Consider the following 57671-nt stretch of genomic DNA (forward strand, 5'->3'; position numbering starts at 1 on the left):
TCGGTTTGCCTGTGCCAGAAGGCTACGCGTGTGATACACCACAAGAAGCTTTTGAAGCTGCAGGCCGTATCAGTACAGAAAAGAAAGTAGTTAAATGTCAGGTTCACGCTGGTGGCCGTGGTAAAGCGGGCGGTGTAGAGCTGCACGATACAAAAGAAGGCGTTAAAGAGTTTGCACAAAAGTGGTTAGGTAAAAACCTAGTGACTTACCAAACTGACGCTAACGGTCAGCCAGTTACAAAAATCCTTGTTGAAGAAGCTTCAAACATTGCAAACGAATTATACCTAGGTGCGGTTGTTGACCGTGCAAGCCGTAAGATCGTTTTCATGGCTTCAACAGAAGGTGGTGTGGAAATCGAAAAAGTTGCGGAAGAAACGCCGGAGCTTATCCACAAAGCAGCAATCGATCCACTAGTAGGCCCACAAGCTTACCAAGGTCGCGAGCTTGCGTTCAAACTTGGTCTTGAAGGTGACCAAATCAAACAATTCGTTAAGATCTTCATGGGTCTTGGCACTATGTTCTCTCAGTACGACCTTGCTCTGCTAGAGATCAACCCACTTGTGATTACTGGCGAAGGCAACCTGCTATGTCTTGACGGTAAGATCAACATCGACTCAAACGCACTGTACCGTCAGCCTAAGCTTCGTGAAATGCACGATCCTTCACAAGAAGATGAGCGTGAAGCGCACGCAGCTCAGTGGGAACTAAACTACGTAGCACTAGACGGTAACGTTGGCTGTATGGTTAACGGTGCTGGCCTAGCAATGGGTACGATGGATATCGTAAACCTACACGGCGGCAAGCCAGCTAACTTCTTAGATGTAGGTGGCGGCGCGACGAAAGAGCGTGTTGCTGAAGCATTCAAGATCATCCTATCAGATGACAACGTGAAAGCGGTACTTGTTAACATCTTCGGTGGTATCGTACGTTGTGACATGATCGCAGAAGGTATTATCGGTGCGGTTAAAGAAGTAGGTGTAAGCGTACCAGTTGTTGTTCGTCTAGAAGGTACTAACGCTGACCTAGGTCGCGAAGTTCTTGCTAATTCTGATGTTGATATCATTGCTGCTGAGTCGCTAACGGATGCTGCTCAGAAAGTTGTTGCTGCTGCGGAGGCTAAATAATGTCTGTATTAATTAACAAAGACACTAAAGTAATCTGTCAGGGTTTCACTGGTGGTCAAGGTACTTTCCACTCAGAGCAAGCTATCGCATACGGCACTCAGATGGTTGGTGGTGTGTCTCCAGGTAAAGGTGGCCAAACTCACCTAGGTCTACCTGTATTCAACACAGTTCGCGAAGCAGTAGAAGCAACTGGCGCAACAGCGACAGTAATCTACGTTCCAGCACCTTTCTGTAAAGATGCAATTCTAGAAGCGATTGATGCTGGCATCGAGCTAATCGTAACAATCACGGAAGGCATCCCTACAACAGATATGATCGACGTGAAAGTGAAGCTAGAAGAAACTGGCGTTCGCATGATCGGTCCTAACTGTCCGGGTGTTATCACTCCTGACGAGTGTAAGATCGGTATCATGCCTGGTCACATCCACAAGAAAGGTAAAGTAGGTATCGTATCTCGCAGCGGTACTCTAACTTACGAAGCAGTTAAGCAAACAACAGACGAAGGTTTCGGCCAGTCTACTTGTGTTGGTATTGGTGGTGACCCAATCCCAGGTTCAAACTTCATTGATATTCTAAAACTGTTCCAAGAAGACCCTGAAACAGAAGCGATTGTTATGATCGGTGAAATCGGTGGTACTGCAGAAGAAGAAGCAGCAGCATACATTAAAGAAAACGTAACGAAGCCAGTAGTTTCCTACATTGCTGGTGTAACTGCTCCTCCTGGTAAACGTATGGGCCACGCTGGTGCGATTATCTCTGGCGGTAAAGGTACTGCTGAAGACAAATTTGCTGCACTAGAAGCGGCGGGCGTTAAGACTGTGAAATCTCTAGCAGAGATCGGCCAGGGTCTACGTGAAGTAACGGGCTGGTAATTTCCAACTCGAAGCTTAAAGCTAAAAAAGCCTAGCAATWATTGCTAGGCTTTTTTGTATCAAGGTACTTTTTACGATTTTTGGCGAATAAATTGGCTAAGCATAAACAGAGATGTTGCGCTGATTACTACTGATGGGCCAGCCGGCGTATCGAAGTGCCATGATAGGCTAAGCCCCATTAGTACTGCCACAGAGCCAATAATAGATGCGAACAGTGCCATTTGCTCTGGTGATGAAGAGACCTTACGTGCTGTTGCTGCTGGGATGATCAGCAAAGAAGTCATGATAAGTGCCCCAACAAACTTCATTCCTACGGCAATCACAACACCTACCATAAGCATTAACACCAATCTAACTAAGTCTGTATTGACGCCCTCGACGGCAGCAAGCTCTTCACTAACTGTGCTCGACAATAAAGGTCGCCAAAAAACGTAAAGACACACACTAACAGCAACGACACCTGCGTAAATGAACATCAGATCTTGCGGAGATACTGCGAGTAAGTCACCGAACAAGTAACTCATCAGATCAACACGGACATTATCCAAGAAACTAACAGAAACTAGACCAACAGATAATGCACTATGGGCGAGTATACCCAGAAGCGTATCGGTTGCGACCAGTTGTTGTTTCTGTAGTGTCACGAGCAATACCGCGAGTGCTAAACAGCAAACGAGTAGGGCAAGATAAAGGTTCACGTTGAGCAGAAAGCCTAATGCCAAACCCATCAATGAAGCATGTGCCAAGGTATCACCGAAGTAAGCCATTTTGCGCCAAACTACAAATGACCCAAGAGGACCTGCAATGATCGCGATGCCAATACCAGCAAGAATAGAAGGTAGAAGAAACTCAATCATGGTGATGATGTCCGTGTTTATGGTTGGAGCATGATGTCGCATCGCCAGTTACTGGCGTTCCGGATAAATCGTGATGATGATGCTCGTGGTCGTGATGATAAAACGCGAGCGATTCTCTCGCTGCATTGCCAAATAGCGCGATGTAAGAAGGGTGCTGAGTAATCGTGGCAGGTGAACCAGAACAGCAAACATGGTGATGCAGACAAATGACATCATCTGTTTTGGCCATTACTAAATGTAAGTCGTGTGACACCATAAATACACCGCAATCGAATCGGTGACGAATGCTTTCAATTAGATCGTAGAGATCGATTTGACCTTGAATATCCACACCCTGCGCAGGTTCATCTAGCACTAACAGCTCTGGGCGTTGAAGCAAAGCACGCGCAAGTAATACGCGTTGGTTTTCACCACCTGATAAGCGATGCATGTTACTACTAATTAAATGCTCAGCGCCAACAAGCCTTAATGCATCAATACATTCTTGTTTACTGTATTTTCCTGCTAAATTTAGAAAACGGGTGACATTCAATGGAAGAGAGTCATTGAGTTTCAATTTTTGAGGAACATAACCAATTTTTAGTTTTCTTTGTCGGTTTAATTTGCCGCTAGTCGGTTTTTGAAGGCCTAAAATGACTTTGACTAACGTTGATTTTCCCGCTCCATTGGGACCAATTAGGGTTGTTATTTTGCCCTTTTGTAATTCCATACTAATGTTATCGAGAACTCTGCGGCCATCGAACTCGACGCATAAGTGCTCAAGATGGACTAAGGAAGACATGAATGAAACTCATTTGCAAATCAATAATGTTATAATGTAACATTATCACACTTTCTACACCATATCCCAAGTAAAACTATGAAAAGAGCATTAATTCTTGCTGCGTCAGCGATGCTAACGTTGCCAGCACACGCAGTAACGGTACTAACGAGTATCAAACCTATTCAGTTATTAGTGACAGAGCTTACTCAAGGGGTGACTTCGCCAGATGTATTACTGCAGTCTAACACTTCGCCCCATGATTACGCTTTACGCCCATCGGATGTTAAGAAAATCGCTTCTGCTGATTTAGTTATTTGGTACGGACATGATCTCGAACCGTTTCTGGAAAAAGTCGTGTCAGACAGATCGAATACTCTGACTATTAGTCAAATTCCAGATCTAGATTTGCGTGAGTTTGATAGTGAGCACAACCATGACCATGATGGCCACGATCATGGTTCACATGATCCGCACTTTTGGTTAGGTGTAAGTCAAGCACAACAAGTTGCCAAGGCTGTCGTGAATCAACTGGGATCACTTGATCCGGAAAATGCAGCACAGTACCAAGAAAACCTTAAAAAATTTGAAACTGAGCTCAGCCAGACGGACCTAGAGATCAAGAAGAAATTATCGCCAGTGAAAGACAAAGGTTACTTTGTGTTTCACGATGCTTATGGTTATTTCGAAGAGCGTTATGAGTTAAATCAAATGGGGCACTTCACCGTGAGCCCGGATCGTAAGCCGGGAGCAAAAACCTTAATCCAAATTCGTCAAAAGTTAAGTTCAGGAGATGTAGCTTGCGTGTTTTCTGAACCTCAGTTTACTCCAGCTGTCGTTCAGAGTGTGATGCGAGGTAGTAAAGTTGCCAAAGGAGAACTTGACCCATTAGGGAGCACAATTGAAGCAAAACCGGGCAGTTACTTTACTTTTCTCAACAATATGGCGAATAATTTTGAGCAGTGCTTGAGCCAAAAGACGGATTAAGTAGTGTTGTTGTGTAGGAATAGTCCTTTTAACGTGATCCAGTAGTAAGAATTACAACCTTTGGCAAGGCGAGCCTTTTCTCAAACAGTAATTGAGATATCATTATCAATAATTAGCAGCTCAAAATAACCGTATAAGTCCATGCTGTAGAAGATATGGACGGTGAGCGCCGAGCACAAGTTGATATAAAAGGTTTTCGTCTTGCTACGCCAATTAGCCCTTGTCTTATTGGGCTTTTTCCTATCTTTCCAAGCATTTGCTCTTCATAATGCGAATGCCATCTTTTACCCTTTGCCGACTCAGGTTAAGGGTACTTTTATTGCGGCTAAAAAATTGTTCTTGGGTGAGCAAGGGGGCTTGTGGATTCACGACGTGCATGGGCGGGTGTTGTTTTATGATGGCCAAAATATCCTACCTAAATCAGGCAGTTTTTTACAAACGTCTGCCAAGCAACTGGCTTATCATGAAGGCTCGTTCTGGACCTTTGTTGAGAATGAGGTGTATCAAACTTATCCAAATCAAGAAAGACGTTTAGTCTTTAGCTTAAACCCCGGGTCGCAAATAAGAAAAATCGGTTCTTCTGAAGATTATATTTGGGTTAGTGATGGCGCACATTTCTATACTTACAACATCAATACTAGCGAGTTAAAGTCCTTTTCTTTGTTGCAGCTCTATCAACATAGCAACAATAGCTATGTTTATATTAACGATGCGGTTCTGCTCGAAGAGAAGTGGGCACTTGCTACAACTTCTGGCTTTTATCTTTCAGAAGGAGATAAGTTTGACCATGTAGTCGCTTCAGGTCAGAACTACATTGAAAAGATCTACTACTCACACACGCGCAGAGAAATTCTGGTAGGAACGTTGCGTGGGGCATTAATTTTCAATATTTATCAACCTGATAAAGAGGTGATTAAGATTGGCGGTTCTCATGTATTGACTTTCGCTGAGACAAATCAAGAGTACTGGGTGGGGACTGAGCATGGTCTGTATTTATACTCATTCTTGTCAGGCGAAGTGACAGAAGTCGAGCCTGCAAGCTTTCTTGAACTGGAGCTGGATAATACAAAGATCTATTCGCTACTGAGTGACAACATGGGAGGGATGTGGATCGCGACTAACCAAGGCATTCGTTATTACTCCTTGTTTAGTAAAAAGTTTGAACGAGTAACCTTCAGTAGTTATGACTCGCAAACCTTATCAGGGCGAATTCGGCAAACCTCCACAGGACCTGATGATGCGCTTTGGTTCGCGGATGACCGAAAGCTTTATCGGACAGGTGAGAGTGGCAATATCAAAGTCTTGGAGCTTGATTCGCAGATCAATGAATTTGCATTTCAAGGTGGGATGCTTTGGCTTGCGACCTCTAAAGGGCTCGAAATATTCGAGTTGAATGGTCTTAACAAAGTGACATTTCCTTATTTACAGGTTATGGCTGGACACGCAGTGGAGCACGTGACTGTAGATGGTAATGATCGTCTCTGGGTATCAAGTGGATACCATCTTTACAATGTTGATATAACCAAGCAAAGCGTAAGAAACTTTGGAAGTGAGTGGCTAGTAAGTCAGTACTTACCAGCTAAGGTTACGCGTTTATACGACACTGAAGATTCTCTATTGATAGGGACCGATCATGGGGTTTATCAATACAGCAATGAAAACATCCAGTTCATCCGCTACTCCGAAAAATTTGGTGAATCATTAGACATGGTTACGGCGGTTGATGGCAGTCAGTGGTTTGCGTCATCTTACGGCGTTTTTAAAACGATTAAAGGAAGTGACGAGAAACATGTTGTTGAAATGAGTGTGCCCAACGCGCGACCTGCTTGCTTGATCAGAGACAGGCAAGGTGTGTGGTTAGCCTCTTCTGTCGGATTAAGCTATTACCACCTTTCGGGTGAATTAGTGAAACATTATTCATCGGCGTCTGGCTTAATGAACAACGAGTTTCTACCAGGAATTTGCAGTGTTATACAGCAAAAAGAAGGTGCTGAGCGAGAGCTCGTCTTAGGGTCGAAATACGGGTTGGTAAAAGCTGAAGCATCCAAGCTGCTTGTGTCCAACCCTCCAGAGTCGAAGTTTATCGTGAGCCAAGTTGTGCTTGAAAACGAGGTTCTACAAGTTGGTAGCGCCGATTTGAATGGAATAAAATTACCGTATGGCTCTTCTCTAAGTTTCTTATTTGGCGTGATGCCAAAACCAGACAGCCAAAATTTGTATTATCGATTGAATAGCGATGATCCTTGGCAAGCGCTAGAGGGAGGCCAACTGACTCTAGAGCATCTCAATTCCGGTGAATACCATCTGCAGGTAAGTAATGAGTCTCAAGTCGCTGCTGGATTGGTTGGGCTCGAGTCGTATTTTATTGTGCTTAATCCTTGGTATTTATCGCAACTCGCAATTTTAGGTTTTGTGGTCGCGAGTATTGCCATGGTTGCACTACTTATGTACTGGCGTTCTCGCTATGTTGTACAGGCTAACCGTGATTTAGCTGCGCAAGTGACACTCAAAACTAACCAGTTGAGGCATCAAAGCCGAGTGTTGTTGACGAGTAACCAACAGCTACGTAAACAGATTCAAGTCAGAAACCTGTTGGTTGATCACGTGGCGCAATCTATTAAGTCCAGTGTGGATTTTATAGCGTCAAAATTACCCATACCTTTGGATGCAGCTACGGAAGATCATCTGGCGAAAACGACATGGCAATTAAATGAGTTAAAAAGTGTTCCTGGCGAAGCTAGCGGCGGTAGTCACAATTACAATTTGAGTCAGATAACTCAATCGGTGGTTGATGTATGGCAAGATGATTTTGCGAAGGCTGGGATTATGGTGGAGCTTGAAGATGAGAGAAAAACAAGTCGAATTGCTCTGGAAAGCTTTAACCTTGATGTTATCTTCAACAGCATTTTTGCCAATATCATCAAGCGTTCTTTCCGAGGCCAAACGGTGAGAATCATGCTAGAAGAGGGCAATGATATTGTTTCATTGAGTTTTCTTGATTATGGGACGCAACTGCCTAATAAAGTCACGACCGGGCGTCCATCTAATATGAACCACTCTGAATTGAGCATTGATCATCTTGCCCAGTTAGTGACAACGAGTGGAGGATACTTGGCGGTGTTTACTTCCGACGCTCAAAATAAAATCGAAATTACATGGCAAACTGCGAAGGAAATGAGTTATGTGGATGAATCTTTGCAAGAATTTGAGTCTGAACCTATCGTCGAAGATAAAGTGACCCCAGAGAAAGAATGGTTGCAAAAAGTCTATCAGCTGGTGGCTGAGCATTACCATGACCCTGAGTTTGGTACTGCTTTAGCGGCTAAAATGCTGTTCATGTCAGAACGCTCTTTACAGAGGCGCTTTAAATCAGCCTCGTCAAGAACGTTAAAAGATTATGTAACCGAAGTTCGTTTAGAAACGGCGTGTGAGCAGTTATTAGCGGGCGAGAAAATCAGCGAAGTAGCGTTTAACTGTGGCTTTAATGATCCTTCTTACTTTAGCCAAAAGTTTAAATTGCATTTTGGTTTGCCTCCTTCCAAGTTTGCTTTGACTCAAGAAAGCCAAGAAACCAACTAAAAAACCTCATTACACACTCCCTAGTGAATATTCAAAAGACTGGGGAGCTGCTTATAGTGCTCTACTATTGCTAGAGCTACCAATGCAGTGATTCTCATTGCTTCTTCATCACATCTAGCCTACAAATCCATTCTCAATACGTAAGCACGGTCACGCTCTATCTGTTAGTAGCGCGGTTCTTAGCTATAACCATACATGGCTTAAGAGGACGGATTTACCTACGGCGACAAATATATGAATGGTTGTATTTTTGTATCTAGAGTGCGTTGGTTCATTTGAGTCGTGGGGGTATGCGAAATTCGTGAAAACAGAACTGTGCTGAAAAGGTGGATAAGATAAAGAGTTTAGAGAGAGATGAAAAAAAATATCGTGGTATAGCCGGGGGGACTATACCACGGGTGTCAATGACACCTTCGCTTGCTGCCGGAGTGACATGTTGCCATGCCACCTCTGGAATTCATTTGAGAGGTTGCCCTCTCGATGGAGTAACTATACGAGAGGTTACTTATTTTTCTTATAAAAATAACGCCATGTTGATATGAGAAAAACGACAAAGTTTTAAATGTCATCTAACCTGTTGTTTTGTGTGGAGATTTTTATCTTCACCATTTGTTTGTGACATTTTTATTTCATTGGTCGTGATTTTTAATTGTTAATTTTGACGTAAATAACGAGAGGAAATTTACGGAGTTGACGTTTGAAAGCATGAAAACATTTATGAAATCTTTGATTTCACACAAGGATTGAAGGGTTATAGGGGAGTAATATTGGCAGCCTAAACTTATTAAATAATAATATTTCTCATTAGCAATACTCTTAAGGGCCACTATGAAGTTATCAGAGATTAATCCTGGCGATACGGTGACGATTCGGTTGTTAGATGGTCTTTCATCAGATATCAGAAAGAAACTCATGGTAATGGGGCTGCTTCCCAATACAGAAGTCAAAGTGATTCGACGTGCTCCAATGGGCGATCCTTTACAAGTCGAAGTCCGTGGTGTGTCTGTCGCATTGCGAGAAACCATTGCTCAGAAAATTGAAGTGGAGCGAGTGTAATGCAATATCAAGTGCTTACCGTAGGTAATCCTAATAGTGGTAAAACGACGCTATTTAATGGTTTGACTGGCGCAAAACAGCAAGTTGGTAACTGGGCAGGCGTCACCGTTGAAAAGAAAACGGGACAATTCAAACATGCGGGTGACGAGTTTTTGCTCACTGACCTTCCTGGTATTTACTCGTTAGACAGTGGTAATGATAGCAATAGTATTGACGAATCCATTGCATCGCGTGCGGTTCTAACTCATCCTGCCGATCTCATTATCAACGTGGTTGATGCCACGAGCTTAGAGCGCAGCTTATATATGACGTTGCAACTTCGCGAACTTGGCCGTCCTATGATTGTTGTTCTCAACAAAATGGATGCACTAAAACGTGAACGTCAAATGATTAACGTTTCAGAGCTTGAGAAAACATTAGGTTGTCCTGTAGTAAGTTTATCTGCAACCAATAAAACTCAAGTTGCAGAGTTTAAAGAAAAACTTCATAAATCCATTGTTCAAGGGGTCGCGCTTAAAGAGCTATCTTTGCATTACGGTGAAAAGATGGAGTCGGCGATTCAAACTGTTTCCGCACTTTTTAACGATCAAACCGTCGCCCATCGTGCATTAGCGATTCGTGCGCTTGAAAAAGACACGATGGTTCTCAATAGCCTTTCCGATATTGATAGAAGCAAAGTATTGGAAGTCATTGCGACTTTAGACTTGGATATCGATTTGCATGTCGCGGATACCAAGTACACATACCTGCATGAACAGTGTAAAAAAGTTCGCCGAAGCGAAGGCAAGCTAAGTCGTAGCGTGACTGAAAAACTCGACCAATTTATTTTGAACAAGTGGATTGGGATCCCATTCTTCTTTGTGGTTATGTACTTGATGTTTATGTTCTCGATTAACATCGGTAGTGCATTTATCGACTTTTTTGACATTGGTGTAGGCGCATTGCTGGTTGATGGTGGACACCACTTATTAGATGGTCACCTCCCCGTATGGCTAGTTACGGTGATTGCTGATGGTTTAGGCGGCGGTATTCAAACAGTTGCGACCTTTATCCCGGTCATAGCGTGTTTGTACTTATTCCTTGCTGTGCTTGAGAGCTCGGGTTACATGGCACGTGCTGCGTTTGTGCTTGATAAAGTGATGCAGAAAATCGGCTTGCCGGGTAAAGCGTTTGTCCCTTTGGTTCTTGGTTTTGGCTGTAACGTTCCGTCAATAATGGCAACGCGCACGCTAGACCAAGAGCGTGAGCGCAAGTTGGCTGCGTCGATGGCACCGTTTATGTCATGTGGTGCTCGCTTACCTGTGTACGCTTTATTTGCTGCCGCTTTCTTCCCAGGCTCTGGTCAAAACATTGTGTTTGCACTTTACCTACTTGGTATTGTCGCCGCGGTGTTTACCGGTTTGTTCCTCAAGCACACGCTGTATCCTGGCAGCAGTGATAGCTTGGTGATGGAAATGCCTGACTATGAGCTTCCAACGTTGCAGAACGTCGTGATCAAAACTTGGCAAAAACTTAAGCGTTTTGTATTGGGTGCAGGTAAAACCATCGTAGTGGTTGTTGCTATCTTGAGCTTCCTCAACTCGCTAGGAACTGACGGTACATTCGGTAATGAAGACAGTGATAAATCGGTTCTATCAAAAGCCGCTCAGGTTGTGACGCCAGTGTTTGCACCAATTGGTATTCAAGAGGATAACTGGCCAGCAACGGTTGGTATTATTACTGGTATCTTCGCGAAAGAGGCAGTCGTGGGCACATTGAACAGCTTATATACTACGCCAGCCGATGGAGAGGATGCAGAATTTGATCTTATGGGTAGCCTAGAAGAAGCGGTGATGAGCATTCCTGAAAACCTAGCAGGGCTGAGTTATTCTGATCCGCTGGGGATTGACGTCGGTGATTTAGCGGATTCTCATGCAGTCGCAGAGGAGCAAGAAATCGATGAATCGATCTTTGGTAACATAAAAGAGAAATTTGTTTCTGGTCATGCTGCTTTTGCGTACCTAATTTTTATCTTACTTTACACTCCTTGTGTGGCTGCGATGGGTGCCTATGTTCGAGAATTCGGCAATAACTTTGCGCGCTTCATAGCGGTATGGACAATGGGGCTCGCGTACTTGAGTGCGACTTTCTATCATCAGCTTATGCATTTCGCTGATAGCCCTATCACCAGCGGCGTTTGGATTGCTGCAATTATTGCGATTTTCTTTGGCACGTACCGCGTTTTCAAGCGTGTAGGCAAGAAACATCAAGGCGAGTTTGAGGCGCAAGTCGTATGATTTTAAAAGAGCTTTATCAATATATCGCCGAAAAAGGAACGGTTTCCCAATCTGAGCTAGCAAAACAGTTCGGAATGAGTGAAGACGGTGCAGACGCCATGTTAAGTGTATGGATTAACAAAGGTCGCATTTCTCGCTTAGTAGATACAAATAAAGCTCATCATATAACGCGAATACGCTATGCAGTCACAAAGCACGATGGTTTGTCACTTACCGTAACCATGTAGTAGGAGCAATGAACCATCGCGCACAAACAACAAAGCCGCATCAGCAATGATGCGGCTTTTTACTTTCTACCTGAATCAAAAGTTATATAACGGTTACGCTTTACGGAAGATAGAGCTTAACGACAACACATTACGAACTCGGTTAAGAATCTCTTCTTGTTCTTCGTCATTACGAAACTCACCTTTGGTATTCCCCCAAACTGGTCCCGGCCATGCCATATCGTCTTGAAAGCGCGCAATATGGTGAATGTGCAGCTGTGGCACCATGTTACCTAGGGCGCCAAGGTTTAACTTGTCTGGGCGGAATGTCGCTTCGAGTGCTTGGCTTACCGCTTGAGATTCGAGCAAAAACTGTTGTTGCTCTTGCATTGGCAAGTGGTGTAACTCTTTCAAATTTTCGCGTTTAGGCACCAAGATAATCCATGGCACAGCATTATCTTTATGAAGAAGTGCGACGCAAAGTGGGAAGTGACCAATCACCGAAGTGTCTTTTGCCAATTGAGGATGAAGTTCAAAACTCATTATTGCTGTCCGATTAATTTTTAGTTTGAATTAGTATACGACAGATAAAACAAAAGGTTGGCGCTTTCACGTCAACCTTTGTCATCATTTAGCTTGTGCTACTTAAGCTAACTACGTAAAAGCGGATTACATACGCTCTAGAGTATCGATACCCAGTAGAGACAGACCTTGCTTGATGGTCTTCGCTGTTAGCGCAGCTAGTTTCAGACGGCTTTGTTTCACTGCTTCGTCTTCAGCAACTAGGATAGGGCACGCTTCGTAGAAGCTAGAGAACTGACCTGCTAGTTCGAATAGGTAGCTACACATGATGTGTGGTTGGCCTTCGCGAGCAACAGATTGAACCGCTTCTTCGAACTGCATAAGTTTAGCAATAAGTGCTTTCTCTTTCTCATCAGTGATTTTGATGTCACCTTGGAGAGAGTCCATAGCAACACCAGCTTTAGCGAAAATAGAAGCTACGCGAGTGTATGCATATTGCATGTATGGTGCTGTGTTACCTTCAAACGCTAACATGTTGTCCCAATCGAACACGTAGTCAGTCGTACGGTGTTTAGATAAGTCAGAGTATTTAACCGCTGCCATTGCAACTGTTTTAGAGATCTTCTCTTTTTCTTCCGCATCTAGTTCAGGGTTTTTAGATTCGATCAGCTGTGCTGCGCGAACTTCTGCTTCATCCAGAAGATCTGCTAAACGAACGGTACCACCCGCACGAGTCTTGAATGGCTTTCCGTCTTTACCCAGCATCATGCCGAACGCGTGGTGCTCAAGAGATACTGACTCAGGTACGTAGCCTGCTTTACGAACAATTGTCCAAGCTTGCATTAGGTGCTGGTGTTGACGTGAGTCGATGAAGTAAAGCACACGGTCTGCACTTAGCTCTTCATAACGATATTTTGCACATGCGATATCTGTTGTTGTGTATAGGAAACCACCATCGCGTTTTTGAACGATAACGCCCATTGGTTCGCCATCTTTGTTCTTGTATTCATCTAGGAATACAACTTGCGCGCCATCATCTTCAACGGCAAGACCTTGTTCTTTTAGGTCTGCAACGATCTTAGGAAGCATGTCGTTGTACATGCTTTCGCCCATTACGTCGTCACGAGTCAGTGACACGTTTAGACGGTCGTAGTTGCGCTGGTTTTGGATCATGGTTACATCAACGAGTTTTTTCCACATTTCTGCACAGTACTCGTCACCGCTTTGCAGTTTTACCACGTAGTTTCGCGCCTTTACTGCGAACTCTTCATCTTCATCGTACAGCTTTTTCGATTCGCGGTAGAAGCCTTCAAGGTCCGCAAGTTCCATAGAAACTTCGCCAGACTCTTGTTGCACACGCTCAAGGTTGGCGATAAGCATACCGAACTGAGTACCCCAGTCGCCGATGTGGTTCGCGCGGATCACTTTGTGACCTAAGAACTCAAGCGTACGTACTACCGCATCACCGATGATGGTTGAACGTAGGTGACCAACGTGCATTTCTTTTGCTACGTTTGGTGCAGAGTAGTCGGCAACGATGGTTTGTGCTTCTTCTTTAGCTACGCCAAGACGTTCGTCTGCTAGCGCCGCGTCGGCTTGTTTCGCAAGGAACTCTTCGCTTAGGAAAATGTTGATGAAACCAGGGCCAGCGATTTCTGTTTTGCTCGCAATACCATCTAGGTCCAGAACATCCAGTACTTTCTGTGCAAATTCTCGAGGGTTAGTACCCAGTTTTTTAGCAACGCCCATTACGCCGTTTGCTTGGTAATCACCAAATTGTGGCTTTGCTGATTGGCGAACGGCTGCAGGACTGCCTGCAGGTGCGCCAGCGGCTTCTAGAGCCTGAGATACTTTGTCATTAATAAGTGCTTGGATATTCACACGCGTTTCCTTCAATTCAAGGACAAAGAACTCGGCAAAATGTACGCCGAGCTCTGTTAGAGTTCACAAAAATGGGGCTAATCATAACAACTTTATTGCTTTTCATACAGAGATGAATAGGCGAAATTTTTACTTTTTCGATTGAATGGAAATGTGGCTTAGTTTGCGTTTACTATTGCGCTCAAAGTAATGAGATAAATCGCCCCATAAGAGAGCCACAATGACGACTCAACTAGTTGAAAAGCGCCTAACGCCTGAATTGATGACCCAAGATCTGGACGCATTTATGGCGAAGATTGAAGAGCTTGCAACCCTGTTAAAACTGGATCTGAGCTTTGCTCAAGCTGACCATATTGCGCTGCGTATTAATGATATTGAAACAGCGAAAGCCGCGCATGAAGCATGGAATCAATACGGTAAGGTGATTTCACAAGCGAAAATAAACGGTCGCCCAATCATCGTTATCGTATTCGACAAAGCGTTGGAAAGCCGTGGCTGGAAGATTGAGTGTCTGGAGCTGCCATATCCTGCGGAAGGCAAAATCTACCCAAATGAAAGCTGGGAACATGTGGAGTTTGTGATTCCGTCTCATGCCGAAACCGCAGATGAGTTTCTTGCTGATTTGAAACACACTTACCCAGCGTTTGGCGCGCGTTTTGATGAGTTAAAAGAGCTGGGTGTGAAGATCAAATTGTCGAGCCCGAAAGGGGAAGGCGAACGCTTGAACAACCCAACCGTGGCGTTTAAGTACCAAGGCATTTGTATCAAGCTGCACCCGCATTCACTTAAGCGTATTGTGGAGTCTGAGCAGGCGTAAAACGCTAGAGTGAAATTTCTGAGTTGCGAGAGGCAAAAAGGGAGCCGAGGCTCCCTTTCGTAAGCGAATCACTATTTAGCCGGTGACTTGCTTTTTGGGTTGGTAATGGAAAGCTTTTTGCCTTTCAACTCTTCGTCTAGAGTTAGTGTGAAAGTCTTTGGAAACGGCATTCGTTTACAATGATCCACTTTGTTCCTGACGATTGTGAGCAGGGCTTCCGTTGAAGAGTTTTGCTCTATTTTTAAGCTAAAGTCATCGTTCTTACTGCAGCCATTAGACTCGGCGATAAATGAAATTTGACTATCGATAGTTCGGTACGCTTCTACCATGATTGCTTGGTGTTCAGACTCTTGACCTTGCTGCATTTCTGTATTTGCCGAGCAAGCGACTAAGCTGATTGAGCTCAAACCAAGCAGCATTGTTTTGAGTATATATTGCATCTTGTTATCCTTTTTTGCGACGCAGGAAAGGACCTGCAGCTAGCAACATCAATAGGCTAATCGAGAAGCTGCCGCCTGAACTCGATGTTTTTGTTACGCTGCTCTCGCTAGTGTTATCTGAACTAACTGACATCTTGATATTGCGAATATACGCTTGCGCGTTGTAACCACCGCTAAACTCGTAGTTTTTCAGATAAGCAAAAGTAACCGTGTTTGACTTCCGGTAAAGATCGATAGAAAGTTCATTGTACTCAAGAAGCTGGCGAGTGTAGTCATACTCTTGGCCATTGACGTAAACGACAAAAACATCGAAACCATCTGACAAGACTTTAAAGTCCATTGATAGTTTGCCTTTTGGAAGATCGGTTAAATGCAAGATGGATGCACCAGTAGACATTCCCATTTCTGCTGACTGAAGTTCACCATTTTCAGCGGTCCAAGCGTGTTCATTGGTGTACACGTTTGCGCCAGCTAGCGTAACGGCACTGCTCAATGAGCTGCTTGCTTTATCAATACCACTATATATTAAGGTAGTCGAAAGTTTAGATAGTTTCGGATGATCAGTAGAGACTTCAATCGTTTCAACTGAGTGCGAGTAGCTTGGGTAGTAGCCTACCGTAATTTGACAGCTCTGAGATGGTGCCAGTGTCGCAGTACAGGTATTTTTGGCGAGGCTGATTCCGCTTGTTAGGGTAACGCCCGTGATGTTGATTGGCGTATTCACCTCGTCATTACGAATAGTAAAGGTCTCTTGCTGCGCTTTTCGCTCAACGAAATGAAGATCTCGATACTGAGTGTAGCTGATAGTATTACGATGACTATCTATCCAGCCGTTATGCTGAAAATGAGCGACGTTTGCATAAACACCATAAGCATTTGGTTGAGCACATCCATCCCCCCAACTGACTACGCCTAGTAATTTGTTGATGCCGTTATCATCAACGATGAGCGGACCGCCGCTATCTCCTTGGCAGCTATCTTTACCTCCCCAATAGTATCCGGCGCAAATGCCGTCATCTGATACATTAGAGTAATTTCCCGATAGGTTTTGGCAGGTTGCTCGATCTACGTATTCCAAATCAACTTGTTGTAAAACGGTTGGGTATACTCGGTCTGTCGTGGACGTATTTCCCCATCCAGCCACGTGCAACTTATCTCCTACGCGTACACTATCCAAAAGCTCTGGCGTTGCCAAATCGATAGTCGCGCTATCGACATTACGTTCTAATTCGATAAGAGCGATGTCATTGTTCGTTGTATTACTGTTATATGCAGTATGCGAGTAGATATTGTTAACCGCGATGCGCTGCGCGTGAGACTCGTTGTTTTGATCATAAAGACCAAGAGCGATATCAATATCGTCCGCATTAAGACCTTCCACACAGTGCGCAGCAGTTAATACGTATTTTCCACCAAGGAAACTACCGCCACAGAAGTGACCAATAGATGTTGGCTGTCCTTTACGGACCAGTGAAGCAATAAACTTCCAGTCGGAAGTATTAGCTGGCTCGCCGCCAATAATGCGAGTGGATACATCATTCTGAACAGGCTTAAGAGTATCTGCGATTGTGGTTGCTGGCAAAGTCAGCCCAATCAGAAAAGCCACTAACGTTTTTTTCATTTTAATTCCGTAATATTAACGTGGTTTATTATAAGGGGACCAAATGATAAACGGAATCATTCTCTCAGTAAATAGTTGTAGTGAAATGAAAAATTATAATATATCGGTTTAATTTTGATGGTTAGAGTCGGGGGGATATCCCTGAAAAGATGAAACCCGCCAAGTTGGACGGGTTTCATTCTCGTTGTAACTAGTGCGGAGGGATTACAGGATCACTGTTTTATTTCCATAAACAAAGACGTGGTCGTTAATGACTTTATTCAACGCTTTGCTCAACACATTCTTTTCTACATCGCGTCCCGCTTGTGCCATATCTTGGGCATTGAATGTATGGTCGACAGGAATTACGTCTTGCTTGATGATCGGCCCTTCATCTAAATCATTAGTCACGAAGTGTGCCGTTGCACCGATGATTTTCACACCGCGATCGTAAGCTTGTTGATATGGCTTAGCGCCAATAAAAGCAGGTAAGAAGCTGTGATGAATATTAATGATTTTGTGGTGGTATTTCTCAACAAACGTAGGCGTCAATACGCGCATGTATTTAGCTAACACCAAAAAGTCAGCATCGTATTGGTCGATCACTTCTAGCATCTTCTGCTCGTGTTCTTCACGGCTAAGGTTTTCATGGGTCACATGGTGGTAAGGAATGTCGAAGCGTTCAGTGAGAGTTTGCAGTTTGTCGTAATTCCCCACCACAGCGGCGATCTCAACATCTAGGCTTCCATCGTAGGTTTTCATCAGAATATCGCCTAAACAATGCGCTTCTTTTGTGACGAGAATGACGATGCGCTTACGGCGAGAGCCAACCAATTTACGCTTAGCACCTTGCGGGAGAGCTTGGTCCAAGTCGGCAAGAAACGTTTGATCGTTGAAGTATCCCTCCAGCTCCGTTCTCATGAAAAAGTGGCCACTGGTATTATCAACAAATTCGTTATTGTGAACGATGTTGAGTTGGTGCTTGTAACAGATATTAGTAATTTTCGAGATGAGACCCGGGGCGTCAGAACAGTGGGTCAACAGTGTTTTCTTTTCCATAAATCAGGTACTTCCATGCATTAATATTTTAGCGTACGAATTTGTTATTATTCCCTGGCGGGTGTAACTGTACTGCCATGTTTCACCATAAATAATCTATTCTTACGTTGGTTTCAACAAAATATCCGCGTGTCGCCGCAAGCTGGTCAGATTGTGGGCTGATGTCACTCCTATTCCTCTGATATACTCTCGATAATTTTTCAAACTCAATACCAAGCATGATCGCAAAAACTTTTTCCTCTGATGGCGCGTTAGGTAAGGCCATTCCTGGCTTTCAAGCTCGTCAGCCACAAATCGATATGGCGGAAGCCGTCAGTAGTGCGATCAAAGATCAAACCCAGTTGGTGGTGGAGGCAGGAACCGGAACCGGTAAGACCTTCGCATACCTAGTCCCTGCGCTGTTGAGTGGTAAAAAAGTGATCATCAGTACAGGCTCGAAAAACTTGCAAGAGCAGTTGTACCATCGGGACTTACCGCTCATGGTCAATGCGCTTGGTTTTTATGGTCAAGTGGCGTTATTAAAAGGGCGTTCTAATTATCTGTGTTTGGATCGCTTGAGCCGCCAAATGGTCGAAAGCCATACTAATGAATCTGACCCGACGCTATTAACTCAATTGGTTAAAGTGCGTGCTTGGTCATCAGAAACCAAAACAGGTGACCTTGGTGATTGTGATGATCTGCCAGAAGACAGCATGATCATTCCGACCATCACCTCCACCAATGATAACTGTTTAGGTAAAGAGTGTCCGAGCTACACCGATTGCTTTGTATTGAAAGCGCGTAAGCGAGCCATGGATTCCGACATTGTTGTGGTGAACCATCACTTATTTCTTGCTGACTTAGCGATCAAAGAAACAGGATTTGGCGAACTGATCCCAGAAGCCGATGTGTTTATTTTTGATGAAGCTCATCAGTTGCCAGATATTGCGAGCGAATATTTCGGCCAGTCAGTTTCAAGCCGTCAAATTCACGATCTTGCCAAAGACATTGAAATAGCCTACCGCACCGAAGCCAAAGATATGCGTCAATTGCAAAAAGTGGGCGACAAACTCATGCAAAGCGCAATGGACATGCGGATTGTATTGGGTGAGCCAGGCTTTCGTGGCAACTGGCGTGAGGCGTTGCAATCAGGCTCTATTAAGCGAGAATTATTGCGCTTAACTGATAGCCTCGAATTGGCGATTGATGTACTCAAAATAGCCTTAGGGCGCAGTCAATTACTGGATACCGCCTTTGAACGAGCCAATTTGATCAAAGGCCGCATCGACCGGGTATGTGATGTCGATATTACCGGCTACTCATACTGGTACGATACCTCGCCTCGTCATTTCGCTCTGCACATTACGCCTCTTTCTGTCGCGGACAAGTTCCATGAGCAAATAGAGATTAAACAAGGCGCGTGGATTTTCACGTCAGCAACCCTAGCCGTATCGGGCGACTTCAAGCACTTTACTGAGCGCCTTGGCCTCAAGCCTACAAAGCAATTTTCTCTGCCGTCCCCCTTTGATTATCAAAAACAAGCGCGCCTTTGTGTGCCAAGGTATCTGCCAGAGCCAAACAGTAACGGCTTAGCGGATAAGTTAGTCCGAATGCTTGCTCCGGTGATTGAAGAAAATGATGGTCGCTGCTTCTTTTTATGTACCTCGCACAGCATGATGCGTGAACTAGGTGAGAAGTTCCGAGAAGTACTTGAGCTGCCTGTGTTAATGCAAGGGGAGATGAGTAAGCAGAAAACCTTGGCGGAGTTTATGGAACTGGGTAACGCTTTACTCGTGGCGACAGGTGCATTCTGGGAAGGGATTGATGTTAGAGGTGATGCGCTGAGCTGTGTTATTATCGACAAATTACCGTTTACCGCCCCTGACGATCCATTACTCAAAGCCCGTATCGAGGATTGTCGATTGCGTGGCGGTGAACCATTTGCTGAAGTACAAATCCCGGATGCAGTGATTACGTTAAAGCAGGGAGTAGGACGATTAATTCGAGATCAGAAGGATCACGGTGCGTTGATTATTTGTGATAATCGCCTCGTCACGCGAGACTACGGTGGTATTTTCCTCGGAAGCCTACCACCTATCCCAAGAACGCGAGACTTAGATGGAATCAAAGCATTCCTGAAAGCAGAACAATCTGTCACAGACGCAAGTGCTGAGGCATAACCCAATAAATGAGAGTTGTAGAGAGTTAAATGAGCGCAAAAATTCTTGCTATCGATACAGCGACTGAAAACTGTTCAGTTGCGTTGTTGGCTAATGATCAAGTGATTTCACGTAGCGCGGTTGCACCACGCGATCACACCAAAAAAGTACTGCCAATGGTTGATGAAGTACTAAAAGAAGCTGGCCTGACTCTACAAGAGCTAGATGCGTTAGCGTTTGGACGTGGTCCAGGTAGCTTTACTGGCGTTCGTATCGGTATTGGTATCGCACAAGGTTTGGCGTTCGGTGCTGACTTACCTATGATCGGCGTTTCAACGCTGGCTGCGATGGCTCAAGGTAGCCATCGTTTACATGGTGTGACCAATGTCGCTGTTGCCATTGATGCACGTATGAGTGAAGTTTATTGGGCGCGCTATTCTCGTCAAGACAATGGTGAATGGGTTGGTATTGATGAAGAGTGTGTTATTCCACCAGCACGTTTAACTGAAGAAGCACAAGCAGACGACAAAACGTGGACGACAGCAGGCACGGGTTGGGATGCCTACCAAGAAGCGTTAGCAGATTTACCGTTTAACTTGACGCATGGTGAGGTTCTGTACCCTGATTCACAAGACATCGTGATTCTTGCTGAACAAGAATTTAAAAAGGGTAATACTGTGCCGGTAGAAGATTCTAGCCCAGTTTATCTACGCGATAATGTGACATGGAAAAAACTTCCTGGTCGCGAATAGTCCGTTTTTCATTAACCTGACAAAAAGCAGGGCGTTTGCCCTGTATTTTTATGGAGTGCTATGGCGTCGATTAATGGCTTGCCTCCTTCTTTGATTCCCGGTGCAAATCGCACTAATAAAGTCAGCAAAAAGAAGCAGGTAGATAAATCACAAACAAAGCAGCCTGTAGGTCAGCCTTCAAAGGTTGCTAACGCTGTGGCGCACTCCATAAAACACGTGGATGAGTCCCAAATTCACCGAGCTCAAGTGCAATATGACCTTCCTGAAGGGAGCGCACGTAAAGCAATGGAGCAGTACATGGATGTCATGAATCGAACTAAAAAAGAGGAACTGGCTCAATTACTTGGTGTCGATATTTACGTGTGAGATCTCCCCAGCTTGGGGTTACTAATATTGAAAGGTGGTTTATGAAGGTTTTTGGACGGTTTTTTCTCGCATTATTTGCTACGGTTGGTTTGTCTGCGTGTAGCTCGTTGCCAGAGGAGCTAAATGCAAGCACAGAATTGGTCGTTACAGACTATAAAGCTTTTGCTGAGTCTCAGGGGCAAGTGAGTGAAGATGTTCGCCTTGGTGGAATCATCGCTAAAGTGGATAACTTCAAAGATAAAACCCGTCTAGAAATCGTAAACCTACCAATCAGTAAATCTGGTAAACCGGATATTGATGAAGAGCCAACGGGACGATTTATTGCCTATTTTGATGGTTATTTAGAGCCTGTTGCCTTTAGTGAAGGTCGCTTGTTGACGGTTGTAGGTAAAGGCGCCGGAGAAGAAGAAGGAAAGATTGGTGAACACGAATACGTATTCCCGATCATTAAGGGGCAAGGCTACCGTTTGTGGAAAATTGAAGAACGTGTACGCATGTATGACTCGCCAACCTACTTTTACCCATGTTACTCGATTAACTGCCGCATGTGGCGTAATGATTTCCCACAAGACGGTAAAGTGATAAAACAGGTCAAATAATCTGCGATGCATGAGCGTCAATTCGAGCTTCCTGCCGGCAAAATGGCAGCCCTTGAGATAGGGAACGAGAAAACGGCTGACTTGTCAGTCGTTTTTCTTCATGGGTGGTTAGATAATGCGGGCAGCTTTAAAGCGCTCATGGAGCAGTTGAACCAACTTAATCCTCACTTACACCTCCTCGCCATCGATCATTTTGGTCACGGTTTATCGAGTCATAAATCTCACGATAACTATTACCCCTTTCACGACTATATTGCCGATTTATATCAGTTGTTGGATGAATTATCGCCAAACAGACTGATATTAGTAGGGCATTCACTTGGTGCTTTAATCGCAAGTTGCTATAGTGCTGCGTTTCCAGAGCAGGTCGAAGCTCTTGTGCAAATTGAGGGAGCAGGGCCTCTTACTGAAGATCCTACTAACAGTTTGCCTCGTCTTCGTGATGGCGTTTTAAGTCGAATAAGACAGCAAAACAAGCCAGAGCGAGCCATTGCCTCCTTCGATCTGGCGTTAAAATTACGCGTGCAAGCCAACCAATTAACCGCTGAGCAGCTTCTGCCGATAGTCGAGCGAGGAACGGAGCCGCGAGGAGATAAATGGTATTGGCGGCATGACGCCAAGTTAAAATGTGCGTCGCTTTACCGAATGGCGCAAGCGCATGCTAACTCGATTACCAGCCAAATACGTTGTCCTCATTTGATCGTATTAGGCGATCAAGGATTTCAGAATTTACCATCTAACCAAGCTGATTGGGGAGAGAACCCGCCGCAAGTGGTTTCTGTCAAGGGTGGTCATCACTGTCATTTAGAGCAAATACTCGAGGTCGCAACGCGAATTCTTGGTGTAGTTAACAAAATTTAAACAAGTGTTTGAGAGTTGCGTGCTCAAGCACGTTCGCTGTGCTGTAATAGCTTTCAAAATAAAAAGGACGCTATTTTTTAGCCAGTTATAAACGAGGAGTAACATCGTGGATAAACCATGGCTTTCACGTTATCCAAGTGACGTACCTGAAACCATTAATCCAGAGCAATATGAGTCTTTGGTAGAAATGTTTGAGCAGTCTGTACAAAAATATGCAGACCAACCAGCATTCATGAACATGGGCTCGGTTATGACCTTCCGTAAATTGGAAGAACGTAGTCGCGCATTCGCAGCGTATCTGCAAAACGAGTTAAAACTGCAAAAGGGTGACCGCGTTGCTCTGATGATGCCAAACTTACTGCAATACCCAGTGGCGTTGTTTGGTATTTTGCGTGCAGGTTGTATCGCCGTAAACGTTAACCCACTTTACACTCCTCGTGAACTTGAACACCAATTGAATGACTCAGGTGCGACGACGATTGTGATTGTATCTAACTTTGCGAACACGCTAGAACAAATCGTCGATAAAACACCAGTTAAACACGTGGTGTTAACCAGTCTTGGTCAAATGCTGCCACGAGCGAAAGGTACGATTGTCGATTTTGTCGTGAAGTACGTTAAGGGCATGGTGCCTAAGTACGATTTACCTGGCGCAATCTCAATGCGTCAGGCATTGCGTAAAGGTCGTCGTCTACAATACGTTAAACCGTTTATGTCTGGGGATGACATTGCATTCCTGCAATACACGGGCGGTACGACAGGCGTCGCGAAAGGTGCGATTCTGACTCACCGTAATATGATTGCGAACGTTCTACAGGCAAAAGGCGCGTACGGGCCGGTTTTATCTCCGGGGCGCGAATTAGTCGTTACAGCGTTACCGCTGTATCACGTATTTGCTCTTACCGTAAACTGTCTGCTGTTTGTCGAAATGGGTGGCCGTAACCTACTTATTACCAATCCTAGAGATATTCCAGGGTTCGTGAAAGAGCTACAAAAGCATCCGTTTACTGCGATCACGGGCGTGAACACCTTATTTAATGCTTTGATCAACAACGAAGACTTCCACGAGTTGGATTTCAGTAACCTACGTTTAGCCGTTGGCGGCGGCATGGCAGTGCAGCGCTCAGTGGCAGAAAGATGGCAGAAGACCACGGGTTGTTACCTACTAGAAGGCTACGGCCTAACCGAGTGTTCTCCATTGGTTGCGGCATACCCGCATGACCTTGTTGAATACAATGGATCGATTGGCCTGCCTGTGCCATCAACAGAAGTTCGTATTGTGGACGAAGAAGGCAATGCGCTTCCGAATACTGAAACTGGTGAACTTCAAGTTCGTGGTCCTCAGGTTATGCAAGGTTACTGGCAACGACCTGAAGCAACGAAAGATACGATCAACGAAGACGGTTGGTTATCAACGGGCGACATTGTTAAGTTCGATGACGAAGGCTTCCTGCACATCGTTGACCGTAAGAAAGACATGATCTTGGTATCAGGCTTTAATGTTTACCCGAACGAAATCGAAGACGTTGTAGCACTGCACGGCAAAGTCCTTGAAGTGGCTGCTATTGGTCAACCGCACGAAGTCTCTGGTGAATTAGTGAAGATCTACGTCGTGAAGCGCGACCCGAGCTTGACCAAAGATGAAGTGATTACGCATTGCCGTCAGCACTTAACTGGCTACAAAGTACCTAAGTTGGTTGAGTTCCGTGAAGACCTCCCTAAAACCAATGTCGGTAAGATCTTGCGTCGTGTTCTGCGTGAAGAGAACGACGCTGAACTCGCGAAGAAAAGCGCATAAGCCGATTTCGTCGAGTCGAGAGATTTAAAAAATGATAGAATGCCAGCGTTTTGCTGGCATTTTTTATAGCGAGAAGTATGTGAATTATCAAATTATTAACAAAAACAAAGACCTAGAAGAAGTTTGCATTCACGCCCGAGAGGCAGATGTAGTGATGCTGGATACCGAATTCGTCCGTATTCGCACTTTCTACCCGCAGTTAGGTCTGATTCAGCTTTTCGATGGTAATCGCCTCTCGCTGATTGATCCGACCGAATTAACGGATATGACGCCGTTCGTAGCGCTATTAAAAGATACTTCCGTGTTAAAAGTGCTGCATGCCTGCGGTGAAGATTTAGAAGTTTTCCAAAATGCATTTGGTTGTACGCCGTTCCCTATGGTAGATACTCAGTTGATGGCGGCCTTTCTTGGCCACGGTCTATCAACAGGCTTTGCAACGCTGGTGGAAGAATATTTAGGTGTTGAGCTAGACAAAAGTGAGTCACGTACTGACTGGATGGCCCGACCGTTGACGCAAAAGCAATTAGACTATGCTGCTGCAGACGTGCATTACTTGCTACCGTTATACGAGAAGCTGTTCGATAAGGTGACGCAAGCAGGTTGGTGGGAAGCCGTACAACAAGAAAGTGATTTGTTGGTTTCAAAACGCATTCGCGTCACTAATGAAGAGAATGCCTACCTTGATATTAAAGGTGCTTGGCAGTTAAAACCTTCTGAGCTGGCTATTTTAAAGCCTCTAGCGACGTGGCGTTACCGTGAAGCAATCAAACGAGATTTAGCGCTGAACTTTATCTTCAAAGAAGGTGACCTATTAACAGTCGCTCGTCTTGGCTTAACTAACTTTAAGAAGATGGAAGCGGAAGATATTGATATCCGAGCGATTAACCGCCATGGCGCGAAGATTGCCGCGATTGTTAAACAAGCGAAGCAAACACCTTCTGAAGAGTATCCAGCAAAAATTGAACGCTTAATGGATTATCCAGGTTACAAACAAGTCTTCAAAAATATGAAAGACATAGTGAAATCGGCGTCGCAGAAGTCTGGCTTAGCGACGGAGTTCCTTGCTTCTAAAAAGCAGATTAATCAGCTGATCAGTTGGGTGTGGAAAAAAGATCGCGATCCAGAAGTGTTGCCTGACTTGATGCACGGCTGGCGTTTGGACCTGCTGGGCGATAAGATGAATAAAGCGTTAAAGTAATGAATGATTAAAAGGTTGGCCTCGATGCCAACCTTTTTCGTTCTAATTAGAGTATTCGTCTCGCGAGAGAAACTGATTACTTCTCGTCGTCTGGTAGCTTCACATTGAGCTCAAGAACTGAGATATCGTCGTCTTTGTGCTCAAATGTTAAGTCAACCATATTTGGATCAATTGCCACGTACTTACTGATCACCTTCAAGATGTCCTCTTTCAATTGAGGCAAGTAAGAAGGCGCAGGATCATTTTGGCTGCGGCGCTCAGCAACAATGATTTGCAAACGCTCTTTAGCTAGATTCGCAGAAGTTTTCTTCTGTGGGCGGAAAAATTCTAATAATGACATGTCTAGCCTCCAAAGAGTCGTTTAAAGAGTCCTTTCTTCTCCTCAGTAAGGAAACGAAATTCAACCTGATTGCCTAATAGGCGATCAACGGTGTCAGAATAAGCCATGCCCGCATCGGTGTTATCGTCAAAAGTGACCGGCACACCTTTGTTTGACGCGTTAAGCACGGCTTGGCTTTCTGGAATCACGCCCAGTAGTGGAATATGTAAGATCTCCTCTACGTCTTCAACGCTTAGCATTTCGCCTTGAGTGACGCGAGATGGGTTGTAGCGAGTCAGTAGCAGGTGCTGTTTTACTGGTTCTAGCCCTTGTTCTGCACGCAGGGACTTAGAATCTAAAATACCGAGAATGCGGTCAGAGTCACGCACAGAAGAGACTTCTGGATTCGTTGTGACAATGGCTTCATCGGCGTAGTACAAGGCCATCAATGCGCCTTGTTCGATACCTGCTGGTGAATCACAAATAATGAAATCAAAGCCCATTTCATCAAGTTCGCCGAATACGCGCTGAACACCATCTTTTGTCAGTGCGTCTTTATCACGAGTTTGAGAAGCAGGAAGAATGAATAGGTTGTCCGTGCGCTTATCTTTGATCAGCGCTTGGTTTAATGTCGCTTCGCCGTTAATGACGTTTACAAAGTCATACACGACACGGCGCTCACAGCCCATGATTAGGTCGAGGTTACGCAAACCGATATCAAAATCGATCACCGCGGTCTTTTTTCCCTTCAGAGCTAGACCAGAGGCGATGGCTGCGCTTGAAGTGGTTTTACCAACGCCACCTTTACCAGACGTTACTACAATAATGCGTGCCATTTTTTTTCCTTTTTAGATTAAATCGCGAGAACTTCTAAATGCAATGATTCATCGGCTTTACTGATCATTACTTTCTTTTGCCAGTACTCGCTTTCAATTTGATCGCTTAACCAGTAGTCACCCGCAATGGATACCAGTTCTGCTTGTAAATCGTGGCAAATAATACGCGCTTCCTGCTGACCACTTGCGCCTGCAATCGCACGGCCTCGAAGTGTGCCATGGATATGAATAGAGCCGTCAGCGATGACTTCAGCACCAGCACTTACGTGCGCTAACACCACCAAATCACCATCTTTCGCGTAGATCTGTTGTCCTGATCGAACAGGCGTGCGAACTACTTTCGTTGGTGCCATTTTGGCTGGCGCCTGGCTTGGTGATTTGCTTGCCGACATAATGGCGAAGCCAGCTTCGGAAGCAAGATTTTGTACACGCTTGTCTTTACAGCCCGTTACACCGACCGGAATAAAACCAGCATCTGAGATGCCTTGTTTAAGCTTAGGGAAATCAATGTCGCCTTGTACTTTTGCTATATTGATTACCAAAGGCGCGGATGCAAAAAAAGAAGGTGCTTGAGAAACTTTTTCTTGCAAAAATTCGACAGTCTTTGCGATCTCATTGTCAGAAAGGTGTAAAACTGACAATGTAAAACTGCTACCTTTAAGGTCTGGTGAATGGGTCATCGTGGACTTCTTGCCTTTATTGAAAGAGCGTTGCCTTAAACTAGGTATGTCATGTTATATTTCATCCTTTGACGCAGCAAGTTCTCTCGTGGGCAAATAGGTGAATTAATCTCAAATTTGCTATTAAGTTTGCGAGAATTTGACGTTTTCAACCTAATCCGCACTCAACGCGGCTAAATCAGCATAAAAGGCGTGTCATGCTTTGTTCTATTTATAAAAGCTCGAAAAAAGAAGGTACTTATCTCTATATTCCGAAAAAGGATGATTTTTCACAGGTTCCTGACACCTTAATGCAGATGTTCGGTAAGCCTATCGCTGTTATGACGATTAAACTTGATGGCCGTAAATTGGCACAAGTTGATATCGAAAAAGTGAAGGCTTCATTGCAAAATGATGGCTTCTTTTTGCAGATTCCGCCTCCGCCGGAGAACCTACTAGAAAAGTACAAAGAACAAAAAGCCCAGCAGAAAGGCGAATAACGTCATCGTTTTTCATCTGGGATTTCTGCCTTGCTCAAGGAGGGCAATATGAAAAAAATACTGGCTACCATGCTTAGCGTTGGTGTGTGTACCTCGGCTTTTGCAAGTAGCGAGGGTTTCGATGAATACTTGAATAAGCTGCGTGCTGAAGCGCGTGATAAAGGTATCTCAGAGCAGGTCATTAGTGCTGCTTTTGCGAATGTTGAGTACAAGCCTCGAGCAGTAAAAGCGGACCGAAACCAACCAGAGAAGAAACTGACGTTGGATGAATACATTCCTCGCGCGGTGCCCGAATGGAAGGTCAAGCAAGCAAGACAACTCTATAAAGAGCATTACACCGAGCTAAAGCGTATAGGCGATGAGTACAGTGTGCAGCCTCGTTTTATCGTGGCGCTGTGGGGTGTAGAAAGTAACTTTGGTAAATTTACGGGTAACTTCAAAGTGATTGACGCGTTGTCTACAATGGCATTTGAAGGTCGTCGTGAAGAGTTTTTCCGTAAAGAGACCATGTCGGCATTGCAGATCCTCGATCAAGGCCATATTGAACTGGAAAACTTTAAGGGTTCATGGGCTGGTGCGATGGGGCAATGTCAGTTTATGCCAAGCTCTTTTCTTCGTTTTGCCGCTGACGGCAACGGGGATGGTAAAAAAGACATTTGGCAATCTGAAGCCGACGTGTTTGCATCAACGGCTAACTATTTGAGCAAGTCCGGCTGGGATGACAAATACACTTGGGGTCGCCAAGTGAAAGTTCCTAAAGGCATTGATCGCAGCTTAGAAGGGCGCACGGCTGAAAAAGGTAAATATCTTCAGGAGTGGAGCAAACTTGGTATCACAAAATACGATGGTAGTCCGTTGCCAAAATTGGATGAAGACATCAAAGCATGGTTGATCATGCCGGACGACGAAAATGGTCGTACGTATCTGGTTTACAATAACTACAACGTACTGATGAAGTGGAACCGCTCTTACTACTTCGCACTCGCCGTGAGTCACTTGGCTGACCGAATTAAATACTGAGCTGTTATCAAATAATCACTTGGCATCCAGTATGAGGGCTCTTCGGAGTCCTTTGTTTTTCCTATAATCAAATCGAGGTAAAGCGTGTTATCTGAACGTGCTGCACAAATGGTGATCTTCTCCGCTCTTCTTAAACATAAAAGTTTCACTGCTGCTGCAAAGAGCTTAGGCGTGTCGGTGTCTCATGTGAGTAAGCAGTTGAGTCAGCTAGAAGCGTCTCTTGGTATCAAGCTTGTTCAACGCACTACGCGAAGCTTTACGCCGACTGAGGCAGGAAAAACCTTTTTTCATCACTGTGAGCAAGTGGTACAAGCGGTGAGCAGTGCCACGTTAGAGATGGAAACCCAGCGGGATGAAGTGGCAGGCTTAGTGCGCCTTGGGTTGTCGCAATCATTCGGTACCTTGCACATTATCCCTGCAATTCAAGAGTTGCGCGAACTGTATCCTCAACTTCAAGTGGAGGTGCATTTGTTTGACTATAAAGTCGATATGTTAGCCGAAGGGCTCGATTTATGGGTGACCAACAACGAGCATTTACCTGAAGGCTACATTGCGCAGCGTTTGACGGATTGCCAGTTTGTTGTAGCGGCATCACCAGATTACTTATTGAACCATGACACGCCAACAGAACCGGATGACCTATCTGCTCACAACTGTCTTATATACAGAAGCTGGGAGCGTGACTATACGGGGTGGGCATTTACCAAAGATCAGCAAGAATTGAACGTAAAAGTCTCGGGTAACTATTCAGTGGATCTGGCAGAAGCCGTTCGGGATGCCGCTATTGCAGGTTGGGGCATTGCCTACCTTGCCACTTACTTGCTGGGGGATGAGTTCAGAACGGGTAAGTTAATACAGCTGTTACCGGACTGGAAAGCAAGCCAGTCGATGCCGTTTTATGCGGTGTATCCAAGCCGCCAACATATGCCCAAAAAAATATCCGCAGTGATTAACTTCATCAAACAGAAGATCGGTAACCCGTGTCATTGGGATCAACGTCTAGCTCCTTACATCTCTATTCCTAAGTAACAGGATCAATGACGTTATTGAACGACACATAAAGTGATTAACTTCACAAAAATTTTTCCAGAACTAGAAACATCTTTTCCATATGGAAACAATAAAAATAAGCAAACGTTTATATTCATATAATTCAATGCCTTATAATTAAGGTCAATTATTGGGCGCTTAAACTTTTCACACTGTTAACATCCTCAACTTGCAGCATTTTGAGTCCACTATACAATCCGGTGCCTTCCATATCCCCTTCTGTCGGATTCATTTTATGAACTCAATTATTGGTATAGTAGCCATACTATTCGTAGCATGGCTACTTTCTACAAATAGAAAAAATATAAAGCTGAGAACAGTGTCGTTTGCGTTTGCTTTGCAGGTACTGTTTGCGTTGTTAGTTTTATATGTACCAGCAGGACGAGATGCGCTGAATTCAGTGAGCGGCGTAGTGTCGAATTTGATCAACTATGGTCAAGAGGGCATTGCGTTTTTATTCGGTAATTTGGCGACAGGGGGCTTCACCTTTGCGATCAATGTTCTGGGTATCATCGTTTTCTTTTCCTCTCTTATCTCAGGTCTTTATCACATTGGCGTGATGCCAAGAATCATCAACTTTATCGGTGGCGGTATTCAAAAACTGCTGGGTATCGGTCGTGCGGAGTCTTTGTCTGCTACGGCGAATATCTTTGTTGGCACCATTGAAGCACCATTGATGGTGAAGCCTTACCTAAAACACATGACTGACTCGCAGTTTTTTGCAGTTATGACAGGTGGTTTGGCATCAGTTGCTGGTGGAACGTTGGTCGGTTACGCATCACTGGGCGTCGACCTTAACTATCTTATTGCTGCTGCATTTATGTCGGCACCTGCGGGCTTGCTGATGGCAAAAATTTTAATGCCAGAAGATACGGATAAAGCAGCAGATATCGACATTAGCCAAGTTGAAATTCCACGTGCAACCAACGTAGTAGAAGCATTAGCCGATGGTGCAATGGCGGGTGTACGCATTGCTGTATCGGTAGGTGGTACGCTATTGGCTTTCATCAGTGTCATTGCAATGTTAAACGGCATGCTAGGTTGGATTGGTGACCTTGTTGGGACGCCACTAAGCTTCGAGTTGATCCTAGGGTATGTATTCGCACCTGTCGCTTGGTTATTAGGTGTACCATGGCAAGAAGCAACCACAGCTGGCTCGTTGATTGGTAATAAGATTGTGGTGAATGAGTTCGTTGCCTTCATCCAACTTGCTGAAGTGAAGTCTCAACTCAGTGAACACTCACAAGCAATCGTGACGTTTGCTTTGTGTGGTTTTGCTAACATCTCAAGCATGGCGATGCTGATTGGTGGGTTGGGCTCATTGGTACCAGAAAAGCGTGCATTTGTTTCTAAGCATGGTTTCCGTGCGATTATCGCTGGTGTGATGGCGAACTTAATGAGCGCTTCGATTGCGGGCGTGATTTTAAGTCTGTAATTGAAATAGATATCTAAAATTAGCAAAAAGGCTCCTTGCGGAGCCTTTTTCGTATCTGAAGTTTTACGTTATTTGTCTGTGTGGAACTGTTCGCAAGCGAGCATCGTGTTCTCGATTAAACTTGCAACGGTCATTGGGCCAACACCACCAGGGACAGGAGTAATAAAGCTCGCACTTTCACGTGCTTTATCGTATTCCACGTCGCCAACTAGCTTGCCTGAATCAAGACGGTTAATGCCGACATCGACCACCACTGCACCTTTCTTAATCCACTCTCCAGGGATGAAGTTTGGCTTACCAACTGCAACCACAACGACGTCAGCTTGACGCACATGACTCTCTAGGTCTTTGGTAAAACGGTGACATGTTGTTGTTGTACAGCCCGCAAGCAGCAGCTCAAGTGTCATTGGACGACCAACAATGTTTGACGCGCCAACCACAACCGCATGCTTACCACGTAGCTCAATGTTGTAACGGTCTAGTAGGGTAATGATGCCCTTTGGCGTGCAAGAGCGAAGCTTTGGAATACGTTGCGCAAGACGACCAACGTTGTAAGGGTGGAAGCCATCCACGTCTTTCTCTGGGTGAATGCGCTCTAAAACATGTGTTGTGTCGATGCCCGCAGGAAGGGGTAATTGCACTAGAATGCCGTCAATTTCATCATCGTTGTTTAATTCATCAATCAGCGCTAGTAACTCTTCTTCTGAGCTAGACGCAGGAAGGTCAAAAGACTTAGAAACAAACCCAACTTCTTCACATGCGCGGCGTTTGCTACCGACATAAACCTGAGAAGCAGGATCTTCACCAACTAGAACCACTGCTAAACCAGGAGCACGTAGCCCAGCTTCAACGCGCGCTTTAACACGTGCAGCCACTTCGGAGCGAACAGTTTGGGAAATGAGAGTTCCGTCTATATTTTGAGCAGTCATGACTTTCCTTATAAATTAAGAAGGCAAATTATCTGCAGCGCATTGTCGCAGAATTTCTTATTAACATCCATACGCAAACGTTTGCTTTGTGGTGTTTTTGAACATTAAGCGTTTTGATGGACTTTTTTTAGGCATTCAGATCAGAATGTTATGAAAACCCGTTGATTTACCCGTTTGAACTCGTATAATCCTGTCCCTGTAGCGCGCCCTTAGCTCAGCTGGATAGAGCACGTCCCTTCTAAGGATGTGGTCATTGGTTCGAATCCAATAGGGCGTGCCATTATTTAAAAGCCCCGATAACTCTTTGAGTTGTCGGGGCTTTGTCGTTTTTAGGTTTTTTGGCTGTAATTACCACTCTATCTACAACTTTTGAATGGCATTCTAGCCATTGCAATTTCTAGCAATCTGGATAGCCACCAACAAAAAAGCGCTGGCTAACCAGCGCTTTTGCATTTACTAAGGGCATTACATCTTTTTAAAGATGATGGAGGTGTTGATGCCGCCAAAGGCGAAGTTGTTACTCATCAAGTATTTCACGTCCAGCTCTCGGCCTTGTCCGGCGATGTAGTCTAAATCACCACATTGCTCGTCGAGGTTTTCTAGGTTGAGCGTTGGGTTGAACCAGCCTGTGTGCATCATTTCTAAACCTAGCCACGCTTCAATCGCGCCACAGGCGCCTAGTGTGTGGCCAAAGTAGCTCTTGAGTGAACTGATTGACACTTTGCCCAGAGCATTCGCTGTTGCGTTGCTTTCTGCAATATCACCGCGGTCGGTGGCAGTGCCGTGAGCAGATACATAGTCGATCTTCTCAGCAGGAATCCCCGCGTTTTGCAAAGCCATTTCCATACAGATTTGCATGGTTTCCATCTGTGGTTGAGTGACGTGTGCGGCATCACAGTTGCTGGCAAAACCGATGATTTCTGCATAGATTTTCGCGCCACGAGCGACGGCGTGTTCGTACTCTTCCAGAACCAGCGTTCCCGCACCTTCACCAATCACCAAACCATCGCGATCGGAGTCATAAGGTCTTGGTGTGCTTTTCGGGTCTTCATTCTTCAGACTGGTGGCAAAAAGGGTATCGAAGACAGCGGATTCCGTTGGGCACAATTCTTCAGCGCCACCAGCAACCATTACCGTTTGGTAGCCGTGTTTGATCGCTTCGTAGGCATAGCCGATTGCTTGGCTGCCAGAGGTACATGCACTGCTGGTTGGTATCACTCGGCCTTTCAAACCGAAAAATAGACCAACGTTCACTGCCGTAGTGTGCGGCATCATCTGCACGTAAGTCGTTGCGGTGATCGCTTTTGTGGTTTTCTCATTCAGCATGACACCAAATGCGCCGATTGCGTCGGTACTGCCTGTTGATGAGCCGTATGCGATACCCGTTTGACCGTTGGTTAGCACGTCGTTACCAATCAAACCTGCTTGGCTTAGTGCGTTTTCTGTTGCGACGGTCGCTAATTTGGAAACACGCCCCATGCCACGTACTTGTTTACGCTTGTAGTGCTTTGGCAGTTCAAAATCTAAAATTGGTGCCGCGAGCTTGGTGTTCAAACCATCATACTGTTCGTAAGAAGGCATGTATTGCGTCGCGTTCTGGCAGTCACGCAGTTTTGGCTCGACAGATTGCCAATCGTTACCAAACGCAGTCACACCCGACATTCCGGTTACAACAACTCGACGGCTCATACTAGGCCTCCGTTTACCGAAATGACTTGGCGAGTTACATAGCTTGCGATGTCAGACATAAGGTAACTGACTAAACCAGCGACTTCTTCTGGCTCTCCCATGCGGCGCAAAGGAATTTGCGGCATCGCGTGTTCTTTTACGTGTTCGTCTACCATGCCAGTGTCGATAAGCCCTGGAGCAACGCAGTTGACGGTGATTTTGCGTTTTGCCAGTTCAAGTGCGAGTGATTTTGTTGCACCAATTACGCCCGCTTTCGCTGCGCTGTAGTTAGTTTGACCACGATTCCCCATTAGGCCAGAGACTGATGCAAGCGTAACAATTCGGCCGCCTTTGCGCTTTTGCACCATTGGCATAACACAAGGGTGAAGAACGTTGTAGAAGCTATCTAGGTTGGTATGAATCACACCATCCCATTCTTCTTCGGTCATCGCAGGGAAAGCGGTATCTTTTGTGATGCCAGCATTGTTCACGACGCCATAGTAAGCGCCGTGTTCGGCGATATCGGCTTCTAGCTTCTCTCGACAATCTGCACGGTCACTAATGTCGAATTGGATAAGACGACCGCTACCACCATGCTGTTCGATGGTGTCTAGGGCGTCTTTCGCGCCTTGTTGATCGCCCATGTAATGGACAATGACTTGGAAACCATCTTTGGCCAATTGAACGGCAATGGCTTTACCGATGCCTTTGCTGGCACCTGTAACGAGGACTTGTCGGGTCATTGTTGACTCCTGATTTTCATTTCTTGTAATTTTTCTTCTGATGGAACGTAAACGTTCAATTGGCAAGTCGCTACAACAGTTCCTTGTAGCTCAATATGGGCTGAAAAAACCGCCATACCGTTATCTTCCATAACTTTTTCAGCATACACATCGAGCACCTGTCCGCGAGAAAACGCATCGCATTCAGACGTGTATCGACGGCTACCAAGTAAAAAGCCAATCGGTGGCGCTTGTTCTTTCATTAATGCGTGGTAACCAGACCACGCCGCGACAGATTGCGCCATAAACTCAATGCCAACGTAAGCTGGCACGGTTTGAGAGGCCAAGTCGAAGAACGGGTTGTGTTCTGCGATATCAACCTGGCAGTGAATCGTATCTTGTTGAACATCCAAGGCACGATCGACCAAGATCATTGGTTTGTCGTGTGGCAAAAGTTGTTCGATGGGAGGAAGTTTAGTCATGAGCGTAACCAAAAATAAGACTAATATTATTGCCACCAAAAGCAAAAGAGTTGCTGAGAATCGCTTTGTTACCCAGTTTGGTTGGCGTCTCAACTAACGATATATGGATATCGTCTGCTTTGGTTTCGCAGTGTTGTATTGGCAAATCAAGGTTGTACTTGAGAATATGCCAAGCGATCGCGGCTTCCGTTGCACTTGCTGCGCCTAATGTGTGTCCGGTAAGTGGCTTTGTAGAGCTCACAGGGACGGAGTCACCAAAGCAGCGATGAATGGCTTTGCTTTCCATCGCATCGTTTAACGGCGTTGCTGTGCCATGCGCGTTGATGTAACCAATGTCTTGCGCTGTAAGTCTTGCATTGGCCAACGCTTTTTTCATCGCTTCTTCTGCGCCTAAACCTTCTGGATGTGGTGCGGAAATATGGTGTGCGTCTGAGCTGTCGCCAGCTCCGAGAAGAGCAACGGGCGCAGGTGTTTTGCTTAGCAACATTAATGCTGCGGCTTCGCCGATATTGATGCCGTTGCGATGTTGGTCAAACGGCTTACAAAGGGTATCGGATAGAGCTTCTAAACCGTTAAAGCCGTTTAGCGTTAGGCGACAAATGGTATCCACGCCACCCACAATGACCGCATCAACAATGCCAGAGCGAATCAGGCGTTGCGCGGTTAAAAAGACACGACCACTAGAAGAGCAAGCGGTTGAAACTGAGTAATGTGGGCCGCTCAAATCAAAGTAGGTGGCAATAAAATCGCTGCAGTTGCCAAGCTCTTGTTTGGTGTAATGGTAGTCGGCAGGAAAATTACCCTTTGCCAGCTTTTCACCAAATGCGATTTCGCCATCTGAAATGCCAGATGTGCTGGTGCCGATCACGACTGCGATACGGTCACGACCATATTTAGCAATGGCGTCACGCACGTCGCCTTCGATTTGCAGCAAAGCCGAAAGTGCGAGGCGGTTGTTTCTCGTATCAAACTGGCTGAGTACGGTCGGTAATTGCGGTAACGTCTGTACAATTCGACCGATTACTGTTTGGCGGCCTGAATTTAAAATATCTTGGTCAACCACCATGTTGGATGGCTTCGCTCCCGATAAACACTGGTGGATGAGCGCGTCATCTTGTCCCATGGCAGAGTGAAAGCCACAGGCCTGAATATACAAAGGTTGAGAAGAGCGAATAGGCATATTGTTATTCTAAATTGTTCTTAATTAATCTGATGTTGCAGTGTTTGAATAGAAATTGAAAACTGATGTTTGAGGTGATGAAAATCAATCTTACCCTCTAACTTGTTAGAAGAGCTGTATTTAATCTCAATGATCTTTTCACCGTCGCTATCAAAGATGGCGCGAGAATTATTTTTATCAATAATTCGCCACCTTACCTCATTTAACGATCCTTCCCAAGCGGAACTCGGCCAGAGCGTGATCATCAGGTTAAATAATACCTGTTCTGGCTGCGGTAGCGAACCTTGTAAACCGTTGAGCACTTCGGTTTGGATTTGTTCTCCATCGTAAGACAATGACAGTACTCTTGTCCCCCAAGATGAGAAGCCTGCTAGCACCACTTCGTTGTTGGTTACTTGCAGTTGTACCGGAAGTTGCTCAGATGTGGTTTTACCATCTATTGCCCAAGAAGCTGTAATCAACTGACTGGCAGACAACTGGTAGCCCAAGCTTGCGGGAGTGGGCAAGCTAACTTGGGTGTGCTCGTCAATGTCGACCTGATGCGTCGATTGGTGAGGGACCAAGCTGCATGCACTTAAAAACAGGCTCAGTGTGATGAACGTCGCGTAGCGAAAAGCGTGATTGAAAATCATGACGTCGTTTCCTCTGTTTTAATTGCAATCGGAGAGAGCAGCCAAGCGACAAAAATACCACTTAACACCGTAATGCCGAAACTGTGAATCGCGTGAGTTTGGCTGAGTGACAGCAACCCAAATGACAGCACAGTGGTTATTGCCGAAAGGGTGATCGCCAATAGTGTGCTCACACTGCGCGCTTTCTCGGCAAAGAACAGAGTGTAATCGATCCCTATACCAAGAATGAGCACCAAGCCAAGCAAGTTGAACAGGTTTAATGTTGTTCCCATCGCGACAGCAGTTGCCAGACCACACGCGCAAGCAATCAATGATGGCAGTAAAACTCGCCAACTGTGTTGCAGACCGTACCGCTTGATTAATACCAGAAAGATCACAGCACTGGCGGCTACCAATAGCTCCATGATTTTGATTCGGTATTCACCAAATAGGGCGGATATTTCTTCTGCTTTGTTTAGGTAGACAACATCAGACTGTGATTTAGCAAATGCCTTAACAACAGCGGAGTCTTGCAATTGGTTTAACACCACAACCGTTGCCGATTTTCCTTTGATCTTACCCAAATGAAGAAAACGTACAGGCGCTGATACCGGGTTTTGCAAGTACTGCTCAACCGTAACAGGGATAAAGTCGGTGTCCATTTTGGGCTTTTTACTTAAGCCCAGCCCAGATGCAAGTGGGCTGGATTGTGTCGCGTAAAGATCGCGAATCAATTGATAGTCTTGTTGCTGACGTTCCACTGAGCTCAAGTAGCGACTCAGACTCTGGTAGCTTTCGATGGTGCTGTCCGCTTTCCACGCTTCTAAAGTTGGCGTCAAAGACTCCAGCTTTTTCATTAGGTTTTCGTCATCGTCGGCGGTAACGACCAGCATTTGCTGTGAAGATTGCATGCCACTGAGCGTCGTAATCAAGGTTTCTTGCTGCTTGAGATCGTTCGGCATCGTTTGCAGCAGACGAATGTCGTCATCGTAGTTCAATTGCAGCAAGAAAAAGCCACTCGCAACCACACATAACATCGGTAATCCGACTTTAATTCGAGGTTGATTCCAAAGCGTTAACCATTTCGCCAACAGTGATTGTCCCGGTAAATTCGAAATGGTGCGCGATGGGTTACGAGCCAGTATCGGATACCAAGCCACCACGGTGATGTAAGCGGCAATCAGACCAATGGATGAAAACAGCGCAAGCTGCTGCAAACCAGGAAACGGTGCCACTAACATGCCCAAATAGCCGATCAAACTGGTGATTAAGCCAAGTGTGATAGCTATGAAAATATGCTTTAACCCTTGCTCGCTATCCCATTCATTTCCCGCCGCAAGACGTTCGGTTAGGTAGTGGAATGCGTAGTCGATAGACACGCCGATTAAACTTGCGCCAAACACTAAGCTGAACAGATGGACTTTTCCAAAAATCCACGTCGTAACGGACAACGCAACGAGCAAACCAATGGTGATGGAAAGCAGCGCGAGAGACAGTGGCATCACACTACGAAAGACCAACACGAACAATGCAATGATACCGAGCAGAGAGAACACACCGATGGTACTGATCTCCGATTTTGCACTTTGCGTACCATAGTCGGCATAAAATAGAACGCCAGTATGTGCGACTTCAGCGCCATATTTCTGAGCGACGCTTTGTTCTAGTGCTTGAATATCAGGGACTGCAAGCTGCCCAGTTAGGCTATAAGGCGAGTCTTTTAGCTCAGCAGTAATAAGTAAGTATTGAGCACCGTCTTTTTCGACGGATAGATAGCCGTTATCCAACCGGAAAGAGGAAGATTGCTGGGTAACTTGGCTTAAATAATCACGAAATAACAAGAAAGGGTCATTTTGTAACTCTTGCCCGGTCACTCCAGAAAACGGGTTGTACAGAGACTGAATTACATGCTGCACTTGCTGCTCTGGATTTTTGCTTAAACGCTCTCGTTGTTCAGGCGTCAGCAATTGGAAACGGTGCTTAAAGTAGTAACTCGCCCAAGCTTGCTGCTCTTGAGGTGAGATTTTTCCCACCACATCGCGAAAATGATTACTTTGGCGTAACCCCTTATCAAATTCAGCGGCCGCTGCAAAAAGGGCATTTTTGTCCGGCGCTGTGATCACGAAAATGACTTTGTCGCTCATACTTGCCGAGACCGACTCAAAGGCTTGCTCAGCCACCGGGTTTTGTTGGTTCTTCGGCAACAGTTTTAAAATGTTGGTCTCAATCGGAGATTCTGCACTCCAAACCCATTGTTTGAGTAGCAATGCGCCCGCTAAAACAACGAGATTGAGCCAAACCAGAGCAAAGGTATGAGTGCAGAGACTGAGTTTAGAAACGGAATTGAGCGTCTTCGGCATCCGTGAGTTCCTGAGGTAGAGAGGTCTGGTTTGTAAACGTGATTTCGGTCTTATCGCCGCGCAGCTCTTGCAGGGTTAGGCGATCAATGTGCGTTTTACCGGAAAGAGTGATGGATTGAAACACCGCATTTAATGGCGACTGTTTGGGCACTAAAACGAGCTGCCACTGATTGTTCTCAACTGAAAAATCGAGTGTGAATTGTTCTTGCAGTGCAGAAGTATCCCCGTGGAACACGGATAAAAACACATGGCTAAAGTAGAACGCCATTGGGTTTTCTTCAGCAGAGATCGTTTTCGGATCTTGGTTGGCAAAAGTCTGACGAAGTTTGTTTTCCGTCAATACCAAATTGACTGCGAAAGGTTCTGTTTGTTGCCACAACAAGCCATGTGTTTTGCTCAGTGTGAACTGACCTTTAGAGGTTAGAGGTTGACTGAACATTTCCAGATGACGCTGCTGCGTAAAATCTCCGCGTACGATTTCATGCTGAGACAACTGCTGTTGAAGCGACGCCAAATCCGTTACGTTTGCTGTCGGTGTGGCCAGTGCTGGAACAGAAAATATCAACAAAAAAGAGAGTAACCACTTTTGCATTAGTTCAGACTCCCATGGTTGTGCCATTGCTCTACTTTATCTAAAAAAACTGCTGGAGAAACAAAGCACATCTCTTGCTTTTCAATGGATACGGCGACTTGCGTTGTATGCGCTTTGCACATACGTTGATTCGTTTCGGCGTCGTAAATCACGTAATCCACACGCAAGCGGTTTTCCCACTCAGTGAGTTGCGCGGTAATACGAATGGTGTGATTAAACGGAATCGCCTTGACGTATTTAACGCGCGTATCGATGATCGGCCACATATACCCAGAGTCTTGCATATCGCGATAGCTGTATTGAATCTTCTCCATCAGCACACGACGCGCTTCTTCAAAATACCGAAAGAAGTTGCCGTGATAAATCACGCCCATCGGGTCAGCATCTTGGAATGAGGTGACCATAGTCACCTCCGCTTCTAATGGGTAGAGAACCTGCTCTTGCATTATACCTCCGCGTAGAGTGGCCAATGACGTTGCTGAATGCGTTCAATGAAATGACGCAAATCTTGTTCTAATGGGCGATCTTCAATCACAAATTCAAACTCGCTCAGTACGGCGTCACGAATTACTCGCAAACTCTGACTCATGTGGTGTTCGTCCAATTCGTTATGACGGCGACGAATCTCAACCGCTTGAACGCTTGCTAGGAGTGAAGCCGCAGCAACTTGCTCTGTTAACTCAAGTACGCGTAGGCAATCACGAGCCGCAATGGTGCCCATGCTCACTTTGTCTTGGTTGTGACATTCGGTTGAGCGAGAAAAAACGCTTGCTGGCATGGTGTTTTTCAACGCTTCTGCCGTCCAAGCTGAGATACCAATCTGAACCGCTTTAAAGCCGTGGTTGATCGGTTTACGCTCGCCTTCTGCACCGGTTAAGTTAAACGGCAAGCCGTTATTGAACTTGTAATCCATCAGTTGCGCCATCTGACGGTCCAGCAAATCAGCTAAGTTGGCAATGTTCACTTTCAACGTATCCATCGCCATTGCGATATGACCACCGTAGAAGTGACCGCCGTGCAGAACGCGCTCGTTGTCGCCATCGATGATTGGATTGTCGTTGGCACTATTTAGTTCATTCTCAATCAATTGACGTAGCCAAGGCAGTGAGTCTTGCACCATGCCAATCACGTGTGGTGCACAACGCAGCGAGTAGCGATCTTGCAGTCGGTCGCTATTGCGTGGCGGACGTTCAGCATTGAGATCATCACGCAGCCAAGCCGCAACTTGCTGTTGACCAGGGTGAGGTTTTACCGCAAACAACGCTTCATCAAAGTGGAAGTCATTACCTTGCATACCCACAGAGACCATCGCGGTAATCTTGGTGCAAAGCTGCGCTAGGTATTCTGCGCGTTTGTAGGCAAGACAGGCGAGGGCCGTCATCACGGATGTACCGTTCATTAACGCCAAACCTTCTTTTGGTTTTAGGCGAATTGGCTCAATGCCCAGCTCTGCAAACACTTCTTGTGTTGGTCGCACATCACCTTTGTAAAGCACTTCACGCTCGCCAATTAAGGTCGCCGCTAGGTAAGACAGAGGCGTCAAATCGCCGCTTGCGCCCACCGAGCCTTCTTGTGGAATACGCGGCGCAATGTCGTGATTGATAAGCGTAACGATTTGGTTCAACAGATCGTGAGACACGCCAGATACGCCTTGCGACAATGAACACAAACGGGTCGCCAACACCGCGCGAGCTTGCTCATGAGAAAGGATTTGACCTAAGCCACAGCCATGGAAGCGCGTAAGGTGCAACGGAAGTTCATCCACAAGCGCGGGTGGAATCGCCACAGTGCATGAATCGCCGTAACCCGTGGTCACGCCGTAAATAACGCCTTCTTCTTTCAGTAATCGTTCCAGAAACGCCACGCCACGATCGATTTTCGCGGTAAATTCTGGCGAGGTGTTCATGTTTGCCTTTGCACCTTGAGCAATGGCAACGACATCTTCGATGGTTAAAGATTGGGCACCAAAAGTGATGTTGTGATTATTGTTGTTTGTCATGTGGCTGATTACTTAAAGTCCAGAAGTTAAAAAAGTTGTACCACTGTAACGGCGCTTGCAGTGTGTGGTGTTCTAATCTGTGGGCGTACTGTTGAACAACGTGTTCTAGTGCCTGCTGACGCTCCTTGCGTGGTAGCGTGATTTGGTCACTAAAGTGTTCAAAGTACACATTAAAATGCGGAGTGTTTGCTTCGTCGTCGCGTAGGCCGAAGAGTAGGTAAACCGGCGCTTTTAATACTGAGGCTAGCATAAATGGGCCTTGCGGGAATGGTGCAGGTTTACCAAGAAAATCTGCCCAAACGACACGATTTTCTTTGCTGGTGGAAGTGCGATCGCCAACGATCACCACCCATTCGCCTTGCTCGATTTTTTGTTGAAGTAGAATCGCGGTGTCTGGTCCCATTGAGCTGACTTGAATCAGATTCAGTTCCGAATTTGGGTTTACCGCCTTCATTACCGCATTAAATTGTTCAGCGTGTTGGGTAAATACCAAGGCATTAATTTTGACATGAGAGTGTCGACGACCAAGCGCGCGGCAGAGTTCGATATTGCCAAGGTGCGAGCCTAAAATGAGCACGCCTTGTTTTTTCTGCGCCATCTCTTCGAAATGATGCTGGCCGTGAATGGTTAGGTTATCGACGTTAAAGTCACCTTGCCATGCTGCCAGTTTGTCGAGCATGGTACGCCCAAAGGAAAGCAGATGATGATAGCTGTCCAACTGCTTTGGCAGTGCGATGTTCTGCTGCGCTGCGTAGCGCTGCAAGTTTTGCAGGTAAATCTCAGACGCTTCACGGGCAGATTTACCCGTGAAGTGGTAGTAGCGCATGACTAACTTTAAAATCAGGTCGAACGCTTTTCTGCCGAACAAGCGGTAAACCGCGAGTAAGGTTTTGATGCCTAAAATCGTGCCTTGTTCTTTTCGTTTCGACCAGTGGGCATTGCTGTCGTCTGTGTGACGGCGCTTTCTGGCGAGTAGCGAAGGAATGCGCGGCAACATGCCAAAAAATAGGCGAGTGTGCATCCAGCTTATCTTGACGTTATCCCACAATGCGTCGAAGTGGGAAATGCCACCTTCAGGGTAGATCACGCGCGTTGGAACAAAATCAATATCGACGCCTTCCCAGTACATTCGCACCAGAATCTCGATATCAAAATCCATGCGTTTGCCGATGTTGTACTTGTTCAACACGGCGACCGTTTTCGCCACTGGGTAGGCGCGAAAACCGCACATGCTGTCTTTGATAGACAGTGACAAGGTTTCTATCCACACCCAAACGTGCGTAGCGTAGCGACCATACAAACGGGATTTAGGTACGCTCTCGTCGTATATCGGTTGGCCCGAAATCAGGTTATCTGGTTTTGTTTTGCTGGCGCTGAGCAACTTCGGCAATGCTTCTAGGTCGTGTTGACCGTCTGCGTCGATTTGAATGGCGTGCGTAAAACCAAGCTGGTGAGCTTGATGCAGGCCTGCCATTACCGCGCCACCTTTACCTTGGTTTTCGCTCAAACTAATCAGTTTTATCAGTCCTTGCTCACTCAAAGCTGAAAGCGCTTGTTTGGTGTCTTCATTACTGCCGTCGTCCACGACCAGCACTGGCAAATCGAAAGAGGATAACGATGCAACCACGTCTGCAATTGTGCTGCCGTGGTTGTAGCAAGGAATTAAAAAGCAGGGACGGTAATCACTCACGTGACTCACCCAGTTTCATTTTGCCTGAAGAGTGAGTCACCAAGGTTTCACCGTTTTTCGATGTGTACTTAAAGGTCAATTTCTCGCGCTCATTGTCCCAAGAGAGTGAGAGACAAACGTCGGCGTTTGGCAGAATCGGCTCTTGAAATTTGATGACTTCCATTCCTTTAAATACCTTGGGTGTGTTCAAATATTGAACGGCGTAGAACAACGCCCAGTCAATTTGAGTGACGCCGGGTAAAAGAGGAAAGTGACTGAAATGACCTTGGAAATCTAAGATGTCAGCATCCACACGCAGCGACAGCTCTGCGGTGTGGTCACTCACTTCAATATTCTGAATAGTTGGTTTTCTTTTATCCATGTTACTAGCTTTATTGGAATAGTTTTTCAATTTCAGCAACTTGGCGTTTGCCTTGGCTGTTCAATGGAATTTCGTCGACCACTCGGAATTTTCTCGGGATAGCGATCGGTTCTAGCCAATTGCGCAGTGCCTTGCGAAGCTCAAGCCAAAACTTGCCTTTACCAAGTTCATCAAGCACATCGCTGCCTTTATCGTTAAGTACGATGATCGAGACTAACGTGAGGCGACCTGATTCTTCCATTGGGATCACCACGCTTTCTTGAACCCACGGCAGTTGCTCTAAACGTTTTTCCACTTCGACAAGGGAAATACGCTTTTCTTCGACTTTGACGATTCGGTCAGTGCGTCCACGCAATTCAAAAGAAATACTATCATGGAAATAGCACTCATCCGCAGTTTGGTACCAAGTGTTTTCATCAATGTGTGGCGAGCGGAGCTTTAAACAATTTTCATGGTTAAGCTTTGCTTCAACACCTGGGAATAACGTCCAAGGAGTGCTGGCTACGTGCTGCTGACGGTAAGCGATGCCGCCGGTTTCTGTGCTGCCAAAAACTTCAATAGGAAGTGACCCAAACAACAGCTGGCTGTGTTGCGCGGCTTGGTTTGGCAAGGGGCCTCCAGAAGAGAATACGCACCGAATTGCAACCGGATTATGCTCTTCACTGAGTCGTTTTAGTAACGCAGGGCTGCTTACTAGCGTGGTGTCAGCATCGGCGTGATGGACAATTTGCTCTGGGAACTCAAGGTTGTGTGCTGAAAATGGACGTGCAGAGCACAAAGGCCACAATACGCGGAACAGCAAGCCGTAAATGTGTTGATGAGAGACGGTGCTTTCAACGCGTGTGTTGGCAACTGTGTCGCCCCATAGGTTGTCTAGAATAGACACTTCGATATCGAGCTGTTTCAGCGTTTTTGCAATGGCTTTTGGTTTGCCGCTTGAACCAGAAGTAAATAGTGTTACTGGTATTTTTGCCAGATTCAATTCACGCCAAACAAAAGGTTGTTCTACCTGTTGCTCGTGAATCAAGGTGATGTCTGACAATGATTGAGCTTTTACTAGGAGTGAACTCACCTGTTCTGGAACCGAGACATCGGCATCGTGCAGCAATAAATCGTAGTGCTCACTGAGTTCTTTGAGTGCTTCTGGTTGGTAATTACCAGGCAATACAATGGATTTTCCTGCGTGACAACAAGCAAAAAAGCCAACGGCAAACAGGTAGCTGTTGCCAAAACACAACGCAATGTTTTGCGTTGGTTGGGTTTCTAACTGCCGAGCAAGTGTTGCGACGTGCTGCTGGAAATCACCCCAAGTGATAACTGTGTCGCGATCGTAAGAGACAGGGGATTGCTCAGACCTCTCTGCGATGAACAAGGTCGCTAGGGAGGTAAAGCTCGAATACGTTGTATTCATACGATTAGTGTTCCTTTCGAACAAATTGACGCACGATCCATTCTCCAGCGAACAAGCCACCAGCAAGTAAGTAGCTGATGAGGCCGTTATAAAGCGTCCATATTTTTACTGGTAGGAAACAGGTATAGAGCGCAACGGCAGCATTGAGCGTAAAAAAAACGCACCAAACCATCGTCACTTTGCGAGTGTAAGCCACGCCACTAGCTGGAAGGTCGGGCTCTTGCAAGCGAGCAAGCCTCTCTATGATCGATTGCGGCTGTTTTAAGCTCAGTCCAAAGACACACAGCATACATACATTGACAACGACAGGGTAAAACTGAAGCCACCCGTGTTGTTTAAACACCATGCCAAGCGTAATTAGAACAATGCCAACAGCGCCCGTGACGAGCGCCAAGAATTTAAACTCTTTTAGTGGGGTCTTATTTGCGACGAAAACACGCAAAAGTAACGCAGCAATTAACAAGCCCCCGACTAAGTTCAAGCCAAATTTATCTATACCGAAATAGACGGCGAAGGGGTAGGCAAACAGTACAATTGCAGACAGACCAGTCAGCAATTGGCGCATTAACTTTCCTTCAATAACTCAGTGACGGCGTTAACCACATCGTCAACGGTTCTTACAGCACTAAACTCTGCTGGCTTGATTTTTTTGCCAGTGACATTCTGTAGGTGTACGACCAAATCAACGGCGTCAATGCTATCAAGGTCGAGATCTTGGTATAAGTGCGCATCTGATTGAATGTCGGCTGCGTCAATTTCGAACAGCTCAACAAGCGCATCTTTAACTTGTTCAAATACTTGATCTTTATTTACATCAGTCATGAATATACCTACAACTTATTCATTAGTTTGAGAAGAAACGTATTTCGCTAGGTTTGCTACAGAAGCAAAGTGTTCGCGCGTGTTAGAGTCGTCGGCATCAATAACGATGTTGTATTGTTTTTTAATTGCGAGTCCAAGCTCAAGTGCATCGATAGAATCTAAGCCAAGTCCATCACCAAAAAGTGGTGCATCCGTTTCAATATCATCTACGGTTAAATCTTCAAGGTTTAAAGCATCAATAATAAGTTGCTTAATGTCGTTGTGTAACTGTTCCACTGGGACCTGCTTATGAATAAAAGTTTTCTGGAAAAATGTTTTCAGCTAGGTGCTGTTGTAAGCGTCGCGCCGCTATTGTCGGCGACGTAGTTTGCTTTATAAAAGGGTCAATCTCAACTTTATCCTTAACTTCAACCCTGAAAAAAGGCTTTGTTGCCGGTACTTGATACCATTTTTTCTCTTTTGTGAGGAAGCTTGGCGTTACCGTAATATGGACAACCCTTAAATCTCGTTCTGTTCTTACCGCAATTTGCGCTGCGCCGCGTTGTAATTTTGGTTCTACACCAGGTGTTGTTCTTGTCCCTTCTGGAAATATAAGCAACACGTTGCCTTTGTTAAATCGTTCATCACAAAGTGCTAATAAATCATCCGGCGCTTCATTGGGAATATATCCGGCTGCTTTTACGATGTGCTTCATAAAAGGATTCGACCATATTGCCGATTTTACTAAACAGTCGCAGCGATTTAATTGTGAAGCAATGAGAACGTAATCGATTAAACTCGGATGGTTGGCAACAATTAAACAATTACGATCTTGTTGAAGAATATCGGCACCAATAATTTCGTAATCGATTGCTCCACTTAACTTCATCAATTTACAAAAGGTGTTGAATGAATATCGAATGGCACCTTGAACTTTATATTCACGTTCGGTTTGATCCGAAACGAAAATACGAATGGTCGGAATAACAATGAAGCTTAGTGCTAAACCACCTAACCCAAATACTGAAAAACAAAAGCCGGTTGCTAGCACACGCCAATACTGATTTAAGCGACTCATTGCTTTTGCCATTCCCAAATTTGTTGCGGAGCGTGAATAGTCCACTGATTTTCATCTGACAAGTAGTGTTGCAAAAACGCTAAGCCTTGTGGCAATGGGTGGTTTGAGCATTTTGCACTGATGCCGCTTTGCACCGTGAAGCCATCTCCATGAGAAAGTATCAAGCCGAGTCCAAACCCTTGGTATTGTTGGTTTTCATATTCTAAATAAGAGTCAGGCATAGGCTCATCAAAATCAACAAGCAGGACTTTTTTGTCAGGATTGTCGGACAAAAACAGCCATGCTTCTAATATTGCACTTTGGAATGTGTTTTCTGCCGCAGCGATCGAAGTTAGGGGGATGGGCTGTTTGGTTGCAATAGTGGCAAGCCCTGCGGCGGTATTATGCACTGACTGAGAAAAAGCCATCGGAGACGCTTCTTCACCGTTAATAATATCTTTAACTAACGCGACACTGCGATGCAATTCGCCATGACGACTCGAAAATACGAGGTAATCAACCTGATGTTGATTAAGCAATTCGATTGCCGTTTGCACTGCCAGTTTGCTAAGTGGACTCATTCTTCTGCGCATCATCGCAGGAATATCTGCAACATTGATTTTGCCATCTTCTGGCCATGTTATCTCTGTTGCCCATTGTTTCCATTCATTGGATTCGGATAAACCGAATGAATTCGCTGTCCACGCATCAATATTGAACGAAATGTTGATCTTCGAGTTTGGCATATTGGGTTAAATTGTTTATTTTACAGCTCGATACAAATTGGGCTTTACCCAAAGTCATAATAAAAAAGGAAATTATCATGTCGCGTTTTAAGCTGTATGTCTCGTTATTATTAACTTTGCTTCTTGTCGGTTGTGGACGAGTACAACCTGTAATGAATGTGGAGGATACTCCAGTTGCTTATGATCTTCAAAATAAACAAGTAAAAATGGCCATTGTGCAATCGGCAACCAACCGAGGTTGGACGATTGAAGAAGTAAGCCCAGGCGTTCTTATTGCAAAAATTCACGTTCGTAAACACTTTGCAGAAGTAAAAATTCCATATAACAACAAATATTACTCAATTATTTATCTCAACTCAGTAAATCTAAAAGCCAGTGATGGCAAAATCCATCGCAATTACAATCGTTGGATAAACAACTTGAATGTTGATATTCAACGAGCTATTGCATTGTTAGACTCTCAGTCTAAACAATAAAAATATTAATTGCAGTTAGGTTTTTCCGTGTTAAATCAAAATAATGACCCTTTTAATGCTTTTGAAGCAAAAACAGAAGCTCAGAAGTTATCTTTTGCACCAATCGTGTTCCAGACCGCCAGAACGCTCCGAGATTTAGGTATTTTAGCCGCGCTAGACAGCGCCGGTTCACAAGGCATGAGTGCCACGGACATTGCCAAGAAAACGGGCGTGTCAGAATATGGTGTCAAAGTATTGTTGGATATGGCGATTAGCGCACATATTGTTTTATGGGAAAGACCTAACTATTCGCTTGCGAACCTTGGTTTTTACCTTCTTCACGATGGTATGACGAACGCAAACATGGATTTTACGGCTGATGTCTGTTACGCCGCGATGATGCATCTGACGGAAGCGATTCAAGAAGGTAAGCCTTCAGGTTTGAAAGAGTTGGGCAATTGGGAGACGATTTATCAAGGTCTGTCGACGCTGCCAGACCAAGCTAAGCAGAGTTGGTTTAAGTTCGATCACTTCTATTCGGATCGCTCGTTTCCATTACTGCTTAAAGAAGTGTTTGCAAGCAAGCCAAAGCACCTCGTAGATATTGGCGGAAATACCGGGAAATGGGCTATTCAGTGTTGTAAGCATGATCCTGATGTTGAAGTTACCATTGTCGATTTGCCGCAGCAATTAGAAGTGGCGATGTCAAATGTATCAGAAAACCAGTTCGCCGAGCGTGTACGTCCATACCCTGCCAACATGCTTGATAAAGCACAAACATTGCCTGAGCATGCTGATGTATGGTGGATGAGCCAGTTCTTGGATTGCTTTTCACCAATTGAGATCCTAAATATCCTTAAAAAAGTCAAAGCCCAGTTAACGAAGGGAGATACTATTTACGTATTAGAGCTATTTTGGGATGCCCAAAAATACGCGGGTGCTTCCTATAGTCTTAATGCAACCTCTCTCTACTTTACCTGTTTAGCCAACGGCAATAGTCGTTTTTATCGCAGTGATGATTTCTTAGAAATTGTCGAAGCGGCAGGTTTATCTGTCGTCGAAAGAACCGACAACATTGGCCTTGGTCACACCTTATTAAAATTACAAGCAAACTAAATTCAGAATGAAAACAGAGCTCAAGCAAGTTGTCGTCGTAGGAGCGGGCCCATCTGGCTCCACCGTTTCTGCGTTATTAAAATCGCGTGGCATAGATGTCGTTGTCATAGAAAAAGCCACCTTTCCACGTTTCTCTATCGGAGAAAGCCTGCTTCCTGCATGTATGGAAGTTGTCGAGCAAGCCGGAATGACCAATGCGGTAAAGCAGTTTGGCTTCCAATATAAAGATGGCGCTGCATTTCGTCGCAATGGTGTTTACACCCAGTTCGATTTTACGGACAAATATACCCCAGGGCCGGGTACGACGTTTCAGGTGCAACGTGCCAGTTTTGATAAAGTGCTCGCCGACAGTGCCGCAGAGCAGGGCGTCGATATTCGTTATCAACATGAGCTAGTTAGCTTGGCGTTTGAAGGCAAAAAATCGCGCTTAGAAGTTGTTGGGCCGAATAAACAGACCTATCAAATCGAAGCTGATTTTGTTTTGGATGCGAGTGGTTTTGGCCGTGTTTTGCCACGCTTGTTGGATCTTGAAGAGCCTTCTTGTCTTCCTCCAAGAAAAGCGATATTTACTCACATTGAAGATCGTATCTCTCCACAAGAGCCAGAGTACGATCGTAATAAAATTCTGATTTCCGTGCATCCTGAAAATCACGATGTATGGTACTGGCTAATTCCATTCTCGAATGGTACATGTTCGTTTGGTGTGGTGGGTGAGCCTGAGTTTTTCGAGCAATACCCAGAAGATAAGCTTGCAGCTTTGCAGCAGTTGGCGAATGAAGAGCCGGGGTTGGCTTCTTTGTTGCGAAATGCGAATTACCCAAATCCAACAGGAGAGTTGGGTGGCTATTCAGCGAACGTCAAACGTTTAGCGACAGAAAACTACGCACTGCTTGGTAATGCCGGGGAGTTTCTTGATCCTGTGTTTTCATCTGGCGTTACTATTGCCATGAAGTCAGCGGAATTTGCGGCCGATTGCGTAGCTCGTCAATTAAATGGTGAAGTGGTTGACTGGCAAGAAGAGTATTCGGAACGCTTGATGGTGGGGGTGAACACATTCCGTACTTATGTGGAGGGGTGGTACAACGGCACATTGCAAGATGTGATTTTCTACCAAAACCCGAATCCACGTATTAAGCAGATGATTAGCGCGATTTTGGCTGGGTACGCTTGGGATACAAACAACCCTTACGTAAAACAAAGCGAACAACGTTTGTCGACGCTCGCTGAGCTGGTTCGAGAAGCGGAACTGTAAGAGTATAAATTCTCTTAGCTGAGGATGCGTAAACCTAGGTCTTACCGAGAAATTGGTAAGACCTTTTTTATTCTCGACAATACCTTTTTATTTGTACTTCGAGCTTACTGGAGACATCTTGACCACTTGTTTCGAGGTGTATCGAATTTGAGAAAATTTATAGTGATTGTGATCACATACATACTCATTGTTGCTGATATTTATATTAAACGTGTAGGAAATGGATTACATTTTGGGAGTGTTCCCTAAATCCGGCTTCGTTGTGAAAACGGTTTATAAGCAACTGTATAAATTAGTAAAGTTCCAAAAACTGCACCAAAAAAAAGATAAGTTTCTTGCCAAATCAATTCGCTTGGTGAGTTCGAACCATCGACTGCGCCAAACACTTCCTTTACTTTCTCGAATTGTCAAAGAACACGACGCGCCAACTGTCTCTTCGGTTGTTGATCCCGAGAACGCGGTGGCGTGGGGAGGCAAAGTTTCTCCAGAGTTCAAATGCAAAGTCATTCGTATTAGTGAAGAGCTGGAGATCAACCCTAATCATCTGATGGCCTGCATGGCATTTGAAACCGCTGAAACCTTCAGTCCAAGCATCAAAAATGGTTCAGGAAGTGGGGCGACAGGGTTAATTCAATTTATGCCCTCTACCGCTGAGTCATTAGGAGTGAGTACGAAAACTCTTGCGAGGATGAGCGCGGTCGAGCAACTTGACTATGTAAAAGCCTATTACTGGCCATATCGCCATAAAATCAATAGCCTGGAAGATGCGTATATGGCAATTCTCTATCCTGCTGCGATTGGCAAACCGTCTTCTTTCGTTTTGTTCAAGCAAGGCTCGATTGCATACCGACAAAATGCGGGTATCGATCGTCACAATACAGGAAAAATCACGCTTAATGATGTTTCCTATAAAGTGAGGAAAAAACTAGAGAAAGGTTTACAGCCCAATTTGATGGGATAGGGCCGTGCTTTATTCCACTTCGCTATTGTTGGTTGGTGTATCGGTGTCTTTGGTGACTCTGACTTGCATAATGCGATGTTTTTTAACGAGGAGTATGTCAAATCGCCAACCTTGGTAGTGAATGTGCTCCCCAACATTTGGGACTCGACCATAAAGCCATGTCAAAAGCCCATTTAATGTTTGAAAGCCTTCTCGCTCTTCGCCTTCTATGCTGCTCAGTTCGAGTTTATTCTTGAGCTCATTGAGCGGGATCAACGCGTCCATCAACCAGCTGCCATCTTTTTGTTGCTTGGCCCACACTTGCTGTGGCGCTATGCCCAGTTCTCCAGCAATTGACTTTAACAAGTCGTAAAGGGTTACTAGGCCTTGTACATCACCGTACTCATCGACAATAAAGACCATTTCCGCACTGGTTTGTTGCATGTAGTTAAGGAGAGGTAACCCTTTCATGGACTCTGGTACAAAACGTGGGCGCTTGAGCTGTTTAGCCAGTTTACTGATAGACAATTCATCATATTCATCGAGCAGGACTTTGGATGAAATGGTGCCAATAATATTGTCCAAGCTACCTTTACAGACTGGCCATACGGAGTGTTGGGTTTGGCGAAGGTCAGTAAGGATGACATCAATAGGTTGGTTGGCATCCAGGTAATGGATATCGCACCGTGGTGTCATTAACGATAATGCTAAACGATCGTTAAGGTGGAGTAAGTTGCGAATCATCAATTGCTCTTGTGGCTCAATCGCACCGGACTCAGAGCCTTCGCTAACAATAGCAAAAATATCCTCCTCGGTAACAATCTCACCGTTGCTGTCGTTTTGGCGCAATAATCGGAGAAAAGTATCGGTTGAAAACGTTAATAAGAAGACAAAAGGAGTGGTGAGCTTGGCGAGCCAGTGAATCGGATAAGCTACGATAATAGCGATGGTTTCTGCGTTGTTTTGTGCAAAGCGCTTGGGAACGAGTTCTCCCACCACAATCGCGAAGTAGGTGATCATGAGCACGACGCTCATCGTTGAAAGTACCGTGGCTATCTCTCTTTCTAGCCCTTGGGTTACTAACCAATTTTCGAATGGTACTGAAAGCGTTGCTTCACCAAAAATACCACTTAATAGCCCGATGACGGTAATGCCTATTTGGATCGTGGAAAGAAACTGAGTCGGATTGTTTTTAAGTTCGAGCGCTAAAGCGGCAGAGGCGTTGTGTTCTGCAATTAATTTTAGCCTTCCGCTTTTGGCTGCGACTAGAGCGATCTCTGACATAGCAAACGCGCCATTGAGTGCGATTAATCCAACCAGCAGTAATACGTCCATAACGTTTCCCAGTAATGTACACGTTAGCAGCATAACTAGATTCACGCGCAAGAAATGTGATGTTGCGAGTAAATCATGCAGCGCTCTATTATCGGGCTCTACGCGCATGAATCCTTCTGTTACTTCACTGGGATTCTGATACACTACGCGCCCATTTCCTCTGTTGAGACGTTTCTATGCCATTTTCTAAGCTTGGTTTAAGCGCATCGATTACTGATGCAGTAAAAGCGCTAGGTTATGAAAAACCGACCTCTATCCAACAAAAAGCCATTCCAATCGTACTGCGTGGTAGCAACTTAATTGCTGCAGCACAAACGGGGACAGGTAAAACGGCCAGTTTTGTTCTACCAATCTTAGAAAAGCTTAGTCAAGGCGAAACGCAACGTAAAAAACGCGCTCGCGCTATTATTCTTACGCCCACACGCGAACTTGCGCTTCAGGTTCATCAAAGCATTGAAGCTTATGGTAAAAACTTACCGCTGCGCTCAATGGCGATGTTTGGTGGTGTGGATTATGCGCCACAAAAACAAGCCTTGATCGAAGGTGTCGATATTGTGGTAAGTACGCCGGGACGTTTGATTGACCTGTACGGTCAACGCGCCATTCACTTTGATGAAGTGGAAATGCTAGTGCTTGATGAAGCGGACAAGATGTTGGACATGGGATTCATCGATGCGATCGATAAGATCGTTGATTGCATGCCAGAACATGTTCAAAGTCTGCTGTTCTCGGCAACGCTATCTAATCCTGTTCGTGATTTGGCGAAAAACGCGATTATTGATCCTGAAGAGATCACGATTGCAAAACACAGTGCATCTAAGTCGAACATCAAGCAGTGGATCACCACCGTCGATAAGGACATGAAGTCGTCGCTGTTAAGTCACATGCTCAAAGAAAACGACTGGTCGCAAGTACTGGTATTTATTGAAACCAAACACGGTGCTGCCAAGCTTGTTAGCCAACTTGAAAAGCGTGGCATTGTGGCTGAAGCGTTTCACAGTGGCCGTAATCAGCGTGTTCGCCAGGAATTAATAGAAAAGTTCAAAGCCGGTGAAATCCAGTACCTAGTTGCAACTGGTGTTGCAGCGCGCGGTATTGATATCGATAACTTGCCCGTTGTTATTAACTATGACTTGCCGTATCCAGCAGATGAATATGTACACCGTATTGGTCGTACCGGTCGTGCTGGCGCACAAGGTGAAGCGATCTCATTAGTCTCAAAAGATGACTTTAAAAACCTTTGTATGATCGAGAGCCGTTTAGGGCACTTGCTAGAGCGAGTGGAAATTGACGGCTTTGCACCAAGAAAGCCAGTGCCGATTTCTATTTTAAATTACGTACCTAAGAACAAGCGTAAACCGCACGATAAGCGCGAATCAAAATAGCCTGTTTTATCTCTACGATCCAAAAGCCGCATTGTTGCGGCTTTTTGCGTTTTAGGGAGACTCACTCATGGGTTGACAGTGTTGGCTTTTATGCCGTAATGAAGAAAAAAGTTAATTTATGTCATACGCTTAACACTCAAAGTGAGTCAGCTTTCGTAAAGCTTTTGTCAATTCTCTGTCCTCAGGTTTGCACAAGGTTAGGAATGGGCGCAGACTTTTTTGCTTGCTAGTGAATGCATAAGATGAGGCATAAATGAAAACAGGTGATAAGCAATTCGCCGTTATTGGCCTTGGCCGATTTGGTTTGGCAGTGTGTAAAGAGCTACAAGATTCAGGAGCTCAAGTTTTAGCGGTTGATATCAACGAAGACAGAGTCAAAGAAGCTGCCAGTTTTGTTAGTCAGGCAATTGTGGCTAATTGTACTCACGAAGAGACGGTTGCTGAGCTTAAGCTTGATGATTACGACATGGTGATGATTGCTATCGGAGCGGACGTTAACGCTAGTATTCTCGCCACACTGATCGCCAAAGAAGCGGGAGTGAAGTCAGTATGGGTTAAAGCCAACGATCGATTTCAAGCGCGTGTCCTGCAAAAGATTGGTGCGGACCACATTATCATGCCTGAACGTGACATGGGGATACGTGTCGCGCGTAAAATGCTCGATAAACGGGTTCTTGAGTTCCACCCTTTAGGTAGTGGCTTAGCCATGACGGAGTTTGTGATTGGATCTCGTTGGATGGGTAAGACATTAAGTGACCTAGCACTGTGCAAAGTCGACGGTGTGCAAGTACTCGGGTTTAAACGGGGCCCAGAAATTACCAAGGCGCCAGACCTTAATACCAAGCTGGAAATTGGCGATCTCATTATTGTGGTTGGCCCGCAAGATGCGCTGGCAAATAAATTAAAATCACTATGACGCAGTTTCATCAAAAAGGCGTTTTTTACGCGCCAGATGGTAAACGAGAAAAAGCAAAGGGTAACGAGCCGCGGATTATATTGCTGAGTTTTCTCGGTGTATTGCTGCCTTCTGCCGTGCTGTTAACTTTGCCAGTTTTTTCTGTTACAGGCCTTTCGATAACGGACGCTTTGTTTACCGCAACATCCGCCATCAGTGTGACAGGGCTTGGTGTTGTCGATACCGGGCAGCACTTTACGTTAGCCGGGAAGATTTTGCTGATGTTTTTAATGCAAATCGGTGGATTGGGGCAGATGACGTTGTCGGCGGTTTTACTCTATATGTTTGGTGTGCGTTTAAGCTTACGCCAGCAAGCGTTAGCGAAAGAAGCGCTAGGGCAAGCTCGACAGGTCAACTTAAACCGGCTGGTGAAGCGGATTGTGATTTTTGCGCTTGTCGCAGAATCTATTGGGTTTATTTTCCTTTCCGTTCGTTGGGTTCCTGAAATGGGCTGGCAAACTGGCATGTTTTACGCGTTATTTCATGCGATTTCTGCGTTTAACAACGCAGGGTTTGCTCTGTTTTCAGACAGTATGATGAGCTTTGTGAATGACCCGCTGGTCATCTTTACCCTGGCCGGGTTATTCATTTTTGGTGGGCTTGGTTTTACTGTTGTCGGAGACATCTGGCTGAACTGGCGTAAAGGTTTCCACTTTTTGCATCTTCATACCAAAATCATGCTTATCGCGACACCGATATTGCTCCTCGTTGGGACGGTGATGTTTTGGTTACTCGAGCGGAGTAATCCAAATACAATGGAATCGTTACCTGTGGCGGGTCAATGGTTGGCGGCATTCTTCCAATCCGCTAGTGCTCGGACGGCCGGGTTCAACAGTGTCGACTTGGCGCAGTTTACCCAGCCAGCTTTATTGATCATGATTGTTCTGATGTTGATTGGTGCTGGGTCCACCTCAACGGGGGGCGGCATTAAGGTTTCCACATTTGCCGTTGCGTTCATGGCTACGTGGACCTTTTTGCGCCAAAAGAAACATGTGGTTATGTTTAAACGAACCGTAAACTGGCAAACCGTGACTAAGTCACTCGCCATTATCGTTGTGAGCGGCGCCATTCTGACAAGCGCGATGTTTTTATTGATGCTCACAGAGAAGGCAAGCTTTGATAAAGTCATGTTTGAAACCATTTCCGCATTTGCGACGGTAGGACTTACCGCTGGTTTAACGGCAGAGCTTTCTGAGCCAGGCAAGTACATTATGATCGTGGTAATGATCATTGGTCGTATCGGGCCACTCACGCTTGCTTACATGTTAGCCCGCCCTGAACCTACCTTAATCAAGTACCCAGAAGACACCGTTCTTACAGGTTAAAGTAGCGTTTATTAGCACCCCTCCGACCATAACGAGCACTGATTAATAGCAGTGCTCGTACATTTATAAAATATGTGGGACGTTGCCCAATTTTATCTACAAAGTCGCAGAAGTTTATTTCTTCTTCCTTTTGTTTCGATACTATTCATTCACTCAATTTATACCCTCGGAAGCCACACTTACAAAAGTATTTGGGCATCCGACGCTTTTGTAACGTGATGCTAAATAATATTGTGTTATCTGAGCGAATTGATACCAGCCTTAGTCGTTAGCCACTCAATCTCATTCTATGTTTATGGGTTACTGTGTACTGGCTGTGCTTGGTATTAAACGAATCGAAAAGATGGAGCCGTACTTTGAAATTCAACACACTCGCCTTGACTATGCTAACTGCGCTTCTTGCAGGTAAGAGCATGGCAACTACTCCGCCATCACCAGTTTGGCATACTATTGCGTTGAGCGATGGTACCTCTAGTGAGGCAATTTTACGCGGCACTGCCGATTTCCACTGGTTTGAAGATAAACAAGGTAATGCCTTGGTTCATGAAGATGGTATTTGGTTTTTTGCACAGATTCAGCGCGAGTCAGACATCCCAACGTTGCGCTCGACGGGTGTTGCTAAAACTCAATCGAGTGATGCGCCTGAATCGGCGAAGTTTCGCCCGGATCTACAAGTTAAGCCGCAGTTATCTTCTCTAAAAACCATTGAACCGATGGCGCGCCAAAATCTAT

Annotated in this window: 56 protein-coding genes and 1 tRNA gene (2 of these 57 cut by a window edge); 28 read left to right on the plus strand and 29 right to left on the minus strand. The window is 45.3% G+C overall.

Annotated features, from left to right (window positions below; translation table 11 throughout):
- Positions 1-1124, plus strand: partial view of an ADP-forming succinate--CoA ligase subunit beta gene (sucC, locus tag R2S67_RS17335; protein WP_046874251.1) — the 3' portion only. 43 nt of this gene lie to the left of the window's left edge; the window shows 1124 of its 1167 coding nt (coding positions 44-1167); the start codon falls outside the window, past its left edge; the stop codon is at positions 1122-1124.
- Positions 1124-1996, plus strand: coding sequence for a succinate--CoA ligase subunit alpha (gene sucD, locus R2S67_RS17340; protein WP_005382181.1), 873 nt, complete (start codon positions 1124-1126; stop codon positions 1994-1996). Before sucC ends, sucD begins: the two co-directional genes overlap by 1 nt.
- Positions 1997-2067: 71 nt before the next feature.
- On the opposite strand, the gene znuB is transcribed toward sucD, so the two are convergent.
- The gene (gene znuB / locus R2S67_RS17345; RefSeq protein WP_005396067.1) at positions 2068-2853 is read right to left on the minus strand and encodes a zinc ABC transporter permease subunit ZnuB; all 786 of its coding nucleotides are present in this window, start codon (positions 2851-2853) and stop codon (positions 2068-2070) included.
- Positions 2846-3634 (minus strand): zinc ABC transporter ATP-binding protein ZnuC, encoded by a 789-nt coding sequence (gene znuC, locus R2S67_RS17350; RefSeq protein WP_006742704.1) that lies wholly within the window; start codon positions 3632-3634, stop codon positions 2846-2848. The genes znuB and znuC overlap by 8 nt, the downstream gene beginning before the upstream one ends.
- A gap of 78 nt (positions 3635-3712) precedes the next feature.
- On the opposite strand from znuC, the gene znuA reads away from it, so the two are divergent.
- The 5 genes from znuA to R2S67_RS17375 all read left to right on the plus strand — a co-directional run bounded on the left by znuA (position 3713) and on the right by R2S67_RS17375 (position 11738).
- Positions 3713-4600, plus strand: coding sequence for a zinc ABC transporter substrate-binding protein ZnuA (gene znuA / locus R2S67_RS17355; RefSeq protein ID WP_006742703.1), 888 nt, complete (start codon positions 3713-3715; stop codon positions 4598-4600).
- Between the two features lie 201 nt (positions 4601-4801).
- Positions 4802-8179, plus strand: coding sequence for an AraC family transcriptional regulator (locus R2S67_RS17360; protein ID WP_317345965.1), 3378 nt, complete (start codon positions 4802-4804; stop codon positions 8177-8179).
- Positions 8180-9007: 828 nt separating this feature from the next.
- Entirely contained in the window at positions 9008-9235 is a 228-nt protein-coding gene (locus R2S67_RS17365; RefSeq protein ID WP_005382190.1) for a ferrous iron transport protein A, read from the plus strand.
- A complete protein-coding gene (feoB, locus tag R2S67_RS17370; protein WP_225461893.1) occupies positions 9235-11511 on the plus strand; it encodes a Fe(2+) transporter permease subunit FeoB in 2277 nt (758 codons plus the stop codon). The genes R2S67_RS17365 and feoB overlap by 1 nt, the downstream gene beginning before the upstream one ends.
- Complete coding sequence (locus tag R2S67_RS17375; protein ID WP_005396058.1) at positions 11508-11738, plus strand: FeoC-like transcriptional regulator; 231 nt, start codon at positions 11508-11510, stop codon at positions 11736-11738. The genes feoB and R2S67_RS17375 overlap by 4 nt, the downstream gene beginning before the upstream one ends.
- Before the next feature lie 93 nt (positions 11739-11831).
- Here the strand turns inward: R2S67_RS17375 and R2S67_RS17380 are convergent, their stop codons facing one another.
- Complete coding sequence (locus tag R2S67_RS17380) at positions 11832-12260, minus strand: HIT domain-containing protein (RefSeq protein ID WP_317345970.1); 429 nt, start codon at positions 12258-12260, stop codon at positions 11832-11834.
- A 126-nt stretch (positions 12261-12386) separates the two neighbouring features.
- Complete coding sequence (argS, locus tag R2S67_RS17385; protein WP_262646185.1) at positions 12387-14120, minus strand: arginine--tRNA ligase; 1734 nt, start codon at positions 14118-14120, stop codon at positions 12387-12389.
- 220 nt (positions 14121-14340) lie between these two features.
- Here argS and R2S67_RS17390 point away from each other — a divergent pair, with 220 nt between their 5' ends.
- Positions 14341-14937: a VOC family protein gene (locus tag R2S67_RS17390; protein ID WP_317345975.1), complete on the plus strand. Its 597-nt coding sequence runs from the start codon at positions 14341-14343 to the stop codon at positions 14935-14937.
- 71 nt (positions 14938-15008) lie between these two features.
- Here the strand turns inward: R2S67_RS17390 and R2S67_RS17395 are convergent, their stop codons facing one another.
- From R2S67_RS17395 to purU, 3 genes are all read right to left on the minus strand, one after another.
- Positions 15009-15377, minus strand: a complete 369-nt coding sequence (locus R2S67_RS17395; RefSeq protein WP_054867850.1) for a hypothetical protein — start codon at positions 15375-15377, stop codon at positions 15009-15011.
- 4 nt (positions 15378-15381) lie between these two features.
- Positions 15382-16998, minus strand: a complete 1617-nt coding sequence (locus R2S67_RS17400) for a serine protease (RefSeq protein ID WP_301657537.1) — start codon at positions 16996-16998, stop codon at positions 15382-15384.
- Positions 16999-17202: 204 nt separating this feature from the next.
- Positions 17203-18036, minus strand: coding sequence for a formyltetrahydrofolate deformylase (purU, locus tag R2S67_RS17405; RefSeq protein WP_005382206.1), 834 nt, complete (start codon positions 18034-18036; stop codon positions 17203-17205).
- 218 nt (positions 18037-18254) lie between these two features.
- Here purU and R2S67_RS17410 point away from each other — a divergent pair, with 218 nt between their 5' ends.
- The 7 genes from R2S67_RS17410 (at position 18255) to rnd (ending at position 25748) form a co-directional block, all read left to right on the plus strand.
- Entirely contained in the window at positions 18255-20195 is a 1941-nt protein-coding gene (locus R2S67_RS17410; RefSeq protein WP_005382210.1) for an ATP-dependent DNA helicase, read from the plus strand.
- A gap of 29 nt (positions 20196-20224) precedes the next feature.
- The gene (gene tsaB, locus R2S67_RS17415; protein ID WP_301657536.1) at positions 20225-20926 is read left to right on the plus strand and encodes a tRNA (adenosine(37)-N6)-threonylcarbamoyltransferase complex dimerization subunit type 1 TsaB; all 702 of its coding nucleotides are present in this window, start codon (positions 20225-20227) and stop codon (positions 20924-20926) included.
- A 60-nt stretch (positions 20927-20986) separates the two neighbouring features.
- Positions 20987-21292 carry a hypothetical protein gene (locus R2S67_RS17420; protein WP_005396047.1) on the plus strand — a complete coding sequence of 102 codons (306 nt, stop codon included), beginning with the start codon at positions 20987-20989 and terminating at the stop codon, positions 21290-21292.
- 41 nt (positions 21293-21333) lie between these two features.
- On the plus strand, positions 21334-21891 hold the full coding sequence (locus tag R2S67_RS17425) for a Slp family lipoprotein (RefSeq protein ID WP_104974363.1): 558 nt from the start codon (positions 21334-21336) through the stop codon (positions 21889-21891).
- Between the two features lie 6 nt (positions 21892-21897).
- Positions 21898-22752 carry an alpha/beta fold hydrolase gene (locus R2S67_RS17430; RefSeq protein WP_005396045.1) on the plus strand — a complete coding sequence of 285 codons (855 nt, stop codon included), beginning with the start codon at positions 21898-21900 and terminating at the stop codon, positions 22750-22752.
- A 106-nt stretch (positions 22753-22858) separates the two neighbouring features.
- Positions 22859-24550 carry a long-chain-fatty-acid--CoA ligase FadD gene (fadD, locus tag R2S67_RS17435; protein ID WP_006743343.1) on the plus strand — a complete coding sequence of 564 codons (1692 nt, stop codon included), beginning with the start codon at positions 22859-22861 and terminating at the stop codon, positions 24548-24550.
- Positions 24551-24629: 79 nt separating this feature from the next.
- Positions 24630-25748 carry a ribonuclease D gene (gene rnd / locus R2S67_RS17440; RefSeq protein WP_317345983.1) on the plus strand — a complete coding sequence of 373 codons (1119 nt, stop codon included), beginning with the start codon at positions 24630-24632 and terminating at the stop codon, positions 25746-25748.
- Between the two features lie 76 nt (positions 25749-25824).
- Here rnd and minE read toward each other — a convergent pair whose 3' ends face one another.
- Genes minE through minC form a run of 3 tightly spaced genes read right to left on the minus strand, consistent with a single transcriptional unit; the run spans position 25825 to position 27583 of the window.
- Positions 25825-26088, minus strand: a complete 264-nt coding sequence (gene minE, locus R2S67_RS17445) for a cell division topological specificity factor MinE (RefSeq protein WP_005396037.1) — start codon at positions 26086-26088, stop codon at positions 25825-25827.
- Between the two features lie 2 nt (positions 26089-26090).
- Complete coding sequence (gene minD, locus R2S67_RS17450; protein ID WP_005388331.1) at positions 26091-26903, minus strand: septum site-determining protein MinD; 813 nt, start codon at positions 26901-26903, stop codon at positions 26091-26093.
- Positions 26904-26920: 17 nt separating this feature from the next.
- On the minus strand, positions 26921-27583 hold the full coding sequence (minC, locus tag R2S67_RS17455) for a septum site-determining protein MinC (protein ID WP_005382304.1): 663 nt from the start codon (positions 27581-27583) through the stop codon (positions 26921-26923).
- A gap of 197 nt (positions 27584-27780) precedes the next feature.
- Between minC and R2S67_RS17460 the strand changes: the two genes are divergently transcribed.
- The 4 genes from R2S67_RS17460 (at position 27781) to R2S67_RS17475 (ending at position 31567) form a co-directional block, all read left to right on the plus strand.
- Positions 27781-28062: a YcgL domain-containing protein gene (locus tag R2S67_RS17460; RefSeq protein ID WP_317345987.1), complete on the plus strand. Its 282-nt coding sequence runs from the start codon at positions 27781-27783 to the stop codon at positions 28060-28062.
- A gap of 48 nt (positions 28063-28110) precedes the next feature.
- Entirely contained in the window at positions 28111-29082 is a 972-nt protein-coding gene (locus R2S67_RS17465; RefSeq protein ID WP_256949279.1) for a lytic transglycosylase domain-containing protein, read from the plus strand.
- A gap of 84 nt (positions 29083-29166) precedes the next feature.
- On the plus strand, positions 29167-30111 hold the full coding sequence (locus tag R2S67_RS17470) for a LysR family transcriptional regulator (protein WP_317345989.1): 945 nt from the start codon (positions 29167-29169) through the stop codon (positions 30109-30111).
- 256 nt (positions 30112-30367) lie between these two features.
- Positions 30368-31567, plus strand: a complete 1200-nt coding sequence (locus tag R2S67_RS17475) for a NupC/NupG family nucleoside CNT transporter (RefSeq protein WP_317345990.1) — start codon at positions 30368-30370, stop codon at positions 31565-31567.
- A gap of 68 nt (positions 31568-31635) precedes the next feature.
- Here the strand turns inward: R2S67_RS17475 and folD are convergent, their stop codons facing one another.
- On the minus strand, positions 31636-32496 hold the full coding sequence (gene folD / locus R2S67_RS17480; RefSeq protein ID WP_005382297.1) for a bifunctional methylenetetrahydrofolate dehydrogenase/methenyltetrahydrofolate cyclohydrolase FolD: 861 nt from the start codon (positions 32494-32496) through the stop codon (positions 31636-31638).
- Positions 32497-32699: 203 nt separating this feature from the next.
- Here folD and R2S67_RS17485 point away from each other — a divergent pair.
- Positions 32700-32776: transfer RNA gene (locus tag R2S67_RS17485), tRNA-Arg, on the plus strand.
- A 185-nt stretch (positions 32777-32961) separates the two neighbouring features.
- Here R2S67_RS17485 and R2S67_RS17490 read toward each other — a convergent pair.
- From R2S67_RS17490 to R2S67_RS17570, 17 genes are read right to left on the minus strand one after another with little or no spacing between them, the layout of a single operon-like run.
- The gene (locus tag R2S67_RS17490; RefSeq protein WP_317345994.1) at positions 32962-34185 is read right to left on the minus strand and encodes a beta-ketoacyl-ACP synthase; all 1224 of its coding nucleotides are present in this window, start codon (positions 34183-34185) and stop codon (positions 32962-32964) included.
- Positions 34182-34907 (minus strand): 3-oxoacyl-ACP reductase FabG, encoded by a 726-nt coding sequence (gene fabG / locus R2S67_RS17495; RefSeq protein ID WP_317345997.1) that lies wholly within the window; start codon positions 34905-34907, stop codon positions 34182-34184. The genes R2S67_RS17490 and fabG overlap by 4 nt, the downstream gene beginning before the upstream one ends.
- Positions 34904-35368, minus strand: a complete 465-nt coding sequence (locus R2S67_RS17500) for a hotdog family protein (protein WP_012842034.1) — start codon at positions 35366-35368, stop codon at positions 34904-34906. The genes fabG and R2S67_RS17500 overlap by 4 nt, the downstream gene beginning before the upstream one ends.
- A complete protein-coding gene (locus R2S67_RS17505; RefSeq protein ID WP_317346000.1) occupies positions 35361-36548 on the minus strand; it encodes a beta-ketoacyl-[acyl-carrier-protein] synthase family protein in 1188 nt (395 codons plus the stop codon). The genes R2S67_RS17500 and R2S67_RS17505 overlap by 8 nt, the downstream gene beginning before the upstream one ends.
- A gap of 20 nt (positions 36549-36568) precedes the next feature.
- Positions 36569-37180: a DUF3261 domain-containing protein gene (locus R2S67_RS17510; protein WP_317346003.1), complete on the minus strand. Its 612-nt coding sequence runs from the start codon at positions 37178-37180 to the stop codon at positions 36569-36571.
- Positions 37177-39519 carry an MMPL family transporter gene (locus R2S67_RS17515; protein WP_317346005.1) on the minus strand — a complete coding sequence of 781 codons (2343 nt, stop codon included), beginning with the start codon at positions 39517-39519 and terminating at the stop codon, positions 37177-37179. The genes R2S67_RS17510 and R2S67_RS17515 overlap by 4 nt, the downstream gene beginning before the upstream one ends.
- Entirely contained in the window at positions 39491-40111 is a 621-nt protein-coding gene (locus tag R2S67_RS17520) for a LolA family protein (RefSeq protein WP_272164936.1), read from the minus strand. Before R2S67_RS17520 ends, R2S67_RS17515 begins: the two co-directional genes overlap by 29 nt.
- On the minus strand, positions 40111-40557 hold the full coding sequence (locus tag R2S67_RS17525) for an acyl-CoA thioesterase (protein WP_005388315.1): 447 nt from the start codon (positions 40555-40557) through the stop codon (positions 40111-40113). Before R2S67_RS17525 ends, R2S67_RS17520 begins: the two co-directional genes overlap by 1 nt.
- Positions 40557-42110, minus strand: coding sequence for a histidine ammonia-lyase (gene hutH, locus R2S67_RS17530; protein WP_017448720.1), 1554 nt, complete (start codon positions 42108-42110; stop codon positions 40557-40559). Before hutH ends, R2S67_RS17525 begins: the two co-directional genes overlap by 1 nt.
- Positions 42094-43800 carry a glycosyltransferase family 2 protein gene (locus R2S67_RS17535; protein ID WP_317346016.1) on the minus strand — a complete coding sequence of 569 codons (1707 nt, stop codon included), beginning with the start codon at positions 43798-43800 and terminating at the stop codon, positions 42094-42096. The genes hutH and R2S67_RS17535 overlap by 17 nt, the downstream gene beginning before the upstream one ends.
- The gene (locus R2S67_RS17540) at positions 43793-44161 is read right to left on the minus strand and encodes a hypothetical protein (protein WP_021449611.1); all 369 of its coding nucleotides are present in this window, start codon (positions 44159-44161) and stop codon (positions 43793-43795) included. The genes R2S67_RS17535 and R2S67_RS17540 overlap by 8 nt, the downstream gene beginning before the upstream one ends.
- A gap of 10 nt (positions 44162-44171) precedes the next feature.
- The gene (locus R2S67_RS17545; protein WP_272164879.1) at positions 44172-45572 is read right to left on the minus strand and encodes an AMP-binding protein; all 1401 of its coding nucleotides are present in this window, start codon (positions 45570-45572) and stop codon (positions 44172-44174) included.
- Positions 45573-45576: 4 nt separating this feature from the next.
- Complete coding sequence (locus tag R2S67_RS17550) at positions 45577-46137, minus strand: hypothetical protein (protein ID WP_182032652.1); 561 nt, start codon at positions 46135-46137, stop codon at positions 45577-45579.
- Positions 46137-46394: an acyl carrier protein gene (locus tag R2S67_RS17555; RefSeq protein WP_005382279.1), complete on the minus strand. Its 258-nt coding sequence runs from the start codon at positions 46392-46394 to the stop codon at positions 46137-46139. Before R2S67_RS17555 ends, R2S67_RS17550 begins: the two co-directional genes overlap by 1 nt.
- A gap of 15 nt (positions 46395-46409) precedes the next feature.
- Entirely contained in the window at positions 46410-46670 is a 261-nt protein-coding gene (locus tag R2S67_RS17560; RefSeq protein WP_005382278.1) for a phosphopantetheine-binding protein, read from the minus strand.
- 10 nt (positions 46671-46680) lie between these two features.
- Positions 46681-47451, minus strand: a complete 771-nt coding sequence (locus R2S67_RS17565) for a lysophospholipid acyltransferase family protein (RefSeq protein WP_168187863.1) — start codon at positions 47449-47451, stop codon at positions 46681-46683.
- Positions 47448-48176, minus strand: a complete 729-nt coding sequence (locus tag R2S67_RS17570) for a beta-ketoacyl synthase chain length factor (protein ID WP_182019047.1) — start codon at positions 48174-48176, stop codon at positions 47448-47450. The genes R2S67_RS17565 and R2S67_RS17570 overlap by 4 nt, the downstream gene beginning before the upstream one ends.
- A 77-nt stretch (positions 48177-48253) precedes the next feature.
- Here R2S67_RS17570 and R2S67_RS17575 point away from each other — a divergent pair, with 77 nt between their 5' ends.
- From R2S67_RS17575 to R2S67_RS17590, 4 genes are all read left to right on the plus strand, one after another.
- Positions 48254-48652, plus strand: coding sequence for a hypothetical protein (locus R2S67_RS17575; protein WP_317346029.1), 399 nt, complete (start codon positions 48254-48256; stop codon positions 48650-48652).
- Between the two features lie 27 nt (positions 48653-48679).
- On the plus strand, positions 48680-49747 hold the full coding sequence (locus tag R2S67_RS17580) for a methyltransferase (RefSeq protein ID WP_243327091.1): 1068 nt from the start codon (positions 48680-48682) through the stop codon (positions 49745-49747).
- Between the two features lie 7 nt (positions 49748-49754).
- The gene (locus tag R2S67_RS17585; protein ID WP_253643804.1) at positions 49755-50999 is read left to right on the plus strand and encodes an NAD(P)/FAD-dependent oxidoreductase; all 1245 of its coding nucleotides are present in this window, start codon (positions 49755-49757) and stop codon (positions 50997-50999) included.
- Between the two features lie 220 nt (positions 51000-51219).
- Positions 51220-51960, plus strand: a complete 741-nt coding sequence (locus tag R2S67_RS17590) for a transglycosylase SLT domain-containing protein (RefSeq protein ID WP_006742867.1) — start codon at positions 51220-51222, stop codon at positions 51958-51960.
- A 9-nt stretch (positions 51961-51969) separates the two neighbouring features.
- On the opposite strand, the gene R2S67_RS17595 is transcribed toward R2S67_RS17590, so the two are convergent.
- On the minus strand, positions 51970-53274 hold the full coding sequence (locus R2S67_RS17595; protein ID WP_317346037.1) for a hemolysin family protein: 1305 nt from the start codon (positions 53272-53274) through the stop codon (positions 51970-51972).
- Between the two features lie 176 nt (positions 53275-53450).
- Between R2S67_RS17595 and R2S67_RS17600 the strand changes: the two genes are divergently transcribed.
- The 4 genes from R2S67_RS17600 to R2S67_RS17615 form a co-directional block, all read left to right on the plus strand.
- Positions 53451-54659, plus strand: coding sequence for a DEAD/DEAH box helicase (locus R2S67_RS17600; protein WP_046874220.1), 1209 nt, complete (start codon positions 53451-53453; stop codon positions 54657-54659).
- A 253-nt stretch (positions 54660-54912) separates the two neighbouring features.
- The gene (locus tag R2S67_RS17605) at positions 54913-55575 is read left to right on the plus strand and encodes a potassium channel family protein (RefSeq protein ID WP_006742864.1); all 663 of its coding nucleotides are present in this window, start codon (positions 54913-54915) and stop codon (positions 55573-55575) included.
- The gene (locus R2S67_RS17610) at positions 55572-56939 is read left to right on the plus strand and encodes a TrkH family potassium uptake protein (RefSeq protein ID WP_317346043.1); all 1368 of its coding nucleotides are present in this window, start codon (positions 55572-55574) and stop codon (positions 56937-56939) included. Before R2S67_RS17605 ends, R2S67_RS17610 begins: the two co-directional genes overlap by 4 nt.
- A gap of 356 nt (positions 56940-57295) precedes the next feature.
- Positions 57296-57671: the start of a M6 family metalloprotease domain-containing protein gene (locus R2S67_RS17615; protein ID WP_317346044.1), read on the plus strand. The gene runs 2609 nt beyond the window's last position; 376 of the gene's 2985 nt are visible here — the first part of the coding sequence; it begins with the start codon at positions 57296-57298; its stop codon lies beyond the right edge, outside the window.

It is taken from the genome of Vibrio sp. T13N, from assembly GCF_032970445.1.
In the GTDB taxonomy this organism is placed as follows: Bacteria; Pseudomonadota; Gammaproteobacteria; order Enterobacterales; family Vibrionaceae; genus Vibrio; species Vibrio diabolicus.

Bases quoted from the DNA above. Each gene is read 5' to 3' on its own strand.
- R2S67_RS17460 (WP_317345987.1), top strand. From the start codon at position 27,781: ATGCTTTGTTCTATTTATAAAAGCTCGAAAAAAGAAGGTACTTATCTC.
- hutH (WP_017448720.1), bottom strand. From the start codon at position 42,110: ATGACAAACAACAATAATCACAACATCACTTTTGGTGCCCAATCTTTA.
- R2S67_RS17540 (WP_021449611.1), bottom strand. From the start codon at position 44,161: ATGGATAAAAGAAAACCAACTATTCAGAATATTGAAGTGAGTGACCAC.
- R2S67_RS17395 (WP_054867850.1), bottom strand. From the start codon at position 15,377: ATGCAATATATACTCAAAACAATGCTGCTTGGTTTGAGCTCAATCAGC.
- znuC (WP_006742704.1), bottom strand. From the start codon at position 3,634: ATGTCTTCCTTAGTCCATCTTGAGCACTTATGCGTCGAGTTCGATGGC.
- R2S67_RS17475 (WP_317345990.1), top strand. From the start codon at position 30,368: ATGAACTCAATTATTGGTATAGTAGCCATACTATTCGTAGCATGGCTA.
- R2S67_RS17600 (WP_046874220.1), top strand. From the start codon at position 53,451: ATGCCATTTTCTAAGCTTGGTTTAAGCGCATCGATTACTGATGCAGTA.
- R2S67_RS17590 (WP_006742867.1), top strand. From the start codon at position 51,220: ATGGATTACATTTTGGGAGTGTTCCCTAAATCCGGCTTCGTTGTGAAA.
- minD (WP_005388331.1), bottom strand. From the start codon at position 26,903: ATGGCACGCATTATTGTAGTAACGTCTGGTAAAGGTGGCGTTGGTAAA.
- R2S67_RS17555 (WP_005382279.1), bottom strand. From the start codon at position 46,394: ATGACTGATGTAAATAAAGATCAAGTATTTGAACAAGTTAAAGATGCG.
- purU (WP_005382206.1), bottom strand. From the start codon at position 18,036: ATGGAAAAGAAAACACTGTTGACCCACTGTTCTGACGCCCCGGGTCTC.
- R2S67_RS17510 (WP_317346003.1), bottom strand. From the start codon at position 37,180: ATGATTTTCAATCACGCTTTTCGCTACGCGACGTTCATCACACTGAGC.
- R2S67_RS17545 (WP_272164879.1), bottom strand. From the start codon at position 45,572: ATGAATACAACGTATTCGAGCTTTACCTCCCTAGCGACCTTGTTCATC.
- R2S67_RS17565 (WP_168187863.1), bottom strand. From the start codon at position 47,451: ATGAGTCGCTTAAATCAGTATTGGCGTGTGCTAGCAACCGGCTTTTGT.
- R2S67_RS17595 (WP_317346037.1), bottom strand. From the start codon at position 53,274: ATGGACGTATTACTGCTGGTTGGATTAATCGCACTCAATGGCGCGTTT.
- R2S67_RS17380 (WP_317345970.1), bottom strand. From the start codon at position 12,260: ATGAGTTTTGAACTTCATCCTCAATTGGCAAAAGACACTTCGGTGATT.
- R2S67_RS17525 (WP_005388315.1), bottom strand. From the start codon at position 40,557: ATGCAAGAGCAGGTTCTCTACCCATTAGAAGCGGAGGTGACTATGGTC.
- R2S67_RS17430 (WP_005396045.1), top strand. From the start codon at position 21,898: ATGCATGAGCGTCAATTCGAGCTTCCTGCCGGCAAAATGGCAGCCCTT.
- folD (WP_005382297.1), bottom strand. From the start codon at position 32,496: ATGACTGCTCAAAATATAGACGGAACTCTCATTTCCCAAACTGTTCGC.
- R2S67_RS17605 (WP_006742864.1), top strand. From the start codon at position 54,913: ATGAAAACAGGTGATAAGCAATTCGCCGTTATTGGCCTTGGCCGATTT.
- R2S67_RS17420 (WP_005396047.1), top strand. From the start codon at position 20,987: ATGGCGTCGATTAATGGCTTGCCTCCTTCTTTGATTCCCGGTGCAAAT.
- R2S67_RS17575 (WP_317346029.1), top strand. From the start codon at position 48,254: ATGTCGCGTTTTAAGCTGTATGTCTCGTTATTATTAACTTTGCTTCTT.
- R2S67_RS17400 (WP_301657537.1), bottom strand. From the start codon at position 16,998: ATGAAAAAAACGTTAGTGGCTTTTCTGATTGGGCTGACTTTGCCAGCA.
- znuB (WP_005396067.1), bottom strand. From the start codon at position 2,853: ATGATTGAGTTTCTTCTACCTTCTATTCTTGCTGGTATTGGCATCGCG.
- R2S67_RS17585 (WP_253643804.1), top strand. From the start codon at position 49,755: ATGAAAACAGAGCTCAAGCAAGTTGTCGTCGTAGGAGCGGGCCCATCT.
- minC (WP_005382304.1), bottom strand. From the start codon at position 27,583: ATGACCCATTCACCAGACCTTAAAGGTAGCAGTTTTACATTGTCAGTT.
- R2S67_RS17465 (WP_256949279.1), top strand. From the start codon at position 28,111: ATGAAAAAAATACTGGCTACCATGCTTAGCGTTGGTGTGTGTACCTCG.
- znuA (WP_006742703.1), top strand. From the start codon at position 3,713: ATGAAAAGAGCATTAATTCTTGCTGCGTCAGCGATGCTAACGTTGCCA.
- R2S67_RS17520 (WP_272164936.1), bottom strand. From the start codon at position 40,111: ATGCAAAAGTGGTTACTCTCTTTTTTGTTGATATTTTCTGTTCCAGCA.
- R2S67_RS17515 (WP_317346005.1), bottom strand. From the start codon at position 39,519: ATGCCGAAGACGCTCAATTCCGTTTCTAAACTCAGTCTCTGCACTCAT.
- R2S67_RS17610 (WP_317346043.1), top strand. From the start codon at position 55,572: ATGACGCAGTTTCATCAAAAAGGCGTTTTTTACGCGCCAGATGGTAAA.
- sucD (WP_005382181.1), top strand. From the start codon at position 1,124: ATGTCTGTATTAATTAACAAAGACACTAAAGTAATCTGTCAGGGTTTC.
- R2S67_RS17490 (WP_317345994.1), bottom strand. From the start codon at position 34,185: ATGAGCCGTCGAGTTGTTGTAACCGGAATGTCGGGTGTGACTGCGTTT.
- R2S67_RS17550 (WP_182032652.1), bottom strand. From the start codon at position 46,137: ATGCGCCAATTGCTGACTGGTCTGTCTGCAATTGTACTGTTTGCCTAC.
- R2S67_RS17375 (WP_005396058.1), top strand. From the start codon at position 11,508: ATGATTTTAAAAGAGCTTTATCAATATATCGCCGAAAAAGGAACGGTT.
- R2S67_RS17570 (WP_182019047.1), bottom strand. From the start codon at position 48,176: ATGCCAAACTCGAAGATCAACATTTCGTTCAATATTGATGCGTGGACA.
- R2S67_RS17505 (WP_317346000.1), bottom strand. From the start codon at position 36,548: ATGCCTATTCGCTCTTCTCAACCTTTGTATATTCAGGCCTGTGGCTTT.
- minE (WP_005396037.1), bottom strand. From the start codon at position 26,088: ATGTCATTATTAGAATTTTTCCGCCCACAGAAGAAAACTTCTGCGAAT.
- R2S67_RS17365 (WP_005382190.1), top strand. From the start codon at position 9,008: ATGAAGTTATCAGAGATTAATCCTGGCGATACGGTGACGATTCGGTTG.
- R2S67_RS17410 (WP_005382210.1), top strand. From the start codon at position 18,255: ATGATCGCAAAAACTTTTTCCTCTGATGGCGCGTTAGGTAAGGCCATT.
- R2S67_RS17390 (WP_317345975.1), top strand. From the start codon at position 14,341: ATGACGACTCAACTAGTTGAAAAGCGCCTAACGCCTGAATTGATGACC.
- R2S67_RS17425 (WP_104974363.1), top strand. From the start codon at position 21,334: ATGAAGGTTTTTGGACGGTTTTTTCTCGCATTATTTGCTACGGTTGGT.
- feoB (WP_225461893.1), top strand. From the start codon at position 9,235: ATGCAATATCAAGTGCTTACCGTAGGTAATCCTAATAGTGGTAAAACG.
- tsaB (WP_301657536.1), top strand. From the start codon at position 20,225: ATGAGCGCAAAAATTCTTGCTATCGATACAGCGACTGAAAACTGTTCA.
- R2S67_RS17500 (WP_012842034.1), bottom strand. From the start codon at position 35,368: ATGACTAAACTTCCTCCCATCGAACAACTTTTGCCACACGACAAACCA.
- fabG (WP_317345997.1), bottom strand. From the start codon at position 34,907: ATGACCCGACAAGTCCTCGTTACAGGTGCCAGCAAAGGCATCGGTAAA.